This window comes from Citrifermentans bemidjiense Bem, from assembly GCF_000020725.1.
Taxonomy (GTDB): Bacteria; Desulfobacterota; Desulfuromonadia; order Geobacterales; family Geobacteraceae; genus Geomonas; species Geomonas bemidjiensis.
In genome coordinates this window covers 689,853-745,316 of record NC_011146.1, presented here as the reverse complement: position 1 = coordinate 745,316, position 55,464 = coordinate 689,853, and the positions used below count along the sequence as shown (strand labels likewise).

58 protein-coding genes (2 of these 58 running past the window's edge) are annotated in these 55,464 nt (G+C 61.8%); 40 read left to right on the top strand and 18 right to left on the bottom strand.

Going from position 1 to position 55,464, the window contains the following annotated elements; genetic code table 11:
- From GBEM_RS03100 to GBEM_RS03060, 9 genes are all read left to right on the top strand, one after another.
- Positions 1–325, top strand: the final stretch of a protein-coding gene (locus tag GBEM_RS03100; protein WP_012529060.1) for a methyl-accepting chemotaxis protein. The gene continues 950 nt to the left of window position 1, outside the view; the window shows 325 of its 1,275 coding nt (coding positions 951–1,275); the start codon falls outside the window, past its left edge; it ends in the stop codon at positions 323–325.
- On the top strand, positions 322–756 hold the full coding sequence (locus tag GBEM_RS03095; protein WP_012529059.1) for a chemotaxis protein CheW: 435 nt from the start codon (positions 322–324) through the stop codon (positions 754–756). Before GBEM_RS03100 ends, GBEM_RS03095 begins: the two co-directional genes overlap by 4 nt.
- Before the next feature lie 40 nt (positions 757–796).
- Entirely contained in the window at positions 797–1,162 is a 366-nt protein-coding gene (locus tag GBEM_RS03090) for a response regulator (RefSeq protein WP_012529058.1), read from the top strand.
- 9 nt (positions 1,163–1,171) lie between these two features.
- Positions 1,172–2,797, top strand: a complete 1,626-nt coding sequence (locus GBEM_RS03085) for a chemotaxis protein CheA (RefSeq protein ID WP_226373922.1) — start codon at positions 1,172–1,174, stop codon at positions 2,795–2,797.
- Between the two features lie 59 nt (positions 2,798–2,856).
- A complete protein-coding gene (locus tag GBEM_RS03080; protein WP_012529056.1) occupies positions 2,857–3,450 on the top strand; it encodes a chemotaxis protein CheC in 594 nt (197 codons plus the stop codon).
- A gap of 125 nt (positions 3,451–3,575) precedes the next feature.
- Positions 3,576–4,286 (top strand): LolA family protein, encoded by a 711-nt coding sequence (locus GBEM_RS03075; RefSeq protein ID WP_012529055.1) that lies wholly within the window; start codon positions 3,576–3,578, stop codon positions 4,284–4,286.
- 210 nt (positions 4,287–4,496) lie between these two features.
- Complete coding sequence (locus tag GBEM_RS03070) at positions 4,497–4,982, top strand: YajQ family cyclic di-GMP-binding protein (protein ID WP_012529054.1); 486 nt, start codon at positions 4,497–4,499, stop codon at positions 4,980–4,982.
- A gap of 20 nt (positions 4,983–5,002) precedes the next feature.
- Complete coding sequence (gene rimO / locus GBEM_RS03065; protein WP_012529053.1) at positions 5,003–6,349, top strand: 30S ribosomal protein S12 methylthiotransferase RimO; 1,347 nt, start codon at positions 5,003–5,005, stop codon at positions 6,347–6,349.
- A gap of 81 nt (positions 6,350–6,430) precedes the next feature.
- Positions 6,431–6,850, top strand: a complete 420-nt coding sequence (locus tag GBEM_RS03060) for a TraR/DksA family transcriptional regulator (RefSeq protein WP_012529052.1) — start codon at positions 6,431–6,433, stop codon at positions 6,848–6,850.
- 158 nt (positions 6,851–7,008) lie between these two features.
- Here the strand turns inward: GBEM_RS03060 and GBEM_RS03055 are convergent, their stop codons facing one another.
- The 5 genes from GBEM_RS03055 to GBEM_RS03035 all read right to left on the bottom strand — a co-directional run bounded on the left by GBEM_RS03055 (position 7,009) and on the right by GBEM_RS03035 (position 13,399).
- The gene (locus GBEM_RS03055; RefSeq protein ID WP_012529051.1) at positions 7,009–8,004 is read right to left on the bottom strand and encodes a 4Fe-4S binding protein; all 996 of its coding nucleotides are present in this window, start codon (positions 8,002–8,004) and stop codon (positions 7,009–7,011) included.
- Between the two features lie 239 nt (positions 8,005–8,243).
- The gene (gene ttcA / locus GBEM_RS03050) at positions 8,244–9,011 is read right to left on the bottom strand and encodes a tRNA 2-thiocytidine(32) synthetase TtcA (RefSeq protein ID WP_012529050.1); all 768 of its coding nucleotides are present in this window, start codon (positions 9,009–9,011) and stop codon (positions 8,244–8,246) included.
- 47 nt (positions 9,012–9,058) lie between these two features.
- A complete protein-coding gene (locus GBEM_RS03045; protein ID WP_012529049.1) occupies positions 9,059–9,763 on the bottom strand; it encodes a nitrite/sulfite reductase domain-containing protein in 705 nt (234 codons plus the stop codon).
- A 155-nt stretch (positions 9,764–9,918) separates the two neighbouring features.
- A complete protein-coding gene (locus tag GBEM_RS03040) occupies positions 9,919–11,751 on the bottom strand; it encodes a bifunctional homocysteine S-methyltransferase/methylenetetrahydrofolate reductase (protein WP_012529048.1) in 1,833 nt (610 codons plus the stop codon).
- A 1-nt stretch (position 11,752) separates the two neighbouring features.
- The gene (locus GBEM_RS03035) at positions 11,753–13,399 is read right to left on the bottom strand and encodes a putative manganese-dependent inorganic diphosphatase (RefSeq protein ID WP_012529047.1); all 1,647 of its coding nucleotides are present in this window, start codon (positions 13,397–13,399) and stop codon (positions 11,753–11,755) included.
- Positions 13,400–13,517: 118 nt separating this feature from the next.
- On the opposite strand from GBEM_RS03035, the gene GBEM_RS03030 reads away from it, so the two are divergent.
- Complete coding sequence (locus GBEM_RS03030) at positions 13,518–14,144, top strand: DedA family protein (protein ID WP_012529046.1); 627 nt, start codon at positions 13,518–13,520, stop codon at positions 14,142–14,144.
- Between the two features lie 115 nt (positions 14,145–14,259).
- Here GBEM_RS03030 and fsa read toward each other — a convergent pair whose 3' ends face one another.
- Genes fsa through folK form a run of 3 tightly spaced genes read right to left on the bottom strand, consistent with a single transcriptional unit; the run spans position 14,260 to position 15,661 of the window.
- On the bottom strand, positions 14,260–14,904 hold the full coding sequence (gene fsa / locus GBEM_RS03025; RefSeq protein ID WP_012529045.1) for a fructose-6-phosphate aldolase: 645 nt from the start codon (positions 14,902–14,904) through the stop codon (positions 14,260–14,262).
- 22 nt (positions 14,905–14,926) lie between these two features.
- Complete coding sequence (locus tag GBEM_RS03020; RefSeq protein WP_012529044.1) at positions 14,927–15,163, bottom strand: YHS domain-containing protein; 237 nt, start codon at positions 15,161–15,163, stop codon at positions 14,927–14,929.
- A gap of 9 nt (positions 15,164–15,172) precedes the next feature.
- Positions 15,173–15,661: a 2-amino-4-hydroxy-6-hydroxymethyldihydropteridine diphosphokinase gene (gene folK, locus GBEM_RS03015; protein ID WP_012529043.1), complete on the bottom strand. Its 489-nt coding sequence runs from the start codon at positions 15,659–15,661 to the stop codon at positions 15,173–15,175.
- 192 nt (positions 15,662–15,853) lie between these two features.
- Between folK and GBEM_RS03010 the strand changes: the two genes are divergently transcribed.
- Positions 15,854–16,348: a tetratricopeptide repeat protein gene (locus GBEM_RS03010; RefSeq protein ID WP_012529042.1), complete on the top strand. Its 495-nt coding sequence runs from the start codon at positions 15,854–15,856 to the stop codon at positions 16,346–16,348.
- A gap of 67 nt (positions 16,349–16,415) precedes the next feature.
- Positions 16,416–16,814 carry a secondary thiamine-phosphate synthase enzyme YjbQ gene (locus GBEM_RS03005; protein WP_012529041.1) on the top strand — a complete coding sequence of 133 codons (399 nt, stop codon included), beginning with the start codon at positions 16,416–16,418 and terminating at the stop codon, positions 16,812–16,814.
- A 12-nt stretch (positions 16,815–16,826) separates the two neighbouring features.
- Here the strand turns inward: GBEM_RS03005 and thiL are convergent, their stop codons facing one another.
- From thiL to GBEM_RS02990, 3 genes are read right to left on the bottom strand one after another with little or no spacing between them, the layout of a single operon-like run.
- A complete protein-coding gene (gene thiL, locus GBEM_RS03000; RefSeq protein ID WP_012529040.1) occupies positions 16,827–17,801 on the bottom strand; it encodes a thiamine-phosphate kinase in 975 nt (324 codons plus the stop codon).
- Positions 17,798–20,248, bottom strand: coding sequence for an endopeptidase La (lon, locus tag GBEM_RS02995; RefSeq protein WP_012529039.1), 2,451 nt, complete (start codon positions 20,246–20,248; stop codon positions 17,798–17,800). Before lon ends, thiL begins: the two co-directional genes overlap by 4 nt.
- A gap of 10 nt (positions 20,249–20,258) precedes the next feature.
- A complete protein-coding gene (locus GBEM_RS02990) occupies positions 20,259–20,702 on the bottom strand; it encodes an Hsp20/alpha crystallin family protein (RefSeq protein ID WP_012529038.1) in 444 nt (147 codons plus the stop codon).
- A 373-nt stretch (positions 20,703–21,075) separates the two neighbouring features.
- Here GBEM_RS02990 and GBEM_RS02985 point away from each other — a divergent pair, with 373 nt between their 5' ends.
- Positions 21,076–23,013 carry a tetratricopeptide repeat protein gene (locus GBEM_RS02985; protein WP_012529037.1) on the top strand — a complete coding sequence of 646 codons (1,938 nt, stop codon included), beginning with the start codon at positions 21,076–21,078 and terminating at the stop codon, positions 23,011–23,013.
- 114 nt (positions 23,014–23,127) lie between these two features.
- Here GBEM_RS02985 and GBEM_RS02980 read toward each other — a convergent pair whose 3' ends face one another.
- The 4 genes from GBEM_RS02980 to mqnB all read right to left on the bottom strand — a co-directional run bounded on the left by GBEM_RS02980 (position 23,128) and on the right by mqnB (position 27,756).
- The gene (locus GBEM_RS02980; RefSeq protein ID WP_012529036.1) at positions 23,128–23,592 is read right to left on the bottom strand and encodes a septal ring lytic transglycosylase RlpA family protein; all 465 of its coding nucleotides are present in this window, start codon (positions 23,590–23,592) and stop codon (positions 23,128–23,130) included.
- 105 nt (positions 23,593–23,697) lie between these two features.
- The gene (locus tag GBEM_RS02975) at positions 23,698–25,881 is read right to left on the bottom strand and encodes a PAS domain S-box protein (protein WP_012529035.1); all 2,184 of its coding nucleotides are present in this window, start codon (positions 25,879–25,881) and stop codon (positions 23,698–23,700) included.
- 87 nt (positions 25,882–25,968) lie between these two features.
- Positions 25,969–26,835, bottom strand: a complete 867-nt coding sequence (locus GBEM_RS02970) for a 1,4-dihydroxy-6-naphthoate synthase (protein WP_012529034.1) — start codon at positions 26,833–26,835, stop codon at positions 25,969–25,971.
- 189 nt (positions 26,836–27,024) lie between these two features.
- A complete protein-coding gene (gene mqnB / locus GBEM_RS02965; protein WP_012529033.1) occupies positions 27,025–27,756 on the bottom strand; it encodes a futalosine hydrolase in 732 nt (243 codons plus the stop codon).
- 434 nt (positions 27,757–28,190) lie between these two features.
- Here mqnB and gspC point away from each other — a divergent pair, with 434 nt between their 5' ends.
- The 19 genes from gspC (at position 28,191) to GBEM_RS02870 (ending at position 45,084) form a co-directional block, all read left to right on the top strand.
- Positions 28,191–29,081: a type II secretion system protein GspC gene (gene gspC, locus GBEM_RS02960; protein ID WP_012529032.1), complete on the top strand. Its 891-nt coding sequence runs from the start codon at positions 28,191–28,193 to the stop codon at positions 29,079–29,081.
- A gap of 100 nt (positions 29,082–29,181) precedes the next feature.
- Entirely contained in the window at positions 29,182–29,550 is a 369-nt protein-coding gene (locus GBEM_RS02955) for a four helix bundle protein (RefSeq protein WP_012529031.1), read from the top strand.
- A gap of 51 nt (positions 29,551–29,601) precedes the next feature.
- On the top strand, positions 29,602–31,524 hold the full coding sequence (gene gspD / locus GBEM_RS02950) for a type II secretion system secretin GspD (RefSeq protein ID WP_012529030.1): 1,923 nt from the start codon (positions 29,602–29,604) through the stop codon (positions 31,522–31,524).
- A 66-nt stretch (positions 31,525–31,590) separates the two neighbouring features.
- Positions 31,591–33,153 carry a type II secretion system ATPase GspE gene (gene gspE, locus GBEM_RS02945; RefSeq protein ID WP_012529029.1) on the top strand — a complete coding sequence of 521 codons (1,563 nt, stop codon included), beginning with the start codon at positions 31,591–31,593 and terminating at the stop codon, positions 33,151–33,153.
- Complete coding sequence (gene gspF, locus GBEM_RS02940) at positions 33,134–34,336, top strand: type II secretion system inner membrane protein GspF (protein WP_012529028.1); 1,203 nt, start codon at positions 33,134–33,136, stop codon at positions 34,334–34,336. The genes gspE and gspF overlap by 20 nt, the downstream gene beginning before the upstream one ends.
- A gap of 57 nt (positions 34,337–34,393) precedes the next feature.
- Positions 34,394–34,837: a type II secretion system major pseudopilin GspG gene (gspG, locus tag GBEM_RS02935; RefSeq protein ID WP_012529027.1), complete on the top strand. Its 444-nt coding sequence runs from the start codon at positions 34,394–34,396 to the stop codon at positions 34,835–34,837.
- A gap of 82 nt (positions 34,838–34,919) precedes the next feature.
- Positions 34,920–35,450, top strand: a complete 531-nt coding sequence (locus GBEM_RS02930) for a prepilin-type N-terminal cleavage/methylation domain-containing protein (protein WP_012529026.1) — start codon at positions 34,920–34,922, stop codon at positions 35,448–35,450.
- Positions 35,447–35,791, top strand: coding sequence for a prepilin-type N-terminal cleavage/methylation domain-containing protein (locus GBEM_RS02925; RefSeq protein WP_012529025.1), 345 nt, complete (start codon positions 35,447–35,449; stop codon positions 35,789–35,791). The genes GBEM_RS02930 and GBEM_RS02925 overlap by 4 nt, the downstream gene beginning before the upstream one ends.
- Positions 35,781–36,386, top strand: a complete 606-nt coding sequence (locus GBEM_RS02920; RefSeq protein ID WP_041262573.1) for a type II secretion system protein GspJ — start codon at positions 35,781–35,783, stop codon at positions 36,384–36,386. Before GBEM_RS02925 ends, GBEM_RS02920 begins: the two co-directional genes overlap by 11 nt.
- Entirely contained in the window at positions 36,383–37,324 is a 942-nt protein-coding gene (gene gspK, locus GBEM_RS02915; protein WP_012529023.1) for a type II secretion system minor pseudopilin GspK, read from the top strand. Before GBEM_RS02920 ends, gspK begins: the two co-directional genes overlap by 4 nt.
- Positions 37,324–38,610 carry a type II secretion system protein GspL gene (gspL, locus tag GBEM_RS02910; protein ID WP_012529022.1) on the top strand — a complete coding sequence of 429 codons (1,287 nt, stop codon included), beginning with the start codon at positions 37,324–37,326 and terminating at the stop codon, positions 38,608–38,610. The genes gspK and gspL overlap by 1 nt, the downstream gene beginning before the upstream one ends.
- Positions 38,607–39,152 carry a hypothetical protein gene (locus GBEM_RS02905; RefSeq protein WP_012529021.1) on the top strand — a complete coding sequence of 182 codons (546 nt, stop codon included), beginning with the start codon at positions 38,607–38,609 and terminating at the stop codon, positions 39,150–39,152. The genes gspL and GBEM_RS02905 overlap by 4 nt, the downstream gene beginning before the upstream one ends.
- Positions 39,149–39,985 carry a type II secretion system protein GspN gene (gene gspN / locus GBEM_RS02900; RefSeq protein ID WP_012529020.1) on the top strand — a complete coding sequence of 279 codons (837 nt, stop codon included), beginning with the start codon at positions 39,149–39,151 and terminating at the stop codon, positions 39,983–39,985. The genes GBEM_RS02905 and gspN overlap by 4 nt, the downstream gene beginning before the upstream one ends.
- A 354-nt stretch (positions 39,986–40,339) precedes the next feature.
- Positions 40,340–41,197 (top strand): cytochrome c3 family protein, encoded by an 858-nt coding sequence (locus GBEM_RS02895; RefSeq protein WP_012529019.1) that lies wholly within the window; start codon positions 40,340–40,342, stop codon positions 41,195–41,197.
- A 115-nt stretch (positions 41,198–41,312) separates the two neighbouring features.
- On the top strand, positions 41,313–41,708 hold the full coding sequence (locus GBEM_RS02890) for a DUF948 domain-containing protein (protein WP_012529018.1): 396 nt from the start codon (positions 41,313–41,315) through the stop codon (positions 41,706–41,708).
- Positions 41,709–41,712: 4 nt separating this feature from the next.
- Positions 41,713–42,027 carry a YtxH domain-containing protein gene (locus tag GBEM_RS02885; RefSeq protein WP_012529017.1) on the top strand — a complete coding sequence of 105 codons (315 nt, stop codon included), beginning with the start codon at positions 41,713–41,715 and terminating at the stop codon, positions 42,025–42,027.
- 105 nt (positions 42,028–42,132) lie between these two features.
- On the top strand, positions 42,133–43,473 hold the full coding sequence (locus GBEM_RS02880; protein WP_012529016.1) for a YihY/virulence factor BrkB family protein: 1,341 nt from the start codon (positions 42,133–42,135) through the stop codon (positions 43,471–43,473).
- A gap of 33 nt (positions 43,474–43,506) precedes the next feature.
- Positions 43,507–44,844, top strand: a complete 1,338-nt coding sequence (locus tag GBEM_RS02875) for a penicillin-binding transpeptidase domain-containing protein (RefSeq protein WP_012529015.1) — start codon at positions 43,507–43,509, stop codon at positions 44,842–44,844.
- A 9-nt stretch (positions 44,845–44,853) separates the two neighbouring features.
- Positions 44,854–45,084 carry a CxxCxxCC domain-containing protein gene (locus GBEM_RS02870; protein WP_012529014.1) on the top strand — a complete coding sequence of 77 codons (231 nt, stop codon included), beginning with the start codon at positions 44,854–44,856 and terminating at the stop codon, positions 45,082–45,084.
- Here the strand turns inward: GBEM_RS02870 and GBEM_RS02865 are convergent.
- Entirely contained in the window at positions 45,081–45,800 is a 720-nt protein-coding gene (locus tag GBEM_RS02865; protein WP_012529013.1) for a UDP-2,3-diacylglucosamine diphosphatase, read from the bottom strand. The genes GBEM_RS02870 and GBEM_RS02865 overlap by 4 nt on opposite strands.
- Positions 45,801–45,923: 123 nt before the next feature.
- On the opposite strand from GBEM_RS02865, the gene GBEM_RS02860 reads away from it, so the two are divergent.
- The 4 genes from GBEM_RS02860 (at position 45,924) to plsY (ending at position 48,167) form a co-directional block, all read left to right on the top strand.
- Entirely contained in the window at positions 45,924–46,364 is a 441-nt protein-coding gene (locus tag GBEM_RS02860; protein ID WP_012529012.1) for a UPF0158 family protein, read from the top strand.
- Between the two features lie 131 nt (positions 46,365–46,495).
- On the top strand, positions 46,496–46,990 hold the full coding sequence (locus GBEM_RS02855; protein WP_012529011.1) for a rhodanese-like domain-containing protein: 495 nt from the start codon (positions 46,496–46,498) through the stop codon (positions 46,988–46,990).
- Positions 46,987–47,424, top strand: a complete 438-nt coding sequence (locus GBEM_RS02850) for a MauE/DoxX family redox-associated membrane protein (RefSeq protein ID WP_012529010.1) — start codon at positions 46,987–46,989, stop codon at positions 47,422–47,424. Before GBEM_RS02855 ends, GBEM_RS02850 begins: the two co-directional genes overlap by 4 nt.
- Positions 47,425–47,585: 161 nt before the next feature.
- Positions 47,586–48,167 carry a glycerol-3-phosphate 1-O-acyltransferase PlsY gene (gene plsY, locus GBEM_RS02845; protein ID WP_012529009.1) on the top strand — a complete coding sequence of 194 codons (582 nt, stop codon included), beginning with the start codon at positions 47,586–47,588 and terminating at the stop codon, positions 48,165–48,167.
- A gap of 199 nt (positions 48,168–48,366) precedes the next feature.
- On the opposite strand, the gene rpoH is transcribed toward plsY, so the two are convergent.
- Positions 48,367–49,224 (bottom strand): RNA polymerase sigma factor RpoH, encoded by an 858-nt coding sequence (rpoH, locus tag GBEM_RS02840; protein WP_012529008.1) that lies wholly within the window; start codon positions 49,222–49,224, stop codon positions 48,367–48,369.
- A gap of 236 nt (positions 49,225–49,460) precedes the next feature.
- Here rpoH and GBEM_RS02835 point away from each other — a divergent pair, with 236 nt between their 5' ends.
- A complete protein-coding gene (locus GBEM_RS02835) occupies positions 49,461–50,531 on the top strand; it encodes a branched-chain amino acid aminotransferase (protein WP_012529007.1) in 1,071 nt (356 codons plus the stop codon).
- Between the two features lie 120 nt (positions 50,532–50,651).
- Here the strand turns inward: GBEM_RS02835 and GBEM_RS02830 are convergent, their stop codons facing one another.
- Positions 50,652–51,215 carry a hypothetical protein gene (locus tag GBEM_RS02830; RefSeq protein WP_012529006.1) on the bottom strand — a complete coding sequence of 188 codons (564 nt, stop codon included), beginning with the start codon at positions 51,213–51,215 and terminating at the stop codon, positions 50,652–50,654.
- Positions 51,216–51,466: 251 nt separating this feature from the next.
- Here GBEM_RS02830 and clpB point away from each other — a divergent pair, with 251 nt between their 5' ends.
- The 3 genes from clpB to GBEM_RS02815 all read left to right on the top strand — a co-directional run.
- Positions 51,467–54,061 (top strand): ATP-dependent chaperone ClpB, encoded by a 2,595-nt coding sequence (gene clpB, locus GBEM_RS02825; protein ID WP_012529005.1) that lies wholly within the window; start codon positions 51,467–51,469, stop codon positions 54,059–54,061.
- A 115-nt stretch (positions 54,062–54,176) separates the two neighbouring features.
- On the top strand, positions 54,177–55,010 hold the full coding sequence (locus tag GBEM_RS02820) for a hypothetical protein (protein WP_012529004.1): 834 nt from the start codon (positions 54,177–54,179) through the stop codon (positions 55,008–55,010).
- A 146-nt stretch (positions 55,011–55,156) separates the two neighbouring features.
- A protein-coding gene (locus tag GBEM_RS02815; protein WP_012529003.1) for a M48 family metallopeptidase crosses the window boundary here: on the top strand, positions 55,157–55,464 show its start. The gene runs 952 nt beyond the window's last position; the window shows 308 of its 1,260 coding nt (coding positions 1–308); the start codon lies at positions 55,157–55,159; its stop codon lies off the right edge, out of view.

The following is a 55,464-nucleotide window of genomic DNA, read 5'->3' as shown; positions in this document are numbered from 1 at the left end:
CGGAAAGAAGAACGTGGACACCACCGCGGAGTCGTTCAAGGAGATCCTGGCCACCGTCATCGATACCGAGCGCAAGGCCAACTCCATCGCGGACCTGTCGCAGATGCAGAACACCGGCGCGGAGAAGATGGTGAGCATGGTGGACGAGATAGCCAAAGTGGCCGAGGACAACGCCGCCTCCACCGAGGAGGTCTCCGCCGCGACCGAGCAGCAGCATTCCGCCATGCAGGAGATGGTGTTCCAGACCGTGGAGCTCTCCAAGCTCGCCGAGGAATTGCTCCGCTCCGTCGAGAAGTTCCAGGTGCAAGGGGAGCCGGGTCAGTGATCCCGGAACGGCTGATCCTTTTCACGCTGGGGGGGGAGGAATTCGCCTGCAGCCTGCAGCAGATCGGCGAGGTGATGGAGCCTCTGCAAAGCTACCCCTTCGCCGGCGCCCCCGCGCATTACCTGGGGCTGATCAACTTCCACGGCAACCTCACCGCGCTCGTGGACCTGGCTCTTTATCTCGGGCTCAAAAGCCGCCCCATCCCCGGCAAGCTCCTGGTGCTCGACCCGAGGCTCGCCCATTTGGCGCTCAAGGTGGACGGGGTGAGCGCCATCATCGCCTCCGACCTCGTAACCGGCGAAGAGCCGGGGGAAGACCCGCTTACCGAGGCGTACCTGGAGACCCCAAGTGGGCGCGTGCGGCTTTTGCAGCTGGAGGCCCTGATCGACGAGCTGGAGAACGGGCTCAAGCAGGCCCCCGCCCGCATCTAGTCGCAGTGGCTTAAGATTTGTAGCAGATCAGGAGGTAGCAATGGCCACTACGGTCATGATAGTCGACGACTCGCTGTTCATGAGAAAGATGCTCCGTGACATCCTAACCGAAGAGGGTTACGAGATCACCGCCGAGGCGTCCGACGGCAATGAGGCAATTGAGAAGTACCAGGAGTGCCGCCCCGATCTCGTCACGCTGGACATCGTGATGCCCAACAAGACCGGCATCGAGGCGCTGCAGATAATCATGGTGCTCGACCCGCAGGCGCGCGTGGTGATGTGCTCGGCCATCGGGCAGGAATCGATGACCGAGGCGGCCGCGAAGGCGGGGGCCAAGGCTTTCATCCTGAAGCCGTTCAATCCGGAGCTTGTGGCGCGCACCCTTAGGGAAGTGGCCGAGGGATAGCGGATGGACATGTCGCAGTACAAAAGCCTCTTCCTCTCCGAGAGCAGGGAGTACCTGAAGACCATCTCCGACCAGGTGGTCGCCTTGGAGCAGGCTCCTGCCGAGAGAAGCGCCGTCGACGCCCTCTTCAGGGGAGCCCATTCGCTCAAGGGGATGGCCGCCTCTATGGAGTACGGCGACGTCGTGGTGGTGGCGCACAGCATGGAAGACCTGATGGCGCGGGTCCGGGACGGTGCCCTTTGCTTCGAGGCCGGGGTGGCCGATCTGCTCCTGGAGGGTGTGGACCTGATCGACGTCATGCTGGCCGACGTGGAGGCGGACCGGGAATGCACCCGCCCTCCCGACGACTTCGCGGAGAGGCTCCGGGGTTACACGCCGGCTCTCCCGAAAAAGCAAGCGCCCGCGGGGGAGCCCCCGGCGGAGCACCCAGCGCCCCAGGCGGCGCAGCCGGGAGGCGAACCCGAGAAGGCCAAGGAGCCGGCCGGCGAGGCGAGCGGCACGGTGCGGGTGAAGACGGAGCTTCTGGATCACCTGATCAACCTGACCGGCGAGCTGGTCACCAACAAGCACCGGCTGTTGAACGTGGCGCAGGAGGTGGCAAGCCCCGCCTTGAACGACGCGGTCTCCGAGACCGGGAAGCTTCTGCGCGCCCTGCACGACGAGGTCATGAAGGTGCGCCTGATGCCCTTCGAGGCGATCTGCGACCGCTTCCAGCGCTCGGTCCGAAGCCTCGCCAAGAAAAGCGGCAAGGAAATCAACTTCGAGCTGTCCGGCCGCGAGATCGGCATGGACCGCGGCATGCTGGAGCAGTTGGTCGATCCGCTGAACCACATCCTGAGAAACGCCGTGGACCACGGCATGGAGGAAAGCGCAGAGCGGGCGGCGCAGGGCAAGCCCCCCCGCGGGACGGTGAAGCTCTCCGTTTCCCGCGACCGTGACCGCATATCGATCCAGGTAAGCGACGACGGCCGGGGGATGGAACCGCAGAAGATGATTGAAGCGGCCGTCGCCAAGGGGGTGATCACCCCGGAAGAAGGGGCGCTCCTGTCGCCGCGCCAGGCGCTGATGCTCTCCTGCATCCCGGGCTTCTCGACCGCCAAGGTCGTCACCGACATCTCGGGGCGCGGCGTCGGCATGGACGCGGTGAACGCGGCCATCCAGAAGCTTGGGGGAACCCTGGTGATAGAGAGCGAGCCCGGACAGGGAAGCACCTTCACGCTCAGGCTCCCCATGACCATCGCCATCATCCACGCGCTGGTGGTGCAGTGCGGCAACGTGAAAGGGGCGGTCCCGGTGACGGGGGTGCTGCGCACCGTCGAGCTGGCGCGCCACCAGATCGAAACCATGGGAAAGCGGCAGATGTTCCAGCTGGACGGCGAGGCCATCCCGCTTTTGAGCCTGAACCGGATACTGGGCCTGCCGCTGGGGCGTTTCCCCAACGGGATCCTGCCGCTCTTCGTCACCGAGGCGAAGGGGAGGCGGGTCGGCATCGTGGTGGACCGCTTTCTAGGGCAGCACGAACTCTTCGTAAAACCTTTCGGCAGGCCTTTATGCAAGATGGCCGGACTCGCCGGCGGGGCGACGCTCGGGGACGGAGAAATCGTCACCATCCTCGACCTGGCCGGCCTGTTGTGAGTTAAGCGGCAAAACAGTTTCCCGGGCTTTTACCGGGGCAACGTCTAACGGAGGCTTACATGCCCAATCCCGTCCTGCAACAGGCCGACCTGGCCGCACTGACCGAGGTGTGCAAACTCGGGATGGAACATGCCGCGACCGCCCTGTCTCAGTTGATGGGGAAAGGGGTGTCCATCGAGGTCCCCCGCCTGAAGTTCGTCGACAGCGAGAAGCTGGCCGAACTGATCGAGCAGGAGCAGGAGGCGACGACGCTGCAGCTGCAGATCCTCGGCAACGTCCGGGGGAGCATCGTGATCCTCCTCCCCCAGCAGAACGCGCTGCGCGTCGTGGAACTTTTACTGGGGAAGGCGCCAAATCCCGAAGCACCGCTCTCGGAGCTGGAGCGTGCGACCCTGATGGAGGTCGGCAACATCCTCGCATCGGCCTGCCTGAACGCCCTGGGAAACACGCTCAAGATGACGCTGCTCCCCTCGGTCCCGACCCTGGTGAGCGGAAGCGACGAATTCTTCGCGCGGATCCAGGAGCAGGGAGGCGAAAGCGAGAGCATCGTCATGATCGACGCCATGTTCTCCGTCGACGACGCCTGCTGCGGCGGGAGCATCTTCCTGGTACCGGCCGCCTCCTCGCTGGAGGCGATGCTGGCGGCGCTGTAAACATAATGAAATGGTTGCGCGCCATCGGGTTGTGTGTCAGAATGCCCGGTCAAATCGCTGCCACAGCAACACACAGAAAGGTCCCGAGCCCTTGCCCGAGACCTTCACTACTTTCAGAGGTCGACATGAAATTGATCAGAGTTTCGATGCTAGTCATGGCGCTGGTTGCGCTTTCCGCAACGATGTCGTTTGCAGCCGAACTTTCGCAGGTGGTCCGGACCCTGGAGCAGGGTTACGCTGGCCTCAACGACCTGCAGGCCGATTTCAGCCAGCGCAGCCTCATCAGGGCGATGCGTCGCGAGGAGAAGGGTGGGGGCGAGCTTCTGATCAAGAAGGGGGGCGGAAAAGACTCCATGTTCCGCTTCAACTACACCAAGCCCAAGCAGCAGATCGTCTCCAACGGCAAGACCGTCTGGTATTACATCCCGGACCAGAAACAGGTGATGATCATGGACCTGGCCCATCTTTTCGAGGCGGGGAACGGCATCGCCATGAACTACCTGGCAGGACTGGGGCAGGTGTCGAGGGACTTCAAGATCAGCTTTGCCGACCAGCAGCGCGACAAAAACGGGAACTACCAACTGGAGCTGATCCCCAACAGGAAAAGCCCGGCCATGGCGAAGCTCATCCTGGTTATCGACGGCAAGGCGGTGGAAACCTTCATCTCCAAGGGGCGCCCCGGGACTCCGTTCCCCGTCGTCTCCTCCACCGTAGTCGACCAAGCGGGAAACAGCACCAGAATGGATTTCAGCGGCATCAAGACCAACCGCGGGATCTCCGACAGCAAGTTCAGCTTCAAGGTCCCCGCGGGGGTTGAAATCGTAAAAAACAGATAAAGATTGAAAAAACAGATAGAGATAGAGATAAAGATTGAGGAAAGGCTAAAAAACTCAGATAGAGATAGAGATAAAGATAGAGGAAAGGCCTAAAAAGCAGATACTCACCAGATTGGTTCACCTTTATCTTTACCTTTATCTCTATCTGATTCTAGGGGGTTGGTTCACCTTTATCTTTATCTTTATCTCTATCTGATTCTAGGGGGTTCTATGCCATCGTTCGACATCGTATCCAAGGTCGACATGCAGGAGGTCGACAACGCCATCAACCAGACTGTGAAGGAGATCGCACAGCGCTATGACTTCAAGGGGTCGAAGTGCGAAGTGACCCTGGAGAAGGAAAACATCAAGGTGCTGGCCGACGACGACTTCAAACTGAAGGCGGTCATCGACATACTGCAGTCCAAGTTCATCAAACGCAACATCTCCCCCAAGTCGCTGCAGTACGGCAAGGCGGAGCAGGCCTCCGGCAGCATGGTGCGCCAGATCATCACCCTGCAGGTGGGGATCTCCAAGGAGAAGGCGAAGGAGATCGGTCAGGTCATCAAGGAGACCAAGCTCAAGGTGCAAAGCCAGATCCAGGACGACCAGCTCCGTGTCACCGGAAAGAACATAGACGACCTGCAGGAGGTGATCCGGGTGCTTAAAGGGAAGGACCTCGACATCGATATGCAGTTCGTGAACTTCAGAAGCTAGAAAAGCAAGAGAGGTTTTTTTTGAGCGAGAAGACTAAGGAAAAAGTGAGCCTGGTGAGCCTGGGCTGCCCGAAGAACCTGGTGGATGCCGAGGTGATGCTCGGCTACCTGTCGCAGGACGAGTACGAGGTTACCACCGACGAGACCCAGGCGGATATCATCGTGGTCAACACCTGCTCCTTCATAAAAGAGGCGAAACAGGAGAGCATCGACACCATCCTGGACCTGGCCGACAGGAAGCATGACGCACGCTGCAAGCTGCTCATCGTCACCGGCTGCCTCCCCCAGCGCTACCAGCAGGAACTCGCCAAGGAGCTCCCCGAGGTCGACATCTTCATCGGTACCGGCGACTACCCGCGCATCGCGGAGATCATCGCCGAGAAGAAGCAGACCGAGGAGCAGCTCTGCTACACCGGGGATCCCAACTTCGTCTACAACGACGAGGTCCCGCGGCTTCAGTCGTCGCCGCACTACACGGCCTATCTGAAGATAGCCGAGGGATGCTCCAACAACTGCTCTTACTGCGTCATCCCGTCTCTGCGCGGCGGCCACCGCTCGCGCCCGCTGGCGACGCTTCTGGCCGAGGCGAAGGCGCTGGTCGAGGGAGGGGTCAAGGAGCTGAACCTGATCGCCCAGGACATCACCGCCTACGGCCGCGACCTGGAGGGAAAACCGAGCCTGGAGCTTCTGATCAAGGAACTGGTCAAGATGGAGAAGCTCAAGTGGATCAGGCTTTTGTACGCCTATCCCGACGGGGTGACCGACTCGCTGATCCAGCTCATCAAGGAGGAGCCCAAGGTCTGCAAGTACCTCGACCTCCCCATCCAGCACATCAGCGACCCGGTGCTCTCCAACATGAAACGCAGAAGCGGCGAGGCCGAGATCAGGACCCTGATCTCCAAGCTGCGCCGCGAGATACCGGACATCGCCATCAGGACCTCGCTCATCGTCGGCTTCCCGGGCGAGACCACCGACGACTTCAAGAAGCTCTTGCAGTTCGTCGAGCAGACCCGCTTCGATCGCCTCGGGGTCTTCTGCTACTCCAGGGAGGATGGGACCCCTGCGGCGGAGATGCCGGACCAGGTGTCCGAGCGGATCAAGAGGGAGCGCCACAAGAAGCTGATGCGGACCCAGGCACGCGTTTCCTTCAAGCACAATAGGACCTTGGTTGACAGTGAAGAGGACGTATTAGTTGAAGGTTACAGCGAAGAAACTGAGCTCTTGCTCAAAGGTCGTTCCTCACGGCAAGCACCTGATGTCGATGGTCTGGTGTATATCACTGCAGGTAATGCCAACGTCGGTGACATAGTGAGATTGAAGATTACTGATTCCTCTGATTACGACTTGATAGGTGAAATCGTAGACTAGGCTTTCTACTTGACATGAACCCCTATTGCTGTATTATTGCGTCGCTTTGAGGGACACCAACAGTACGGAGTGTATTTTTACATGACAGAAAAACCGGAAGAAATGAAAGCGATGCTCCTCAAAATGAAAGAGGAGACGCTTAAAGAGATCAACAAGACTGTGAAGTCTGGTTCAGACGTTCCCGTTAACGAACCGAGCGGGGATATCTACGATCAGGCTTCCAGCGAGCGCGACCGTGAACTCGGCCTTTTGCTGGGGGACAGGGAGCGTGAAAAGCTGCGCCATATCGACGAAGCGCTGCTGCGGCTCGAAGAAGGAGAGTACGGCATCTGCGAAGAGTGCGAGGAGGAAATTCCCATCGGGCGGCTGAAGATCGTTCCCTTTGCACGGCACTGCGTCAAGTGCAAGGCAGACCTCGAGAAGCAGCAGGCACAGACCAAACGCTTCGAAGAGGACCGCGCCTACCGCGAGATCGCGCTGGGCGAGGAAGAGGAAGGGTAATAAGGACTAAAGGCTTTCACCACAGAGGACACAGAGGTTCACAGAGGAGAATCTGAGGAAAGGCTTTAAAGATTGAATAAAGAAGAGGGGACGGTAGCGATACCGTCCCCTCTTTTGTTTTATGCAGTGTAATCCCCCCTCCCGTCAAGGGGGGGGACTCACGGATGCTCTATCGGCGGGCCGTTGTTGATCAGTCTCTGGTAGTCGGACTTGGGTATCTCGCTGTGCCAGTGCCCGGCCACCCTCCCTACCAGGGTCCCCCCCACGAAGATCACTACCACGAGGGCCGCGAACACCATGCCGGGAACCACCTTCCCTCCCTTGAGACGCACCTGCAGCGCCTCGGGTTTCGGGCAGGAACTCACGCAACGCAGGCAGCCGATGCACTCCTCGGAGCAGACCCGCTTAGCGTTCATCACGTCGAGATGGGACGGGCAGGCCTTGTTGCAGTTGCCGCACGAGATGCAGGCGCTCTGCATCCTTTCCACCTTGGCCGGGGCGAGGCGGGAGAGCACCGCCAAGAGCGCGCCGTACGGGCAGAAAAAGCGGCAGAACGGGTTGCGGAAAAAGAAGGACAAAAGCAGGAACCCGGAGATGAAAGCCAGCGGCAGCCCCGACAGGTTCAGGAAGAAGTCGAGCATCTTCACGTCGGCCGTCTTGTTGTAGTCGGAAAGGATGAAGGAGGCGACGCTGTCCGGCGCCATCAACACCAGGATCGAGAAGAGGAAGAAGAGGACCAGCAGGTACTTGATGGGGCGCAGGAGCCAGTCCAGCCAGAGCCAGACGCGGTAGTTGCGCCCGAAGATCTTGTGCCCAACCTTCCAGCAGAGCTCGGTGATAGTAGAAACCGGGCAGATCCAGGAACAGAAGGAGCGCTTCAGAAGGACGGACACCGCGATGACGGCTAAAAGGACCACCAGCGCCGCGGGATGGACCGGGTTGATGGAACCCGAGGTGAGCCACCCCTTGAGGCTGACCAGGCCGGAGATGGGGAGGAAGGCCTCGACCCCGTCCGGGCGCTCCACGAAGGGGGTCGCGCCGCCGGAGCGGAAGTGCTGCACGAAGCGGTAGAAGGTCACCCCAAGGTAGAGGGAAAAAAGAAGAAAGCCCCACTGAACCGCGATTCTTACCTGTTGTACTTTTTTTTCAGCCATTTCCTCACCTTCACTACCGATATAGAGCCAGCTGCCTGGCATTAACTAACATGGCGCCGCCCTCACCCGACTCTCTTGGGGAGGGAAAACATTTGCGACTTATTTTGTCACTACCACCTGATATGGTTGCATCATCAAAGGATGGAGGTGGCAAACATGGAACCGATGGTCATAGGAGCAGTTCCCATAGTTATCTACTGCGGCTACCTGACGGTGAAGGACATCGTCGCCGATCTGCGTCAGGAAGGCTTCCTAGTCAACCCCTTGTCCAGCAAATGGCGCGGATGCACGTTGGAGAGCGCGGTCAAAAGGCTCTTCTTCACCAGGGGGTTGTCCCGCTCCAAGGTCTCCAGCAACTCTTTCATCTTCTTTCGCTGCAGGTCGGCGGTGCCGCAGACCGGGCAACAGCAGCAGACCACGGGGAAGCGGTTGTTGCGCGAGAACGGGATTATCTCCTTCTCCGGCACGTAAACCAAAGGCCTGATCACGGTGGTGACGCCGTTGTCGGCCAGCATGCTCGGGGCCATCGCCTTCAGGGAGCCTACGAAGAACTGGTTCAGGAGCAGGGTCTCGATGAAGTCATCCATGTGGTGCCCGAGCGCGAGCTTGTTGCAGCCGTACTGCTGGGCCAGGGTGTAGAGCGTCCCCCGCTTCAGCCTGGCGCAGATGGAGCAGTACGAGGAATTGGGGCGCCGCTTCTCGGAGATGATGTCGTAGTGGTCGGTCTTCTCCATGTGATAGGTGAAGCCGTGCTCGCGCAGGTGCTCCTCGATGATGTCGGCGCGGTAGCCGCGGTAGCCGGAGTCGATGTTGATCGCCACCAGCTCGTAGCGTACCGGCGCGCGCCTTCTCAGGGTCTCCAGCATGTGCAGCATGGTGTAGGAATCCTTCCCCCCCGATACCGCCACCGCGACCCGGTCCCCCTCGGAGATCAGGTCGAACTCCGCTATGGCCTTCCCCACCCGGTTCTTGATCCGGGTGAAGGCGGCGTCCTCAATAAGCGCCACGGCAACCTCCCGCGGAGAGCGCCTGATCCTGCGTACTTGCGTCCATATTACTTGGCGCTCCCTGCCGCTGCGGCAGCGGTTCCCAGGACCTTGGCACGGAAAGCCTCTATCCCCATCTCCTCTACCAGCTTGCCGATGCGCCCCTGCTGCGGATCGTTCTTGTAAAAATCGACCACCTTGGCGACGATCTCCAGCACCTCTTCCTCGCTCTGCACGTTGTCCACCAGCATTTCGCCCAGGCGCGGCCTGGGGCCGGCGTTGCCGCCTACGAAGATGCGCCAGCCCTTGTTGTGCCCGACGATGCCGATGTCCTTCACGCCCGACTCCGAGCAGGAAAGGAGGCAGCCGGAGACCCCCATCTTCATCTTGTTGGGAAGTTCCATGGCGTGGTAGATCCGGTCCAGCTTGAGGCCGAGCGACGCGGAATCGAGTACCGCCCTCTTGCAGTGCTGGGTGCCCGGGCAGACCTTGACGCTCCTGACGCAAAGACCGATGGCCGCGCCGGGGTTCTGCGCCAAGTCGCTCCAGATGGCGTCCAGCTCTTCTTCCTTGGCGCCGATCATGGCGATACGCTGCGCCGAGGTGATTTTGAGAGCCAGGTTGTACTTGTCCGCCACGTCGCAGATCTTCCTGAGCGTCGCCGTGTCGGTGAAGCCGCCCGGAATGTGCGGCGCGATGGCGTAGGTTTCGCGGTCGCGCTGGAGGATCGCGCCTTTAGTGGGGATATCTTTCTTGGTCATAGCTTCAGTCATCATCTGCTCCTTTGTCCGGTAATAAATTGATGCATGTCAAATACGGCTAACTTTAAAGGCACTCACCACAGAGGACACAGAGGTACACAGAGGAAAATCCAAAAGCAAAGGCGTTTTTGGGTTAAACCAAAAGTTTTTCGCCTTCCTCTGTGACCTCAGTGACCTCTGTGTTCCGCCCTTGATTTTATGAACTTCACCAACTCTACGGCGATCTCGTACTTCCCGAAGGGGGGTATCAGGTAGAATCCACCCACCCTCCCCATAGTCGCCTCGATGAATTCGCGGGCGATGGCCAGCCCCTCGCGTACCCCTTCCTCCCCCGTCTTACCCGCCATCCGAGCCCTTATGCCGTCAGGAATGGTGATGCCGGGGACTTCGTTGTGCAGGAATTCGGCGTTGCGGCCGCTCACCAAGGGGAGCACGCCGGGTAGGATAGGTATCCCCAGGTGCGCGGTCTGCTCCATCATCTGCTCGAACCGCTCCAGGTCGTAGATGGGCTGGGTCTGGGCGAAGCAGGCGCCGTTGGCCACCTTCTTCGCGAGCCGCGCCACCTGCACCTCCATCTTCTGGGTGTTGGGATTGAAGGCGGCGCCGATGGTGAATCCGGTGCCGGCGCCGATGGGGTTTCCCAGCGCGTTGACGCCGCGGTTCAGGTCGCTCAAGAGCTTGATCAGCGTGAAGGAGTTGAGGTCGAAGACGGAGGAGGCGCCGGCCTCCTCGCCGAGGCTCGCCGGGTCACCGGTTACGGCGAGGATGGAGCTCACTCCCAGAAGGCTCGCCCCCATCAGGTCGGATTGAAGCCCGATCAAGTTGCGGTCGCGGCAGGTGATATGGGCGATGACCTCGATCCCGACATCGCGCCGGATCAGGGAGGCGAGCGCCAGGTTCCCCATGCGCACGCGCGCCAGCGGGTTTTCGGCGAGGTTGATGGCGTCGGCACCGGCCTCTTTGAGTGCGCGGCTCCCGGCCAGTATCCTGCTGCAGTCGAGCCCCTTCGGTGGGTCAAGCTCGACGGTGACCACCATCTCCTTCCCCCAGAGGTCGAGAAAACCGGAGGCTGCAGTCTTGGCCTTTTCCGAGGCGGGGGTGCGGCTCACGGCGCCGACGGCTACGCGCGCTGCGGGACGGGCTCCCTTAAGGCGCTGTGCCATGACCCGGATATGCTCAGGGGTGGTGCCGCAGCACCCTCCCACCAAGACGGCGCCTGCCGCGACCATTTCCTCGGCCCGGGCGGCGAAGTAGTCGGGGGTGGTCCGGTAGATGTAACGCCCGTCGACGTATTCGGGGAAGCCGGAGTTGGGGTAGGCGGCCAGGGGAAGGTCCGTGACCGCAGCGATCCGCTTCAGGGTGGCGAGGAGCTCCAGGGGGCCGGCGCCGCAGTTGGCGCCCACGAGGCTCGCGCCGGCCGCGGCGAGTCTCAGAGCCGCGTCCTCGGCCTCGATGCCGCCGGCAAGCCTCGAACCTTCCCCGAAGGCAAGGTTCGCCACCACGGGGAGCCCGGTCTCGCGGGCAGCAGAGAGCGCCGTTTCCAGCTCGTCCAGTTCGGAGAAGGTTTCCAGGATGAGGAGATCCACGCCGCCCTCGGCGAGGGCCGCTGCCTGGAGGCGGAAGGAGTCGCGCACCTGGTCGGCGCTCATCTCCTGCTTGCCGCGACCCATGGGTCCCATGGAACCGGCGACGAAGACGTCGCGCACCTTAGCGGCGCGGCGGGCGAGGATCGCCCCCTGGCGGTTGATGTCGGCCACCTTGCCGCCGATGCCGATGGCGGAGAGCTTGGCGTAGTTGGCGCCGAAGGTGTTGGTCTCGATCACCTGCGCTCCCGCCGCCAGGTACTCGGCGTGCAGGTCGAGCACCAGTTGCGGCCGCACCAGGTTCAGGTGCTCGAAGTTGGCGTCTAGCGCCACGCCCTTCGCATAAAGCATGGTCCCTATGGCGCCGTCGCCGATCAGCACCTCATGCGCCACCCGCTCCAGAAAAGATCCGCCCATGTTAGCGTCCCCCCAGCACCTTGATCAGGTGCGGCACCAGCTGTTTCTTGCGCGACATGACCCCTTTCATCTCGAATACCTGCGGCTCGGGCTGGGGGTACCCCATGAAGCGGCTGTACCCCTGCCCCCCCTCCATGAGGAACATGGTGCTCTCGCTGGAGATGTCGGTGACCATGAGCCCCGCGACTTCCAGCCCCTCCTTCTCGCGCAGGGAGGCGAGCGCTCCCCTGAGATCCGCCTTCATCTCCTCGAACTCGGCAAAGCCGAACACCTCGACCTGACCCACGCCGAAGCGGATCTCCCCCTGGTTGAAGAGCTTGAAGTCGGAGACGACCACGCGGTCGGGGCTCCCGTAGCCGGAGAGCGCCCCCGAGGCGGCGAAGATCTCGGCGCCGAACGCCTGCCAGTCGAGCCCCGCCAGCGCGGCTAACCTCGAAACTGCGTCGCGGTCCCTGCCGGTGGTGGTCGGGGACTTGAGGATGACGGTGTCGGATAGTATCCCCGCCAAAAGAAGCGCCGCGATGTCGGAGGGGGGCGTCACCCGGTGCTCCTCGTAAAGAGAGGCGACGATGGTGCAGGTGCTCCCCACCGGGGCCGTGATGAAGGGGATGGGGTTGCTGGTAGGGGGGTTCCCCAGCTTGTGGTGGTCGACGACCTCCAGGATCTCCAGATCCTCCGCCCCCGGCACCGACTGCGAGAGCTCGTTGTGGTCCACCAGTATCAGCGCGTAAGGGAGCGGCGCGAAGAGCGACGACTTGGTGGCGACGCCGGCAAGGGTTCCGTCCTCCTCGAGGACCAGCACGGCGGTCTCCCCCGAGTGCAGGAGCTTCTCCCTGAGGCGCCCGAGCGGCGCCCCCACGGTGACGCTCTCGAAACCGGGCTCGGCGAGGTGTCCGGCCGGGGTCGCGAGCCTGGCCCGCGACACGGTCGCCGCGGTGTCGAGCGGCGTGGACAAAAGCGCCACCCCGTTTTCCGCGGCCAGGCGCACCACCTCCTCGTCCACGGCGAGCCCGCCGGTTACGACCAGAAGGCGCACTCCCCGCTCGATCGCCGAGAGCTGGATCGAGCGCCTGTCGCCGGTAACCACCACGAGGTTCACCGGGTCGAACCCTGCTATCTTGGCGTTGAAGGACTCCTCCGCCATGGCCCCGACGAAAAGGTGTAGCGTCTCCACCGCGGCTTCACCGGAGCCGGCGAGAAAGCTCGCTTCGAGGCAGGCGGCGAGCGAATCGAGCGACGCGGTGACGAGCCGTAGCGACGCCGGTCCGGTCGCAAGCGAGCGCTCCGCGATCTTCAAAAGCGGTATCACCCCGGTCGGCGCCCCCCGCTGGTCCAGGACCGGCAGAATCCTGATGCCGTGGTGGTGGAAGAGCTCCAGGGCGGTCAGAAGCGGCGCCGCCTCCTGCACCGTGACCGGGGTCCGCTGGATCACGTCGCGCACCTTGGGATGCACGTCGGCCAGATAAAGCGGCGCCTTGATCCCAAGCCGGGAAAGAAGCCAGGTGGTCTGCGGGTTAAGACCGCCGGCCATGGCTGCGGTTACCCTCTCCTCGCCCAGCTCACGTTTCAAGCGGGCATAGGCTATGGCCGAGGCGACCGAGTCGGTGTCGGGATTCTTGTGGCCGATTACGTAGATTTCTTTTTCCATGGTCCCCTTGGGTGATAAAAAGTCCGGCGGCTTCGGAAGAACAGATTAATTTAGTCGTCTTTTTGCCGCGATCTGTAATAGAATGACGCCGCGCAGAAAGCGAAAAGGAGAGCGAGAAATGCATGCAGTAGTGGATTGGCTGTTACAGACCATCGGGGCGCTGGGGTATCCCGGCATATTCCTCCTGATGGCGATGGAAAGTTCCATCATCCCCATCCCCAGCGAGCTGGTGATGCCCCCGGCAGGGTACCTGGCCCAGCAGGGACAGATGAACATGGCCTTGGCGATACTCTGCGGCACCGCGGGGAGCCTGATCGGCGCCTACGCGAACTATTACGCCGCGCATTACCTGGGGCGCCCCCTGGTGCTCAAGTACGGAAAGTACGTCTTCATCACCGAGGAGAAGTTCGCCAAGGTGGAGAAATTCTTCCTGAAGCACGGCGAGATCTCGACCTTCATAGGTAGGCTCCTGCCGGTGGTCAGGCACCTCATCTCGCTCCCGGCGGGGCTTTCGGGCATGAACCACCTGAGGTTCTCCCTCTACACCCTGCTCGGCGCCGGCATCTGGTGCACCGTTCTCACCGTCATCGGCTACGTCATCGGCAGCAATCAGGAGCTGATCATGAAGTACTCGCACCAGGCCGTTCTCGGCGTGGTGGTTGTGAGCGCCCTTCTGATCGCCGTCTACGTCTGGTGGCAGCGCAGAAACGGCAACTGCGGCGCCGGCGAAGCCCAGCCCAAGTAACCCGGGTAAAACAAGGGCGGGTCCAGGACCCGCCCCCATTGGCACATTTTCTGTAAAAGGGGGACAGGCTACTTTTTGTTTTCAAAAAGTAGCCTGTCCCCTTTTTCGGTTGCGGCTACTTGGGAACCTTCTCCCAGTCTTCGAGGAACTTCTTGATCCCGGCGTCGGTCAGCGGGTGCTTGGCGAGCTGCAGCATCACGGAGTACGGGATGGTGCAGACGTCGGCGCCGATCAGCGCGGAGTCGAGCACGTGGATCGGGTTCCTGATGCTGGCCACGATGATCTCGGCGTCCATGCCGTAGTTGTCGAAAATGGTCCTGATTTCCTGGATGATCCCCATGCCGTTCTGGGAGATGTCGTCCAGCCTCCCCACGAACGGGGAGACGTAGGTGGCGCCGGCTTTGGCGGCCAGAAGTGCCTGCATCGGGGTGAAGATCAGCGTCACGTTGGTCTTGATCCCGCGCTTGTAGAGGGTCTTCGTGGCTTTGAGACCTTCCGGGGTCATCGGCAGCTTGATGACGATGTTCGGGTGGATCTTCGCCAGCTCGGTCGCCTCGGCGATCATGCCGTCGTGCTCGAGGGAGATCACTTCCGCCGAGATGGGGCCGTCCACGATCCCGGTGATTTCCTTGATGACTTCTTCGAAGCGCCGGCCGCTTTTGGCGATCAGGGACGGATTGGTGGTCACACCGTCCACCAGCCCGAGCTCGTTTGCCTCCCGAATTTCCTTAACGTCCGCTGTGTCGATAAAAAACTTCATCTTTCCTCCGCTTGGTTTGTTGTTACCTCTGCTGCTGAATCTGCTCGAACCGCCTGAGGCAGTCCATGGAGCAGAAGTGATAGCGTCTTCCTGCCAGATTGCCGACCACCGCGTCGGCCTCCGATATATACACGCCGCAAACCGGATCCTGGAAGGTCTCCGCCGCGGCCGGTTCCTTTTTGGCGATCTTCGCCTCGGACTTCCCCTTGAGCATCCGGTAGGCGAGGTAGCCAAGGAGCACCCAGATCAGTATCTTCACACCTTCCCCCTAAAGCTTGACCACCTTCTCGGTGGCGGTAAGTGCAGCCAAAAGCTGCGAGACGGTTTTGCCTGTGACGGGATACACTAGGTCGGGGGCGAGGTCGGCCAGCGGCTGCAGCGCGAAACGCCGCTCCGCCAGGCGCGGGTGCGGAATGGTGAGCCGGTCCGAGTCGAGCACCAGCTCCCCGTAGAGGAGGATGTCCAGGTCCATGCTGCGGGCGCCCCAGCGCTCTGAAGGCTTGCGCTGGAAGACTTCGGTCTCCACCCGCTTCAACTCGTCCAGGAGCAGGAAAGGAGAGAGTGTCGTTTCAATGCGCGCCACGGCGTTGTAGAAGTTGTCCTGGGGAACGCCCCCCACGGGCTCGGTCTCGTAGAACTGGGACACGCCGGTGACCCGCGTTCCGGGGAGCTTCCCCAGTTCGGCGACGGCCATCAGTAGCTTCAGCTCGCGGTCGCCGAGGTTGCTCCCCAACCCTATGTAGGCGCGCTCTTCCACAGCGTGGGATTAGAGCACAATTCCTTATTTTTTTCAACCCCGGCCGCTCATGAGCTAAAAGCGCGCCGGGCCCGGCGCGACCCCGCGCCAGTGCTGTTTTTACCAAGATTAAATGCTATAGTTTACAATCCTAACGCAGCGGGGCGTGTTGCCTTGCCGGCTGCGGGGCCATCGGAAACCGGGGGCGGGGACATGAGCAGATCCGAAAATTACCTACAGGCGGGTACCGGCGGGAAGGTCGGCGAAACCGATGCCGAAGAGTTGTACCGGCAGGGATCCGAGGCGCTACAGACAAGGAACTTCGCCGTGGCGTTCAGGCTCCTGCGGGCAGCACTGGACCAAAAGCGCTCGCCCGAGCACCTTTCGCAGTTCGCACTGGCGCTCACACACTACACCGGCAACGACAAGGCGGGGGTGGCCCTGTGCCAGGAGGCGATCAGGAGCGAGCCAAGGAACCCGAACCACTTCCTGCGGCTGGGAACCATCTACCTGATCTCCGGGCGCAAAAAGGAGGCGGTGCGCATCTTCAACCTCGGGCTCAGGGTCGGGCGCCACGCCGGCATCACCAGGATCCTGCAGGCCCTGGGGCAGCGCGACAAGCCGGTGCTACCCTTCCTGGCCCGCACCAACCCGCTCAACAAGTATCTCGGCAAGATGAGGAACAACTTTTTCAAGAAGGACCGTTAGGCAGGGGCTAGGGACTGGGGACTAGGGGCTGGCAAAGGCCGCTAAGCAGGGGCTAGGGAGGGTGAGGATGATACATTACCTGACGCTGAAGAGCAGGGAGAGGACCGAGCTGATCGACATCACGGCGCGGGTGGAGGATCTCATCGCCGCTTCCAGTATCGGCAGCGGATGCTGCGAGATCTTTGTCCTCCACACGACGGCGGCCGTCACGGTCAACGAAGGGGCCGACCCGGCGGTCAAGCGCGACATCAGCAACTGCCTGGACCGGCTGGTGCCGGACGCGCACTACTTCACCCACGCCGAAGGGAACTCCGCGGCGCACGTGAAAGCGAGCATGATCGGGAGCTCGGAGCGGCTCCTGGTGGACCGGGGGAAGCTTCTTTTGGGAACCTGGCAGGTGCTTTACTTCTGCGAGTTCGACGGCCCCAGGGAGCGCCGCGTCGCGGTGAAAATCTGCGGCGAATAGAAAAAACTGCCTTTACCCGAAATGGTCGAAGCCGCCGTGGCCCGGGGCGTAGACGCCCCCACCGGGGGTGACGAGCTTTACTTCCGGGGTGGCGGTAATCTCGCCGATCACCGAAAGCCTAAGCGCCAGCTTAGCGAAAAGCGCCTCCACCTCCCCCCTCTTTCCCGGGGCGATACAGAACAAAAGCTCGTAGTCCTCCCCTCCCGAAAGCGCCAGCGCATACGGGTCGTCGCCGCAGGCGGCCCGGTACTCGTCCGAAAGCGGCAGCTTGGCGAGTTCAAGCCTGGCGCCCACCCCGGACATCTCGCGGATGTGCCCCAAATCCCCCAAAACACCGTCACTTACGTCGATCATCGCAGTGGCGAGCCCGCCTTCGGCGAGCGCCACCCCGGCGGCAACCCTGGGGGTCGGGTCGAGCTGGCGCGACACCAGAAAACCTTCCCGCACCCCTTGTCGAAGCGCCACAAGCCCCGCCGCTGCGTCGCCCACCGTACCGGATAGGCAGATGAGGTCCCCCGGACGCGCGCCGCTTCGCTTCAGCACCAGCTCCGGGCGCTGCTCGCCCAAGGCCGTGATGGAGATGGCTATCCCCCCCTTGGAGGCGCAGGTGTCGCCCCCTACCAGGGTGGCGCCGAAGCGCTCGGCCTGCTCCAGCACCCCCGCCATGAAGCGGTCCATGAACTCGATCGGGACTTCCTTCCCGAGGGCGATGCCGAGCAGGAACTGGCGTGGGTGGGCACCCATCGCCGCCAGGTCCGAGAGATTCACCGAAAGGGATTTTCTGCCGAGGCTTTCCGGGTCGCAAAAGGAGAGGTCGAAGTGGACAGACTCGAGAAGCATGTCGCAGGTGATCAGGGTGACACATTCCGGAGCAGGAACGAGAGCCGCCGCGTCATCCCCGATGCCTAGAAGCACCGAGGGGGACGCGGCGACATTTTTCTTGATGCGGTCGATCAGGCCGAATTCGCCCAGTTCCGCCAGTCTCAAGCCTTGCCCCTCACCCCGGTGGGGGGAACGGTGACCCGTCGGGCAACCTTGCTCTTCGGGGGCTCGGTCTTGGAGGGCTTGGGCTTCGAGGCCGCCCGAGGGGGATAGATCTCCAGCGCCACGGCGAGGACTTCGTCGATGTTGGACGCGGGGACGATCTTCAGCTTCTTGAGGATGGTCTTCGGCACGTCTTCCAGGTCCTTCTGGTTCTGCACCGGGATCACCACGGTGGTGACGCCAAGCCGCGCAGCGGCGAGGATCTTCTCCTTGAGCCCTCCGATGGGGAGCACCTTGCCGCGCAGCGTGATTTCGCCGGTCATGGCGACTTCTTTTCTCACCGGAATCTTCGTCAGCGCCGAAACCAGGGCGGTCGCCATGGTTACCCCGGCCGAGGGGCCGTCCTTGGGGATGGCTCCCGCCGGAACGTGGACGTGGATGTCTGTGGTGGAGTTGAAGTCTTCCGGGATGTCGAAGTCGGCGGTCTTCGAGCGGATGTAGGAGAGTGCGGCCTGCACCGATTCCTTCATCACGTCCCCCAACTGCCCGGTCAAGGTCAGCGCCCCTTTCCCTTTCATCACGGTCGCCTCGACGAAGAGCACCTCGCCTCCGACCGGGGTCCAGGCAAGCCCCGTGACCACCCCTACCTCGTTCTTCTCCATCTCCTCTTCGCGCAGGAACTTCGGCGGCCCCAGGTACTTGGCCACGGTCCCGGCACTGATGGCGAAGTGCTCGCCCTTTCCTTCCGCGACCTTCCTGGCCACCTTGCGGCAGATGCTGCCGACCTCGCGCTCCAGGTTCCTGAGCCCCGCCTCGCGGGTGTACTTGGAGATCACGGTCCTAAGCGCCTCGTCGGAGAAGGCGACGATATCATCGGTGATGCCGTTTTCCTTCACTTGCCGCGGCACCAGATAGCGTTTGGCGATGCCGAGCTTCTCCTCCTCGGTGTATCCGGAGAGGTTGATCACCTCCATCCTGTCCCGCAAAGGCCCCGGGATGGTGTCCATCTGGTTCGCCGTGGCGATGAACATCACGTTGGAGAGGTTGAAGGGAAGGTTTATGTAGTGGTCCGAGAAGCTGTTGTTCTGCTCCGGGTCGAGCACCTCCAGAAGCGCCGAGGAGGGGTCGCCGCGGAAATCGGAGCCTAGCTTGTCCAGCTCGTCCAGCATGAAGACCGGGTTGTTGGAGCCGGCCTGCTTGAGCCCCTGGATGATCCGGCCCGGAAGGGCGCCCACGTAGGTGCGGCGGTGGCCGCGGATCTCGGCCTCGTCGCGCACGCCGCCCAGGGAGATGCGCACGAACTTCCTCCCCATGGCGCGGGCGATGGACTTCCCTAACGAGGTCTTCCCCACACCCGGAGGTCCGACGAAGCAGAGGATGGGTCCTTTCATCTTCTTCTTGAGCTTTCTCACCGCCAGGAACTCGAGGATGCGCTCCTTCACCTTTTCCAGGAAGTAGTGGTCCTCGTTGAGGATCTCGGAGGCGCGGTTGATCTCCAGGGAGTCCTTGGTCGATTTGCCCCAGGGGATGTCCACCATCCAGTCGAGAAAGGTGCGCAGCATCCCGGCCTCGGCGGCGTCGGGGTGCATCTGCTCCAGGCGCCCCAGCTGCTTCAGGGCCTCCTTCTCCACCGGCTGCGGCATCTTGGCGCTCTCGATCGACTTCCTGAGCTCGGCGATCTCCTCGCTCCTCGCGTCGGTCTCCCCAAGCTCCTGCTGGATGGCGCGCAGCTGCTCGCGCAGGTAGTACTCGCGCTGGCTTTTCCCCATCTCCTCCTTGGCGGCAGACTGGATGCGGGCCTGCATGTTCAAGAGCTCGCTCTCCTTGTTCAGGAGGTCGTTGACCCGCTTCAGGCGCTCCAGGGGATCGATCACCTCGAGAAGACCCTGCGCCTCCTCGACCTTGAGCCCGATGTTGCTGGCGACGAGGTCGGCGAGGGAGCCGGGCTCCTGCATGTTCTCGACGATGACCATCACCTCGGGGGAGACGGCCTTGCCGAGCGCCACGATCTTCCCGAGTTCTTCCTTCACGGTGCGGATCAGCGCCTCCGCCTCAAGGGTGTTCTCCTGCAGCGCCGGCTCCACGATCCTGTCGATGCGCACGGAATAGAAGGGCTTCTCGGCCAGGTACTCGGTGATCCGCGCCTTGGTGAGCCCCTGAACCAGGATCTTCACCCTCCCGTCCGGGAGCTTCAGCATGCGCATGATCATCGCCACGGTCCCTACTTCGTAGATCGCCTCCGGCGCCGGGTCCTCGTCGCCTACGTCCCTCTGGGTCGCCAGGAAGATCATGCGGTCCTTGGAAAGGGCGTAATCGACGGCGCTGATGGAGATCTCCCGACCGACGAAAAGCGGCAGAATCATGTAGGGATAGACAACCACGTCCCTCACCGGGAGCAGCGGCAGAACATCCGGTATATTAAGTTCTTCGGTCTCCTGCCTGTTTTCCATGTACCTCTCCTTACTCTTCTATCTGAATCTCCCGGATATGCGGCTTTTCCCCTTTGCACCACGGGATGACCACGGTGAGCAGCCCCCGCCGGTAGCGTGCCGAGACCCGCTCCAGATCGGCTCCCGGCGGGAGTTCGATGGCCCGGCAGAAGCGGCCGGCAGAGCGCTCAAGGCAGCTGTAGTTGACGCCGGAAAGCGCGCCCTCGCGGGTGGAGCCTTCCACGACCAAGGTGGAGCAGCAGATACTCAGGGAGATGTCCTGCACGTCGCAGCCGGGAAGTTCCGCCTCGACCACGAAGGAACTGTCCGTCTCATAGATATCCACCAGGGGGGAGTGCTCCTTCTCGCCGAACCCTTCCCGCCCTTCCAGCGTGGAGAGATAACGGAAGATCTCGTCCATCTGCTGGCGGAACAGCCCCAGCCACTCCAACGGTTCTTTGGGAATCACCGCCATTACGCCCCTCAAGGCGGCCGGACGCCCCTGGTGGCAGGACGTTCTCCGGGCCTTTAGTACATACAAAAAGGCCGGCCCCCGTGGTGGCCACGGCTGACCGGGTGCAGAAGATTTAACCATCTTTATCATGAAAGTCAAGGTAATCCGCCCTAACCTAACACCCCCCCACTGTTTGCAAGGGTTTCCAGACGCAAAGCTCCGTCATCGTTAATGATTGGCGATTTGCAATTGAATTTAATAGTGCTGATGTGTATAATCCGCCAACTTCACGGGACCCCCTCTGTCCCCGCAGCGCCCGGCACCGCTCGCCGGGAATACGTCGGCGCCAGCTTCCCGGTGCCTTCCCACAACATCGAAAACAAAAGGGCCATACATGAAAAGATATGCAGCGCTATCCTCGCTTCTTGCGGTGACCCTGTTCTCCACCGGGTTCAACTGGCCGTTTCCTTCGGGCAACGCCTGCCGCGACGCCAAGCGCATCATCATGGAGCTCTCCCCGCAAGCGGGCGAGCAGAAGAGGAAGGAAGCCGAGAAACGGGTGGCGGAACTCTGCCCGACCGGGCCTGCCGGACACTACCTGAAGGGGCTCACCTTCGAGAGAAGCGGCAATGTCGACGCCGCCATAAGCGAGTACCGCGAGACCCTCTCCCTCGACCCCGAATTCTATCCCGCCAGCGGGAACCTGGGCCTTTTGCACCTGCAGAAGGGAGCCGGCGAGGAAGCTGCCGTGGAGCTTGCCGCGGGGCTTAAGGCCGGCGACCCCCGCTACCACGCAGGGCTTGCCCGGGTCATGGCGGACAAGCAGATGCACCTGCTCGCCATCTTCCACTACAACGAGGCGATTGCCGCCTTCCCCGACGACGCGGCGCTTTACACGGGCATCGCTGCATCCTACAACGCTGCGGGGCAGAAGCAGAAGGCCGAGGACGCCTACCGCAGGGCCCTGGTCTTGCAGCCCGACAACGCGCAGGCCCGCTTTGGCCTTGGCGCCCTTCTCTTGGAGCGTGGCGAGGCCGACAAGGCGGTCAGCGAGTTGAAGCTCGCGGCGATCGCCCAGCCGGCCAACAAGGAGACACACCGGCTCTTAGCCGAGGCATACGCCCGCAAGGGTGACGCGAAGAGCGCCGACTACGAGCGGGGGCTCGCCGGCATCGGCTCGAAGCCGAAGGAACTTCCCAAGGTCGACCACATGGCGCTGGCTGAAAAGCACCGCCTGGCCAAAGAATACGAGATGGCCATCAGCGAGTACCGGCTGCGGCTGGCCGATGAGCCCGACGACGCGGTGGCCCAGCAGCGCCTGGGCGACACCCTGCTCGCGGTGGGACGCGAGGATGAAGCGATGTCGTACTACCGCGACGCGCTGAGAAACAAGGCGGAGAACCCCGAGCTCCATTTCAACCTGGCCGGGATCTATGAGCGCAAGGCGCTCTTGGACGAGGCGGTGGTCGAGTACCGCCAGGTACTGGCATCGAGCCCCGACAACCAGCAGGCGCGGCAGCGCCTGGCCGACATCTACACGCTGCGCGGCAGCTTCAACCAGGCCCTCGAACAGTACCAGGCGCTCATCAAGACAAACCCCGCCGACCCGGCGCTGCGGCTGAAGCTTGCGCGCGCCTACGTCAACAGCAAAGAGCTTGACGCCGCGGCCGAGGCCTACCATGCAGCCATCAAGCTGGACGGCGAGTCGGTGGACGCCCACCGCGAGCTCGCCAACCTGCAGAGAAAAAGAAACATGATCGACGAGGCGGCCGCCGAATACCAGGAAGTGCTCAGGCTGAAAAAGGACGACCAGGAAGTCCGCACCGCCCTCACCGCCATCTACGTCAAGAACAAGAACTACGATGCCCTGGCCAAGCTCCTGAAGGACGGAGTGGATCTCTCACCCAGCGACCCGAACGCGCACTACAAGCTAGGCCTGGTCTACGAATTCCAGAAGGATTACGACGCGGCCACCGCCCAATACAAGGAAGCGGTGACCCTGAAGCCCGACCACGCCAAGGCCCTGAACGCCATGGGACGGGTCCAGATGAAGGACGGCCACATCGCCGAGGCAAAGGAGTCGCTCGAAGCGGCGAGGAAGGCGGACCCCGAACTGGAAGAAGCCCAGGTCCTTTTGAGCAACATCAAGGACGAGTTCAACCCCGAGCCCAGGAGCTACCGCAAGCACAAGTCCTCCAACGGGAGCAAGGCCAAGAAAGGGAAGAAGGGTAAAAAAGGGAAGGAAGCGAAGAAATCCAAGAAGGACAGCGACGACAAGCCCGCCAAGAAATCCAAAAAGAAAAAGTCCAAGAAAAAGAGCAAGGAAGATTAAATAAAAGGGGGACAGGCTACTTTTCATTGGCGGAATCATACGCACGAACGAGAAAAGGCCGGGGAACTATGCCCCGGCCTTTTCCGTCTGTTCGCCCAGATGTATGAATTTTTACTAGGACTCTTCCGCGGGGAGCGGGATGATGGCCACCTTGGTCACCCCCGAACCGAGAAAACCCAGTTTCCTTGCCGCAGCGCGTGACAGATCGATGAACGGTACGCTTTTTTTGCGGCAGCGGTCGTTGATCACAACCGTGACTTCCTTATCGTTGGCGAGGTTCCTGACCCGAACCCTGGTCCCCAGCGGGAGGCTGTGATGGGCGGCGGTCATCTTTTCAGGATGATACCTTTCCCCGGACGTGGTCCGTCTCCCGTGGAACTTGCTGGCATAGTACGACGCTATGCCTACCAGTTTGTTCACCACCGATTTTTGTTGCGGTTCTACTTTTCCAACAGATGCCTCTACAGCGGTTTTTTCTACTTGTTCTGCAGCCAGCAGGGGAAGCGTGTGGATCGGGAAGAGCATCAAGACGAACGCGCAAATGCGTACCATCCTGCCGCTCTGCTCGGGTGATGCCATGCGCACCTCCTTTGTTGGGCGAGGCTCCCGTATAGCACGCTCTCGGCCTTAAGTCAAGCTTTCAGGAGCCCGCAGCGCCCTAACCTGCCGAGTTGCCGATGGTTTCTAATTAGCAGCGGAAACCTCTGTTGCCGCTTGTGGCGCCTCATGGCCCGTCCTGCGCCGTATGCTGGTGGTCTCGTTAATGATAACCACCTCCCGCGACGAGCCGTCGACTTCGGCGTTCGGGAAGGCATGGCGCTTCACCACGAACCATTTGCCCGTTTCCTTGTGCAGCAACTCCAGGTCCGGCGATGCAAGGTGCGCCCCCAGGCCGTGCTCTTTAAGGAACGCTTCGCAGTCCCTCCCCACGATGTCGCGGTGCGCCTTGCCGGTGAAGGTCTCCACGGCGCGATTGAACCTGCGGATCTTGCCGAACTGGTCGGCGAGGATGAACATGTCGCTGATGCAGTCCATGATCTCCTCCCACTCGCGGCGGATCACCTCCATCTGGTGAAAGACGTTCTTCAGCTCCTCGTGCTTCATGTAGAGGCGGGCGTCGCTCTCCAGAAGCTCCTTCTCCATCTGCCTCTGGTCCGTCACGTCGCGGGATATGGCGATCAGGCAGGCTTCCCCGTCGTACTCGATGACGTCCGCAGACCAGATCATCTCCCGGACTTCCCCCGATTTCACCCGGAAGCGGACATCCAGGTTGCGTACGTGCTCGTGCTGGTTCAAAAGCTTCAGCATCACCATGCGCGCATCGGGGTCTGCCCAAAGCCCGACCTCGGTGGAACTCTTGCCGATCACCTCGTCTCGCGAGTACCCGGTGATCACCTGGAACGCCTCGTTGACGTCGATGTAGGTTCCGTCCGCGGCGCGGGTGATGACGATGGAGTCGGGGCTTGCGTGGAAAGCCTTGGAGAACTTCTCCTCAGAGCTCCTGAGCGCCTCTTCCGCTTCGATGCGCCAAGTGATGTCCTGGTTGGTACCCACCATGTGCAGCGGGTTCCCCTGGGCGTCGTAGGTCACCTCGGCGCTGGCCGAGATGGTTCGCGCGGCGCCGCTTGGGAGCAAGATACGGTAGTCGATCTGGTAGGGCTTGCTGTTGTAGATCGCGTCGTTCGTCGAACGAACCACGCGCTCCAGGTCCTGCGGGTGCACCACCTGCAGGAACCAGTCATAGGTGGGGGTGAATCCTGCCGGGTCGAGCCCGAAAATGCGGTACATCTCCTCGGACCAGTTGAGCGAGTTGGTGCAGAGGTCCCAGTCCCAGTTACCGAGCCGGGCGATGCGCTGGGCGACGGCGAGGGTGGCCCGGCTCTTCCTGAGCTCCTCCTCCGCCTCCTTGTTCGCACTGATGTCGAGCAGCGACAGCACAGCCTGTTCGGTCCCGTCGACGGGCGCCCAGTTACCGGCCATGCTGCGCTGCGTGCCGGTTTTATCCTCCAGCAGCGCCTCGAAGGTGCGGCGTTGTGCGCCCGCTCCACGGTCGAGCACGCCTCCCTCCGGGCTTTTGACGAAATCGGTCCAGACCTTTTTCCCTTCGATCTCGCTGCGGCTGTACCCGCTGGCCGCCTCGAAGCCGCGGTTCACCGTCTGCAGCATCCCTCCCGGCTCTATGATGGCCATCGCGGTCCCGGTGTTCTCGAAGATGGCGCGGTACCTCGCCTCCGAGGCCACCAGCATCTCCTGCGAGCGCCTGCGCACCGTGATGTCCCTAGCCACGTAGAGCACCGTCTCCACATCCTGCTGCATTTCGCCCACCGGGTGAATGGAGACCTCCTCGTAACAGGTGCCGCCATCTGCCCCGCGGTAGTTGATCTCGAAGCTGACCGGGGCGGCGCCCCCGGCGCAGGCCGCGAGCTGCCCCAGCACCTGGTCCGTGAGACCGTTGCGGGCAAGGAGTTCGGGGAAGCTTCCGGCGGACTGCGCGTCCTTCAGCGCGTATTTCTGCACGAAAACGCTGTTGGCGTCGGAGACGGAGAGGGTGTCGGTCTTGATCACGCAGATGGCGTCGCGGGAGGAGCCGAAGAAGATCTTGGAGAGATCGTCGGAATGCCGCAGGGCCGTTTCCACCTTGCGCCCCTTTTCCCAGAGCTGGAAAAGTCCGGTGAAGAAGATACCGGCCAGGGTGGCGTAGAAAATGCGCATGGATATCTCGAACGGCTCGGGGGCCAGTAGCTGGTCGACGAACGACCTCCTCCCGAACACATAGGCGTCGACAAATGTGTCCCCGAGCCAGAACAGCAGGGAGAGACCGGCCGCCAACAGCGCATGCCCCTTCTTCAATTTCAACGTCTTTAACATCCGAACCGACCTCCAGGCAGCCAGCACTGCCGCTTCCACGTATCGACAGCGGGAAAGGATAACTTTAGCCATTCCCTCCCACAGGGATCAGATCAGCAGCGGCTCCCGCAAGGGGGGGATGATCCCCGCCGCCTCGGCGCGCCCTAGCAAAAGCCGTACGGCGGCCTCTCCCTCGCTCCCCAGCCCCCGGGAAAAATCGTTCACGTAGAGCCCGATATGGGCGTCGCAGACCTCGTCGCTCATCTCCTGCGAGTGGGCCCTGATATAGGGTCGCGCTTCCGCCGGGTACTTGAAGGCGCGCTCGACGCTCGCAGCGATCGCCTGCTCCAGCGCCAGGAGGGTCTCCCTCCCCAGGTCGCGCCGGGCCGCGATGCCTCCCAAAGGGATGGGGTGCCCGGTCTCCTCTTCCCACCACTGCCCCAGGTCCAGGATCTTCTGCAGACCATGCCCCTGGTAGGTGAAACGGGACTCGTGAATGATGACGCCGGCGGCCACCGAGCCGTCGGCTACCGCCGCCATGATCTTATCGAAGGGGAGGTAGACGAAGTCGGAGAGGGACGGGTTGAAGAGCCTCAAGAGCAGCGCCGCGGTGGTGTAGCGCCCGGGGAGGGCGATCCTCTTGCCGGCGAGGCTTGCCGCATCGAGCTTTTCGCGCGCCACCAGCAGGGGTCCGCAGCCGCGCCCCAGCGCCCCGCCGCTTCTCAGGAGCAGGTAGTCGCCCAGGATGTGGCCGAGCAGGTGGTAGGAAACCTTGGAGACGTCCAGGGTTGCCGAGAGCGCCATCCGGTTCAGTGTCTCCACGTCCTCCAGCCGCTCTTTAAAGGCGTAGCCGCATTCCACCCTCCCGTGAACCAGCGCGTCGAAGATGAAGGTATCGTTGGGACAGGGAGAGAATCCCAGCGACAGTATCGGAGACGATTTTTTCTCTATCTGCTTGGTATCAACAGTGTTCATTCTGGCATTGCTCCATCTATTCTCTGTCACAGGTCTGACTATGGGATGAATCTGAACTTTTTAATATACTGTTTCTATGGCGGGAGTGCAAGAGGAGGTTGCATTTTTTCTGCGGTGGTTTACATCAAGTCATACGGTGGCAACTGGGGTTTGACTATGCGGAGAGGCCAGAAGCCGTGCCGAATGTGGTCACACAGATAGCGGCAGGTGCTCCAGATAGTCCAGGAGGAATTTCTGCGCCTGGGAGACGGCGAGCTTCAGGTCCCAGCGCGCGAGGTCGCGGTCCTCGACCAAGTTGCTGATGCCGCGCACTTCGAGCAGCGGGACCGCGTAGGGAAGCGCCACCTGCGCCACGGCTCCTCCCTCCATGTTCTCGCAAACCCCCGGGAAGCGGCGCAAAAGTTCCTGTCCCTGGAGGGCGCTCCCGCTGCAGGTGGAGACGGTGAGGAAGGGACCGCCGGCAACGGCATAGCCGAGCTCCCGGGCGTGCGCCTCTGCCCCCCGGGCCAGGTCCAGGTCCAGCGGCACGGTGTTGAAGATCCGCTTCCCATCCCCCTGGAATACGGGGATGCCGATCAGCTCCAGGCCGCGCCACCCGTCAGGGGTCTGCACCCCCTCGTCTGCGAGGGTCTCGCTCTGAGCTATCGCCAGGTCCCCTACGCCGAGGCCGCAGCCGGGGAACGCGCCCCCGCACCCTGTGTTGATCAGCAGCTCTGCGCCGAAGCGCTCCAGCAACAGCGTGGTCGCGGCCGCCGCGTTCACCTTGCCGATGCCGGTTACGGCGATGACCAACTCCACTCCGCGATAGCTGGCGCGATAGACCCGCAGGTGGCCGACGCCGGTAACGGCGATGGCGGAGGTGCCGGCGATGAGCTCCGAGAGTTCCAACGTGGTCGATGCGGTTACGATGACAGGCTTCATACGTTTTCTCCGGAGACGGCTCGATGGGCTCGGGCAGTGTAGCACAGCAGGGAAGCGGACAGCAACCACCGGAGCCGGCGGCGTCAAAGATCTGTCTCGCGTCAAAAACGGAGGCGGCTTCATGGGCCAATTCCGACAGTTGACACCTGCTCATGGAAGCGCTTCTCGAAAAAAAGACGCAACAGGCAGAGGTTATGGAACCGGGAGCCGCTCCAGGCGCAGCGGCACAGCTCTTGCTGACACTGCAGACGCACCGATTAGAAAGGGCACTCCAGAAGATTAATTAACCTTTCTTCCGGTCCGGTGCCGAAGGGGCCGGCAAGGCGCACGCGACGCATCCTGAGGCGCCATTGCGCCCCCTTTTTTGTTGCATAACTCAAAGTCATCTAATATATTCGCACAGCTTCAACTACTCAGCAGACAAAGGGTCTTTCATGCCGCGCTGGATTCTCCCCCTCAACATATCGCTTGGCCTTGCGCTCATCGCGGTCTCGGCACTTATCGCCGCGGACCTGCTCAGCTTCAAGATCTCCGGGCTTTATCCCAGGACGGCCCAGAAACAGGCGCAAGCTGCGGCCCAGGCCCCCGGAGACGTCCAGGACCTGCTTGCTTTCGCGCCGATCCTGGAACGCGCGCTCTTCGGCAAGGCGACCCAAGGGAAGCTCAGCGCCATCCTGCAGCCGACGGCGGCTCCGGGGCAGGCGGCAGCACCCGTCGCCCCGTCGGTCGGGGACCTCACCCTGCTGGGAACGGCGGTCGGCTCCTTCCGGGAAAGCTTTGCCCTGGTGCAGAAGGGGTCCACCCACGAGGAGCGGGTGTTCAGGCTGGGAGAGACAGTGTTTTCCGCAGGCCCGCTCGTTTCGGTGAAAAAGGACGTGGCTGAGATCCTCATCGGCGGCAAGAGGGTGAAGATCCTGACGCCTACCGCGGCAGCCGCAGCGGCGGCGCAACCGGCACCCGCCCTCCCCTCCGCCGCATCTGGCGGACTGGCAGCGCCGACCGGATCCGGCAACTACGTCGTGGACCAGCGCGCCTTGAACGCCGCGCTGGACAACATAGGGCAGGCCATGACCGACGCGCGCCTTTTGCCCAGCATGAAGGACGGTAAGGTCGAGGGGTTCCGCGCCTCCGAGGTGAAGCCGCAGGGGATCTTCGGGACCATCGGCATCAGAAACGGCGACGTGCTTTTAAGGATGAACGACTTCCCGATCGATTCTCCTGAGAAGGCGATCCAGTCCTTCGCCTCGCTCAAGGGGCAGAGCAGGATCAAACTCGACCTGATCCGCGACGGGCAGCCGACTACTTTCAATTACGACATCAGGTGAGGCAGAGGTGAAACAGATAAAGATAAAGATAAAGATTGAGGAAAGGCAAGGCAAGACAGGGAGGAAGAGGTAAGCCAAGAATATCAGCGCCGAGGATGCCATGTACCGTAGCTTCAAGGATATGCCGGTTTGGCAACACGCGATGGCGGTGGCCGAGCAGGTTTACTCTGCCACGGAACACCTTCCTAAGAAAGAAGATTACGGACTGACTTCCCAGATTAGACGGTCGGCCTTGAGCATATCAGCCAACATAGCCGAAGCTTATGGTAGAAAGCATCTCCTTGACAAGGTCAACTTTTATTATCATGCACGTGGCTCTTTAACCGAAACACAAAGCCACCTCGAATATTCCAAAAGGGTCGGTTACCTTAAAAGCGAAGAAGCGGATTCACTCGATGACCGCCTTTCTCAGCTGTACCAGGAAATCAACAAGATTGTATTGGCACTGAAGGAAATGCATTCCGATTAGTCTTTATCTCTATCTTTATCTGCCTTTATCTGCCTTTGTGGGGGGTTTTTCTTGAAAAGAAGATGTGCGCGCATCATAGCCATGCTCATGTTCCTGCTCGCCGCACCGCCCCTGGTGTTCGCCAAGGGTGTAGTGCTGAACTTCACCGACGTGGATATCGCCACTATGGTGAAATTTGTCAGCGACCTGACCGGGAAGAACTTCATCATGGACGACAGGGTGAAGGGAAAGATCTCGGTGTTCTCCCCGGCGAAGCTCTCCAACGAGGAGGCGTACAACGTCTTCACCTCGGTCCTGGAACTCAAGGGGTTCACCGTGGTACCGGCGGGAAAGGTGCTGAAGATAGTCCCCACGTCCAGCGCCAGGCAGTCGGGGATGAGGATCCTCTCCGACGGTGAACGCTCCGTCGTGAACGACAGCTACCAAGCCAGGGTGATCCAGCTGGAGCACGTCGCCCCACAGGACGCGGTGACCTTCCTGCAGCCGCTGGTCTCCAAGGACGGCCAGATCTCCGCCTTCGGCGCGGCGAACATGATCCTCGTGGTCGACTCAGCATTCAACATCCAGAAGGTGCTGGGGATCCTCAAGCACATCGACACGGATCAGGTGCGCGAGGGTGCCGAACTCGTTTTCCTCAAAAACGCGGCCGCCGAGAGCGTGGCGACGCTGGTCAAGGACTGGATGAGCGGCAAGTCCTCCAAAGGGGGAGCCCCCGGCGCGGCTGCCACCAACACCGCATCCTCGACCGTAGTGCCCGACAACAGGCTGAACGCTCTGATCATCTTCGGCAGCGACAAGGACAAGACGGACGTGAAGAAGCTGATCGCGCTGGTCGACGTGGTCCCCCCCACCACCAGCAGCAAGGTCAACGTCTACTACCTGGAAAACGCCGAGGCCGCCGAGGTCGCCAAGGTGCTGGATGGCCTCCTCAAAGGTACGGCGGCCACGCCGGCGCCCGCTGCGGGCGCTGCCGCGACGGCGCCGCAACAGGCCATCTTCGAGGGTGGGAAGATCACCATCACCCCCGACAAGTCGACCAACTCGCTGGTCATCATGGCCTCCCCCACCGACTACCAGAACCTCTTGCAGGTGATCCAGAAGCTGGACCGCCGCAGCCGCCAGGTCTTCGTACAGGCGATGATCGCCGAGGTTTCCGCCAACAAGGCGAAGGAACTCGGCCTGCAATGGGGGGTGGTCACCGGAGCTTCCAACGGCACGCTCTCTACCGTCGGAACCTTCGATCCCTTCGGTGCCGTAGCCGGGTTGACCGGCACCCTGACCCTCGCCGGACAGCTGGGCATCACGCCACCGGACGCCGGCGTGGCCTTGTTCCCCGCAACGCTCAAGGCGCTGCAGAGTAACGGCGCGCTGAACGTCCTGTCCACGCCCAACATCATGACCAGCGACAATAAGGAAGCCGAGATCTTCGTGGGCGAGAACGTCCCCTTCCTCTCCGGCACCAACCTCACCTCCACCGGCCTCTCGCAGCAGTCGATCGAGAGGAAAGACACCGGTATCATCCTGAAGATCAAGCCCCAGATCAGCGAGGGCGAGTACATAAAGCTCGACATCTACCAGGAAATCTCCGCGGTGAAGGATTTCGGCACCGCCACCAACCCCAACCTCGGAAGCACCAAGCGCTCGGCCAAGACCTCCGTGGTGGTGAAGAACACCGACACGGTCATCATCGGCGGACTGATTCAGGACACGGACCAGGTTACGGAAAGCAAGATCCCGCTTCTGGGCGACATCCCGCTCCTGGGATGGCTTTTCAAGACCAAGAAGACCACCCGGGACAAGACCAACCTGCTGATCATGCTCACCCCGCGCATAATCAAGGACGCGCGCGACATGGCCGAGGTTTCCGTCAACCAGAGAAACGCCTTCAGCGACGCGGTGAAGACCAGCGAGCCGATCAACCTGGAGCAGGCCCTCAAGGAAAAGCCCAAGTCGGTGACCGAGGACAAGCCCTAAGACCGGTGCGGAGCTGACCCTCCCACCGCAACCGGCAGCATCCAACCAAAAGCGAACAGGCCCAACATGGCAGAAAGCTTAGACATAGAAGAAATAGCGACACGGCTCGGCCTTCCCTACCAGGCCGAGATCGACGACTCCAAGGTAGACGGGGCGCTGGTGAACCGGGTCCCGCTCAACTTCGCTCGCAACAACCTGCTGCTCCCGCTGCACGAGGAGGACGGCTCCATCGTCGCCGCCAGCGCCGATCCGGCGAACCTCCTGGCGCTGGACGAGATGGCCGGGCTTTTCTCGCAGCCGGTCTCCGTGGTCGCAGTCCCGCGCCCGGCTCTTCTGGATGCGGTGAACCGCCTCTACTCCCGCCTCTCCGGCTCCGCCCAGGAGGTGGTCGAGGAACTCGAAGGGGAAGAGCTCTCCACCCTCGCCACCACCTTCAACGAACCGCGCGACCTGATGGAGCTGACCGACGAGGCGCCGGTGATCCGGCTTCTGAACTCGATCCTGTTCCAGGCGGTTAAGGAGCGCGCGAGCGACATCCACATCGAGCCCTTCGAGCGCGAGCTCGAGGTCCGCTTCCGGATCGACGGCCTTTTGTACAAGATGCTCTCCCCCCCCAAGGTGATCCAGGAGGCGCTCACCTCCCGCGTCAAGATCATGTCCGGGCTCAACATCGCCGAGAAGAGGCTGCCGCAGGACGGGCGCATCAGGGTCAAGGTGGCCGGGCGCGACGTCGACATACGCGTCTCGCTCATCCCCACCTTCTTCGGGGAGCGCGTGGTATTGAGGCTTTTGGACAAGCAGCGCGGCGTCCTCTCACTCAAAGAGATCGGCCTCTCCGACGGCAACGACCGGCTGATGGACCGGCTCTTGTCGAGAACCAGCGGCATCATCCTGGTGACGGGACCTACCGGCAGCGGCAAGACCACAACGCTCTACGCGGCCCTCTCCCAGATCAACTCGCCGGAGAAGAACATCATCACCGTCGAGGACCCGATCGAGTACCAGTTGAAGGGTGTGGGGCAGATCCAAGTCAACCCGAAGATCGAACTCACCTTCGCCGCGGGGCTTCGCTCCATCCTCAGGCAGGACCCGGACATCGTCATGATCGGCGAGATCCGCGACGCCGAGACCGCCGAGATCGCCATGCAGGCCTCGCTCACCGGCCACCTGGTCCTCTCGACGCTGCACACAAACGACGCCGCCACCGCGGTGACCCGCCTGATCGACATGGGGATCGAGCCGTTCATGGTCGCCTCTTCGCTCTCCGCGGTACTCGCGCAGCGGCTGGTCCGCGTCATCTGCCCGCACTGCAAGGAATCCTATGTCCCGGACAGAAGCTACCCCGGCGTCGAACTCCCGCCGCTTCTGTACCGCGGCCGCGGCTGCGAGAAGTGCTTCAACCTTGGGACCATCGGGCGGGTCGGCATCTACGAACTTCTCCCCATCGACGCCGAACTCTGCTCCATGATCATCCGGCAGGCCTCCTCCGGCGCCATCAAGGAATACGCCGTCTCCAAGGGGATGCGCACCCTGCGCGAGGACGGCCTCGCCAAGGCAGCCCAGGGGATCACCACCATCGAGGAGGTCCTGAGGGTGACTCAGGACGACTATGCCGACCTTTCGCTATAGCGCCTTCAACCAGAAAGGGACCGAGGTCTCCGGGACCGTGGATGCGGCCGGCGAAACCGAGGCGCGGCTGCAACTGAAGCAGAAGGGGCTCTACGCCAAGGAGATCGCCCCCGCCGTCGAAGGTGGGAAGCGGAAGCTCTTCAGCTCCGGCGTCAGCGTTCCCGACCTCTCGCTCGCAACCCGAAGGCTGGCGACCCTACTTGGTAGCGCCGTCCCGGTTTACGAGGCGGTGGCGACGCTTTGGGAGCAGGAAGCGCCGGGCGAACTGAAAAAGGTATTAGGGCGAGTGCGGGACCGGCTTGCCGAGGGGCAGGGGCTGGCGCAATCGATGGCCGCCGAGCCAGCCGTTTTCTCCGAGAGCTACATCGGCATGGTCGCGGCCGGCGAGGCAAGCGGCGCGCTGGAAGTGGTGCTGGAGCGGCTGGCCGAGTTCCAGGAGGATCAGGCCGAAGTGAGGAGCCGGGTCATCACCGCGCTCATCTACCCCGCCATCATGGTGGTGGTGGGGACGGCGGTCATGCTGGTGCTCCTGGGGTTCGTTGTCCCCAAGATATCCGCCGTCTTCGAGACCAACAAGGCGACCCTTCCCATGGTGACCATCATCCTCATCAAGGCGAGCGCCCTGGTGAGGAAGGGGTGGTGGCTCCTTTTGGCCGCGGCGTTCGCACTCTGGACCGGGTACAAGCGGCTGATCAAGAGCGAGGAACTGGTGCGAAAGCGCGACCGCCTGATTTTGAAGCTCCCCGTGGCGGGGCAGCTCTGGCAGCGCCTGGTGCTGTCGCGTTTCGCCAAGGTGCTGGGGCTGTTGCTGCAAAGCGGGGTCCCCATCATCAAGGCGATGGACATAACCGGCGAGGCGGTGGTGAACCGGGAGTACAAGGCGTTTCTGGCCGAGGCCAGGGAGAGCCTGATGCAGGGGGGGAGCCTCTCGGCGTCGCTCAAGGCGAGTCCGCTCTTCCCGCCGCTTTTGACCCACATGACCGCGGTGGGAGAGAAGAGCGGCGAGCTGGACGGGATGCTGATTAAGGCCGGCGACGCCTTCCAGAAGGAATTCAACGCCACCGTGACCAGGTCCATGGCGATGCTGGAGCCGCTCCTCATATTGGGAATGGGGCTCACCATAGGCTTCATGGTCATAGCGGTGCTGCTCCCCATCATGCAGCTCAATCAGCTGGTCAAATGAGCAACGGGATACCATCGCTTAAATACAATCCGACTTTCTGATATTGGAGGTTTTGCAATGTTCAAGACACTGAAAGACAGCCGCGGCTTCACACTGATCGAACTGATGGTGGTCATCGTCATCCTGAGCATCCTGGCCGTCATGGTCGGGCCGAAGATCATCGGCCGCAGCGACGACGCAAAGATCGCCGACGCGAAGGTGCAGATCCGCAACATCGAGACGGCGCTCAAGCTATACAAGCTCGACAGCGGCAGCTACCCCACAACGGAGCAGGGGCTGCAGGCGCTGGTGACTAAGCCGACGACCGGGAAGATCCCCAACAACTACAAAGCGGAAGGGTACCTGGAGAACAAGAACGTTCCCAAGGATCCCTGGGGCGGCGACTACGTCTACCTCTCCCCCGGCGAGCACGGCGACTACGACCTCTCCTCCTTCGGCGCCGACGGCGCGCGCGGCGGCGAAGGGAACAACGCCGACATCCAGAGCTGGAATATGAAGTAGAGGCGGCGACAACGGTATGGCAACGCCCTCACCCCGACCCTCTCCCAAGGGGAGAGGGAGGATAGACGGGAGCATCGGGTCTTTGGCGGATAAGAGTACGGATAAAATTCCAAGCCGCTGTACTGCCGGCTTCACGCTTCTGGAACTCCTGGTGGTGATCTTCATCGTCACGCTCGCCGCGGGAATCGTTTTCCCGCGCCTGCCCGACACCGAGGCGACCAAGCTGAAAAACTCGGCGCGCAACCTGGGGAGCGGCATCAGGTTCCTGAACGACCAGGCCATCGTCACCAAGAAGGTCTACCGCCTGCACCTGAACCTCAACGACAACAGCACCCGCATCACCCAGCTCTCCCCCTCGGGGGAAGAGCTGCAGCCCGGGGACCAGTTCATGAACCGGCGGCTGATCGAAGAGGGGATCGACATCGAGGATGTGAACGTCCCGTCGCTGGGGCTCGTCACCGAGGGTGAAGTGACGGTCCCGTTCGGCCCCGGGGGAATCGGCGACGGCATGACCATCCACCTCAAAGGGGGGGAGAAGGAATTCACCGTCATCGCGTACCCTTCCGGCGGGAAGGTGAAGGTGCTCGAAGGGCGTCAGGAGGTTGATTCATGAAAGGGTTCACCCTTCTGGAGGTGATGATCGCGCTCGCCATCACGGCCGGGGTGCTCCTCACCGTGATCACCTCGCTCAACCACCACCTGTCCCTGGTAGGGAGCGACGCGGAGGAGACGACCGCCGTCCTTTTGGGGCGCGCGAAGCTCGAGGACCCCGAGTTCGGGAAGCTTGCCGACAACAAGGGTGACTTCGCACCGAACCATCCCGGGCACAAGTGGGTGCGCGAGATCACCAAGACCGAGATCCCGGGACTGAACCAGATCCGCCTCACCGTGACCTGGAACGACGACGCCAAGAGGCTCACGCTTGTGCAATACGCACCGCAAAATGCACAATAACAGGGGTTTCACCCTCATCGAGCTCCTGATCGCGCTGGCGCTTTTGGTGATCCTCGCCGGCGCCCTGTACGGCACCTATTTTTCGGTGGTGGCCGCGCGGGAGAAGGGGGGGAGGCGGATGGAGCAGCGCCGCGAGCTCTCGACGACGCTGGGCAAGCTGCACGACGAACTCTCTTCCTGCTTCTTCAACACCAAAAACGCGAGGCTGCACTTCGTGGTCGAGGACCGGGACAGCTTCGGCAAGCCCGCCTCGCTTTTGCAGTTCACCGCCATCGCCCCCCCCCGGATCGACCCGGCGCCCGCTTCCGACATCGTGGCGGTGCGCTACTCGGTGCAGGAAAAGAATGAACAGCAGACGCTTTCGCTGCAGCGCGAAGCGCGCGATCCCTACCTCGACGTGAAGGTGAAGTCCGTCCCCTACCCGGTGGTGGACGAGATCGAAGGCTTCCTGGTCGAGTGCTGGGACGGGAACAAATGGGTGAAGAGCTGGGATACCGCCCTGAACGGGGGACTCCCCAAACAGGTGAGAATCACCCTCACGCTAAAGGGAGGCGAGGAGTTCAGCACCATCGCCTCGCAGAGGCTCACGCGATGAGGGGGGAAAAGGGATTCGCCCTGGTGATAACCCTGATCGTCACGGCCCTGCTCGTGGCGCTCCTGGTGGAGTTCGTGAACGAGGTCTACGTCGACACCTCGCATAGCCACAACTTCGTCGCCTCGCAGCAGGCGGGGATACTGGCGGAGTCGGGGGTAGCCGGGGGGATCAAGCTGCTGCAGCTCTCCAGCGCGATGAGGCTGAACGAGCCGTACAGCTCCCTTCTGGAGCCGTGGGCGAAGCCGCAGTCTTTCCAGGCGGATGACGGCACGGTGACCATCACCATCGAAGAGGAGACCGGGAAGCTCAACATCAACACGGCGACCTCGGCCAACGGCACTGCGGCCCCCTATTACACTCCGATGCTGCTCCGCCTCCTCACCAGGCTGAAGCTCAGCACCGACCTCGCCGACTCGCTTATGGACTGGGTGGACGAAAACGATAATCCGCTCCCCGGAGGGGCCGAGAGCAACTACTACGGAACCCTGAAGCTCCCCTACGCAGCCAAGAACAAGAGACTGGAAACGGTGGACGAGCTCGCGCTGGTAAAGGGTTTCACCCCGGAGACGCTGACGACCCTTAAATCGCTGGTGACCGTGTACGGCAACAGCAACGAGTTGGAGCCGGCCACTCTGATAAACGTCAATACGGCGCCCAAAGAGGTGCTGGCGGCTCTGGACGAAAGGATGAGCGACGACCTGGTGCAAAGGATCCTCGACTTCCGCAAGACCAGGCCGATCAAGGGAATGGCGGATTTCAATTCGATACCCGGAATGGACTCGATGCTCCCCAAGTTCTCGGACAAAATCACCTTCGGCGGCAGCGTGTACCGGATCCGCTCCGAAGGAAAAGTGGGCGAAAGCGTGGCCGTGGCCGAGGCCGTGGTCCGCACCAGTGGTAGTGCGACACCAGCAGTTCTTTATTGGAGAGAGTATTGATGGATATGCTGATCGTGCAGCTTAAAAGGACCGAGCTGGTCCTGGCCTCCTTCAAGGCCCGCAAGGGGGGGGTGAACTTCCTCTCCGCCGAGCGCCATGCCCTGTCGGGGGAGGAAGGGGAGCTTTCCCGCATCCTGAAGACCAGCAACATGGCCGCGGGTGAGCACAGGGTGATCCTTGCCGTCCCCCCGTCCCAGCTGTTCATGCGGGAGCTCGAGCTCCCCATAACGGACCGCTCCAAGGTTCGGGACCTCCTCCCCCTGGAGTTGAAGGGGGAGACCGCCCTCGATACCGAAGACCTGGTCTTCGACGCGCTGCCGCTAGCCGAGGGTAAGGTGCTCGCCATCTGGGGGCACGCGGGCGAGCTTTCCGGGATGATCGAAACCCTGAAGGATGCCGGGCTGGAGCCGGAGATGGTGACGGCTTCGCTGTTCCACTGGAACCGGCTGGCGCCAGAGCATGGCACCGTAGCGGTAAGCGACGGCGACGCCTTCGCAGCTTATAAAGACGGCGCTGCCATCTTCTTCCGGGCGCTGCCGGCGAACTGCGGCGAGTCCGAAATCGCCAGGACCGTGGCTGCCGTGGAAATGGGCCGCAACGTCAAGGTGGACAAGGTCATCTCGCATGCGGCAGACACCCAGGGGGGTGGAGGGCTCTCCGCTGTCCCGGGGCTCTTCGAGGCTTTCGGTGACGACAACCATGCGGCGCACGACCTGGCCGGCGCCTATGCCGTCGCTGTCGCGGCGGCTGACGGTTCCGCTATCAACTTGCGCCGCGGGGCTCTCGCCTACACGGCGGGAAGCGAAAAACTGTACCAGCGCCTGCGGCTGACCATGATGCTCGCGGCGGCCCTGGTGCTCCTCATCATCGCCGAGAGCGGGGTGCGCTACTACCTGGTGAGAAAGGACCTCGCCTCGCTCGACCGCTCGATAACCGCGATCTACAAGGAGATCTTCCCGACCAGGAAGAAGGCGGTCGACGAGGTGTCCGAGATCCGGTCCGAGATCAAGCGGCTGGAAGGGGCCAAGACCTCCAGCAACGTGCTGCAGCTTTTGAAGGATGTGGCACTGGCCAAGGGCGACGACGTGGGGGGGATCTACGAGGCCGAGGTGACCGGAACCGAGGTGCGCCTCAAGGGGGACGCCAAGAGCTTCCAGGCCGCCAACGACTTCAAGACCCGCACCGCGCCCCTTTTGAACCAGGCCGAGGTGAGCGAAACCAAGTCGCGCCCCGACGGCAGCGTTACCTTCACGCTGAGCGGGACCATGAAGGGGGTGACCAGATGAGCAGGGAAGATATCGTAAGTGCCCTGCAGGGGCTGGACAGCCGCAGCAGGCAACGACTGGGCATAGCCGTCGCCGTGGTGCTGGCGGTCATCGTCGCCGTCACCGTCATCAACGGCAACATCTCGAAGCTTGCGCGAAAGCGCGCCGCGCGCGAGGCCGACATCGCCGAGATGATGCAGCTGAAGCTCCGCTACCAGAGCGCCAGCGCCGGCGCCCAGCGCCTCGCCAACCGCCTCATGGCCACCAGGGCCGACGACTCCCCGGCGAAGATCGTGGAAGAGATCGGCATCAAGGGACGCGCCAGCCAGATCAAACCGGTGAAGGGGGAGGAGATCCCCGGCTACGTCGAGGACGCCGCCGAACTGCGCATGGAGGGGCTCACGGCCAACGAGGCGGTGAACCTTATCTACCGCCTGGAGAAGGGGGCGCGCCCGGTGACGGTCAAGAAGGCCTCGATCAAGCAGCGCTTCGACGACCCCTCCAAGCTCGACCTGGCGCTCACCATCGCACTCATCAAGCCGGCACCTGCGGGAAGCAAATGAAAAGACGCACCCTTTACCTTGCCTGCGGCATCCCTGCAGCTGTCGCCTGTTTCCTATTCCTGACCATCCTCTTCGTCCCCAGCCGCTCGGTGGAGGGGCTCCTCATGCGGATCTGCGGCAACGCGGGGTACACCCTGCGCTGCACCGGCTTCGGCAAGATACTTCCCATCGGGTTCTCGGCCCGCACCCTGGAAATAGGCTCGGAGAAGGGGGCGCTTTTGCAGTTGCGCGACGCGAAGGTGCGTCTTGAGCTGCTCCCGCTTTTAGCCGGCAAGGCGGCCGTAGCCTGCAGCGGCGGCATCGGCGCGGGGGAAGTTAATGGGGAGATATTCCTCGGGAAAAACCCCGCCTGGGACCTTAAGTGCCGCGGCGTTCGCCTGGAGGAGATCCCCTTCTTCAAGAACGTGGCCGAGGCGAGCATCAAGGGAGAACTGCGTCTCACCGGGAAGCTCGCCCCCGGCAAAGACGGCGGGCAAGGCGATATGCAGCTGGAGGTGAAGGGCGCCGAGGTCGCCGGCCTCAAGGTGGGTTCCATGCCGCTTCCCGACGCGGCCTACCGCGAGGTGCGCGGCGCACTCAAGATCGACAAGGGGCGCGCGGCCGTGAAGAGCTTCACCCTGAACGGCGACGGCATCTACGTGCGGATCTCCGGCGACACGCAGCTAGCCAACCCTCTGGGAACGTCGCCGCTCAACCTCACCATGGAGATGATGCCCAAGCCCGCGTTCCTGGAGCGGCAGAAGTTCGTATTCCTGCTCCTCACCAAGTACCAAAGCTCCCCCGGTGCCTTCAGCATCCCGATCCGCGGCACGCTGGCGCACCCCTCCATCTGAACCGGGAGTGGAGATTATTCGTCGCGAATGCTAACAGCATACTGCGCGCATTCTACCTTGCGGGTCCGAATATACGGCGTGTCGTCACCCGTACTGGGCCTTGAACTAGCAGCCGAGGCAACGATCTCCTGTTATGTCATCCAGACTGTCAGAAGCTGAAGATCGTTCCGGGCAAGCGGCTATTCCTGTCAGGCCAGATTCTCGATCCGGCTATTCCTGTTCCTTACCTGAAATCGTGGCAAAGAAGCACGATATACGGCCTCTTTCACCGCCTAATATCTTGACAACTCCCCTTGAGACGTTATATAAACCCATGCTTATAATTAACTATGTTTTATACCTAAGGAGGGGGCAATGAGAGTAGCAAAAATTTTGAATCTAATATCGGCCTTAGCGCTGTTTGCGTTTGTGGGAACGGCAACTGCAGCCGATATCGCACCTGCTGCTGCAACACTCACCAACGGCGACTGTGTGAAGTGCCATGACGCGGCACCCAAGGCCATCGCCCAGGCAGGCGGCAAGCACAAGACCGAAGTGACCTGCCAGGACTGTCACGTAGGCCACCCGCCCAAGGTGAAGAAGCCGATCCCGCTGTGCAGCCAGTGCCACGAAGGCAAGCCGCACTACAAGCTCCAGGGCTGCCTCGGTTGCCACTCCAACCCCCATACTCCGAAGAACATAAAGTTCGGCAACAACATCACCGATCCGTGCCTCACCTGCCACACCACCCAGATCGAGTTGCTGCGCCAGTTCAAGAGCAAGCACACCGCTCTTAACTGCTCCTTCTGCCACAACGTTCACGGCAGGATCCCGGACTGCACCCAGTGCCACAAGTCCCACTCCGCCGACATCGTCCAGAAGGATTGCAAGGTCTGCCACCAGGCCCACAAGCCGACCGACGTGACCTACAAGTCCGACACCCCGTCGAAGATGTGCGCAGCCTGCCACAAGAAGGCGTACACCCTGCTGGTATCGAGCCCCGCCAAGCACAGCAAGCTCGCCTGCGTCTACTGCCACCAGAACAAGCACAAGACCGTGCCGCAGTGCACCCAGTGCCACGTGAAACCGCACCCGGCTGCCATCATGGCGAAGTTCCCGAAATGCGGCGAGTGCCACAACATCGCTCACGACCTGAACCGCTGGAGCGAGCCGGCAGCAGCACCGGCCGCAGGCAAGCCCGCAGCCAAACCGGCCAAGCCGGCTAAGAAGTAACGACTCCTGCAGCTAATCGGGGAGGCCGCACCGGCGGCCTCCCCGACCCTTTTGCCCCCTTCCATAGAATCGAAATACACCGAGAAAACAGGTCCAACAGTACCAGGAGGATTGCATGCTCTTACTACAGATAACCTCGACAGTGACAGCGGTGACACTCGTGGTATTGGCACTGTGTCTGATACCTGTCCTCGCGGAACTGAGGAAGGCTGCCGTCTTGATGCAGGAGGCCACGGACTCATTGCAGCAGGAACTGAAGCCGCTCATCAAGGATCTGCGCGACACGGTCGCAGACATCCAGGTCGTGACCAGCTCAGCAGCAGCCAACGCCGACGGCGTCAACATGCTTTTGAGCGAGCTAGGGCACGCCGGCCACAACATAAGGATGATCAACAAAGTATTAGGGATCGCCAGCAACGTAGCCAGTAACTATACGGTCTGGCTGACGGGCGCTAAGGTTGCGGGTCAATTTATTGCTGATAGACTAGTCAAAACAAAAACCAGGGGGTGACTTCATGTCCAAAGATAATGATATCGGTACCGGTACTATGCTCCTCTCCTTCCTTGCCGGCGCCGCCGTGGGGATCGGGGCGGCTTTGCTGCTTGCCCCCAAGACGGGCGAGGAAATGCGCGGCAAGATCAAGGATCTGGCCGACGACGCGGTAGACAAGATCAAGGAATACGCCAACGAGGCGCAGGACAAGATCAGGGCCAGCTACGAGGACGGCAAGGAACTGGTCCTCGAGAAGAAAGGCATCATCACCTCGGCCATAGAGGCCGGCAAAGAGGCGATGGAGCGGGAAAAGGAAAAACAGAAAGCGGAACTCTAACAGAGACCGCCCCCTTAAAAGCCCACCTAGGTGGGCTTTTTTCGTGGCAGGTAGCCCTTGGCCCGGCGCCTCGGGCGCACGGCAAGGTATCGGTACGGAAGGATTATGAAAAATTCCAGCGATAAAAGGCCCTTTTCCACCGGGCTCATCTGGGAGTACGACCCCTCAGCCGTCGGCGGCTTCAAGGGAAGGATGGTCCGGCTGCTACAGTTCTTGAGCTTCACCTTCTCCAACTTCATGGCCAACAACTCGCTGCTGCGCGCCACCGCCCTCTCCTTCACGACGGTCCTGTCGCTGGTGCCGCTTCTGGCCCTGGCCTTCTCGGTACTGAAGGGGCTGGGCGCCCAGAACCGGCTCGCTCCCCTGATCCTGAAAGAGGTGACCGCCGGCTCGGAGGAGGTGGTGAACCGGGTGGTTTCCTACATCGGCAACACCAACATGGGGTCGGTCGGAGCCATCGGCCTCGCGGCTCTCCTCTTCACCGCCATCAGCATGCTGGGAAGCATCGAGGAGGCTTTCAACGTCGTTTGGGGGGTCCAGGAGACCCGATCCCTGTACCGGAAATTCAGCGACTACCTGAGCGTTTTGATCAGCGCGCCGCTATTGCTGCTCGCCGCCACCAGCATCACCACCACGCTGCAGAGCAAATGGCTCATCGGGTGGCTGATGGAGCGGACCTACCTGGGTGATCTCTTTCTCTTCATGCTCGGCCTCACCCCGTACCTGAGCGTCTGGGTGGCTATCTTCCTCCTCTACACCTTCATTCCCAATACCCGGGTCCGCTATACCTCCGCCCTGATCGGGGCTGTCCTCGCGGGGACCCTCTGGCAGTTCGCCCAGTGGGCCTACATCCACTTCCAGGTGGGAGCCGGCAACTACAACGCCATCTACGGCACGCTCGCGGCGCTCCCCATACTGATGGTCTGGATCTACGTCAGCTGGATCATCGTCCTCTTCGGCATGGAGGTGGTGGCGGCGCACCAGAACCGGGCGTTCTTTCACCGGGACATCCGGGGGAGGAGCATCAGCCCCACCCTGCAGGAGCTGATAGCACTCGCGGCGCTGCGGCACATCGGGGAGGCTTTCTACGGGGGATCCCCCGGGTGGGGAGAGCAGCACCTGGCCGCAAAGCTGAACATCCCGCTGCGCATCGTGCGGGACACGCTGGAGCACCTGCGCGAGGAGGGTTTCCTCGTCTGCGCCGGCGAGGGAGAGTGCTACTACCCGGCGCGGGATCTGAACCGGGTAACCATCGCCGAAGTACTGCTGTCGCTGAGAAACCGCGGGGTCTATGCTTCCATCTCCGGAGAAGAGCAGGCCGAGCAGATCGTGGAAACGGTCGATGCTGCGCTCGCCAAGGCACTGGAGGGGCGTACGCTGATGGATCTGGCGGCTCCAGAAAAGAGTCCGGCCGGCGTTGACAAAGAGGGAGCAGTTGACATATAGTGGCCCGATTAAACTCCAGACGTGAAGCGGGTTATGCAAGATTTCAAAGACATAGACAAACAAAACCGAAGCAAGAGATCAATCAGGGCCAAGAGACTTGAAGGGCGCAACGCCTTCAAGACGATCCAGGAGGATGACGAGAAGCCGCGCAAGACGCGGTACGGCATCGTCTTGGGGGTCATCGCGGCACTGCTAGCCTCCTACCCGATCATCTCCGTGTTGAATTCCTCACCCGCAAAAACGGCCATGCCGACAGCTGCGGCGGAAACGGTCTCCTTGAAGAATCTGGACCAGGGGAGCGCCTTCCGCCTGGCGGCGGAGGCCTACCCGAAGGCGCAGCCGCAAGGGGGATCCCTCGTGGCCCCCCTGCCGCAGGGGGGGCAGGTGGTGTACGCCATCAACGAGGACGTGCAGAAGCGGGTCGAAAAGGTGCTGTCCGACTACAAGGTCCCTTATGGGCTGTTCGTCGCCATGGAACCGAGAACCGGGCGCATCCTCGCCATGGTCTCCCATTCCTCGGTCGAGCCTGCGTGGGAAAAGGACGGTAGCTACCACCTCTACCCGCTCGCCTCGCTCTTCAAGATCGTCACCGCGACCGCCGCGCTGGAAAGCAAGAAGGTGACCCCGGAAACCCCCTTTGCCTTCAACGGCCGCCTCACCTCGGAAAGCCCCAAGTACTGGCGGGTGCACCCCGGGCGCGGCAACCAGCAGATGCCGCTTGCGGTCGCCATGGGTAAATCGGTGAATCCCGTGTACGGCAGGCTGGCCGGAGAGGTGGTGGGACGAGACCCGCTCTTGTTGTACGCCGGACGCTACGGCTTCAACCAGGCGCTGCTCCCAGGCGCCCCGATAATGTCGAGCACCGCCCCCGCGCCTTCCACCGACAACGAGCTGATGCGGATGGGAGCGGGACTGAACCGCGAAGTGAAGGCGTCTCCCTTCCATGCAGCCGCCATGATGGCCGCGGTCGCCAACGGCGGCGTCATGATGGCCCCGGGCTTCGCCAAGGAGATACGCGACGCCAAGGGGAACCTGGTGTTTACGCACAAGCCGCAGGCGCTGAGGACCGTGATGACGCCGGAGACGGCTGCGTCGATGGCGCGCATGCTCTCCACCACGGTGCAAACCGGCACCTCGCGCCGGGCCTTCCACGACAGGAGGGGTAGGCGGATGCTCGCCTCGGTCAGCATCGCGGCCAAGACCGGATCCATCGACGGGACCGATCCCGCCGGCCATTACAGCTGGTTTGCAGCCTATGCGCCGATGGAGGACCCGCAGATAGCGCTCGCGGCGCTAGTGGTGAACGGGAACAAGTGGCGCATAAAGGCGACCTCGGTCGGCGAGCAAGCGCTGGAGGCGTTCTTCAGGTAGGGGACGGCAATGGAATGTTCAGGATGCGGCACCTGCTGCGTTGCGCCGGACATCAGCACGCTGGGGAAAAAGGCGGGGGAGAGATGCCCGCACCTCATGGAGAGTCTGGTCTGCGGCATCTACGAGGAGCGCCCTAAGGTCTGCCGCGGCTACCGCCCCGACGACATCTGCCGGGCCATCGCGGCCCCGACCCTGGAGAAGCGGGTGGCCAACTACCAGAGGCTCTTCGGGGTGGGCTAGTTCTCCCGGTAACTCTCCAGGGTGAACTCGCCGTCCAGCCACTGCGCGTAGGAATAGTGGGTGATCCAGTCGCCCAAAGAGATGAAAAGGCGCCCCGGCTCCCGCTTTATCATGGGAAGGTGGTAATGGCCGGTGATGACCGCGTCGCACCCCGAGGCGAAGCGGTTGCGGGCGAAGGAATCGAGGATGACCCGGTAGTCCCAGCGCTTTTCGCGTAAGGAGTGCTTGCTGCTGGAGCGGCGCGACAGCACCGCCGCCGCGTGGTCCGCGATCCTCCTGGAGAAGATGGGGACCAGCGCCTTTACCACGGGGTTATGCAGCAGCAGCCGGAAGGCGCGATAGCGGTAATCCTCGCGGTTGATCTCGTCGCCGTGGCACACATAGACCTTCTGCCCCCCGATTTCCAGCAACGCTCCGGCGCGATGAACCTCTGCCTGCAGTTTTTCCCCGAAGAAGCGGTCCAGATGGAAATCATGGTTCCCTTCGAAGTAGACGATGCGCACGCCGCGCCCCCTCACCTGCTTCAGGCAGTCGACGATCTCCCGGTAGTGGCCGTACACAGGCTCTGGGTTGCCGATCCAGAACTCGAAGATGTCCCCCAGGAGATAGAGCGTCTCCGTGTCGGCGGGGAGGTTCTCCAGGAACCGGACCAGGGTGCGGTAGTTGGCGTCTTCCGGTCTTTTCAGGTGGGCATCGGCGATGAAGATCTTGCGCATGCGCGCAATATATACAAAAATGCAACTTTGGTAAAGTGAACAGGCGCCGAGGGCTCATTTAGCCTGCGGCTCTCTTGTATTAATCTTGCCCCTGGCTACAAAGCTGATGTTGAAGAGGTATCGATGCACGCTATGCGCAATCTGGAGATCGTCTGGGAGGACCTGATGGAGGCCTTCGAAAACGGCGACACCGAGATGATCTATTTTCTCGACCGCGAGACCGGCGAGGTGTTCTCCGTCCCGGCCGAGTACGACGACGAGTCTTTCTGGGAAGAGGTGGGGGAGAACCAGGAGCGGTACCTCGAAATCCCTCCCTTCGACTACGGGCAGGAACGCCAGATGGTGCACGCCTTCATCCAGGGGATCGGCAACGACGGCTTGAAGGCGATGCTGGTGCGGGCCTTCACCGGGAGGCATTCGCACGGAAAGCTCAACGAGATCCTCTCCTTCTACCCTGAGGAGATGGAGCGCTTCCAGGCGCTGCGGGAGGAACTTCTCACCACACGCGCCGCGCATTGGCTGGAGGAACACGACATCTACCCCCCTGAGCACGAATCCGACTAGCCCCCGCCCTATTTCATCGCACCGTTGACCTCGGCATCTCTTTTGCGTAACATCTGTCAGGTAAATCGTCCCCTCCGCGGGGACCAGCCGCCCTCGGCGGGCGCAGATGTTCATAAAGGGTGCCAAAACCCATGGCTAAAACTACTGTTTCAATAATAGAAATTTCGCTGATCGTCCTGGTCGCCGCAGCGCTCGGCGTTTTCTGGAACCGGACGCTCCTGGCCGACGCCTGGCGCGGCGCCCCCACGCGGCAGGCAGCCCCCGCGCAGGCGGGCGAACAGCTTCCCATGCCGGTCGGGCTCGCCCAGGTCAAGGAGATGCTGGACGCGGGGCAGGCGGTGGTTGTGGATGCACGCAGTGCCGCAAGTTTCCGCGAGGAACACATCGCCGGCGCGCTGCCGCTGCCGCTCGAGGAGGCCAAAAAGCGCACGGGAAAGAGCCCGCTCCTGGAAAAAGTCGGCAAGGATTCGGTCGTTATCGCCTACTGCAACGGCTTTTCCTGCCACGACAGCATGGAGCTCGCTAAGCTCCTGATCGGTTCCGGATATGGCTCGGTCTACGTTTTCGAAGGGGGACTTCCTGAATGGCGGGACGCGGGCTACCCGTTAGCGAAGGGGGAACGATGAGCGCTGTGAAGCGATACCTTCCTGTCGCCGTCCGGATCGCTCTGGGCGGGATATTCATCTACGCTGCGCTCCCGAAGATCGCCGACCCGGTCACCTTCGCCGGGAGCGTGGCCAGCTACCAGATCCTCCCCTACTTCTGGAGCTACTTCACCGCGGCGGTGCTTCCCTTCCTGGAACTGATCTGCGGAGTGCTGCTGGTGTCGGGATACCGGGTCAGGGCTTGCGCTCTCATCGTTGCGGCGCTGAACGTGGTCTTCATGGCAGCTCTCGCTTCGCTGATCGTGCGCGGGCTCGACATCGACTGCGGTTGCTTCGGCGGGGGCAAGACCTCCCCCTGGCTCGCCCTGTCGCGGGATGCTGTGTTCCTGGCGATGGCGGGAGCCGTGCTCTGGTTCGAGGAAAAAAGAACCCCTCCCCCCGTGGTCCGCAGCTAGCAAACCCTCCAGAAATCCTCAAGCGTCTCTCTCTTTTCGCACCACGCCGGCGGTTGTCCCAGGCGCGCTTCCGATTTTGGCGCCGCCCCCGGCCTTGCGGTTTTAAGGAAAATACTGTAGGATGCCGCGGTATTTTCATTAAGTAACGGGGGGACCTTTCTTTGAACGAGACATTGCTCCTGGTAGGCGCCTACCTCCTTGGCTCGGTACCGACCGGCCTGCTCCTGGCGAAGAGCATGGGGGTGGACATCAGGGAGGCCGGCAGCGGCAACATCGGCGCCACCAACGTCTACCGGACCATCGGCCGCAAGCTCGGCATACTGACTCTACTTGGGGACTGCCTGAAAGGGCTCGTCCCTGTGCTCGTCGCCAGGTGGCTGGGGCTCCCAGATCTCTGGATCGCGGCCGCGGGCCTCTGCGCTTTCCTGGGGCACGTCTACACCATCTTCCTCGGGTTCAAGGGGGGTAAGGGGGTGGCCACAGCTCTGGGAGTATTCCTCGGCACCTCCCCCCTTTCGGTTCTCTTCGGCATCGTCATTTTCGGTTCGGTGCTCTACAAGTGGCGCTACGTCTCTCTAGCCTCCATCACGGCGGCGGCGCTGATTCCGGTACTGGTGTGGGCCACCGGCGGGAGCGTGAAGCTGGTGCTCATGGCCGTCGTCATCGCCTGCATCGTCATCTTCAAGCACCGCGAGAATATCGCGAGACTCACGGCCGGGACGGAGAACAAGTTCAAGGCTTAAGGTCAAGGCAAATCACTCCTGTCCCCAGCACTGTTCGGTTAGGATGTTGCACTATCAAAATCAAGCTATTCCCAGCTCACCCCCTCCCGCAAGGGGAGGGGGAACCAACCTTCGTAAGTAAAGAATGCAGCATAAAAAAAGGGCGCTTCCATTTCCGGAGGCGCCCTTTTAAATTTTGTTGTATCAGCGGCAGCTTCGGTTACGCCGCCTCGGCTTCCATCACCAGCGGGGCGAGGAAGCGCTTCATCTTCTTGAGCGCACCCTCTTCTATCTGGCGGACCCGCTCGCGCGAGATGGAGAAGTGATCGGCTATTTCCTGCAGGGTCATCGGGTCCTCCGCGGCTACGCGCTGCTCGATGACGAACTTCTCTTTCTCGTTCAGGTTTTCCAGCGCGCTGGCTACGTTTCGCTCTAGGATGGTGGTCTCCTGGCGCTCGGCCAGCATCTCCTCCTGGTTCTGCCGCAGGTCGGGAAGGCTCTCCAGGAAGGTCCCCCCTCCCTCGCCTTCGAACATCTCGACGTCGAGCGACAATTCGCCCCGGAGGCGCTGTTCCATCTCCCGGGCCTCGTTGTCCTTCACGTCCAGCGATATCGCCGCCGCGTGCAGGTCGCCCTCGCCGGTCATGTTGACGATCGCCTGCTTCGCCTGGTTCAGCTTAAAGAAGAGCTTTCTCTGCGCCTGCGTGGTCCCGATCTTTAACAGGCTCCAGGCGGAGATGATGTGGTTCTGGATGTAGGCCCTAATCCACCAGACCGCGTAGGAGATGAGCCGCACCCCCTTGTCAGGGTCGAACTTTCTCACCGCCATCATCAGCCCGATATTCCCTTCCTGGATCAGGTCGAGCATCTTCATCCCGTAGGAACGGTATTCGCCTGCTATTTTCACCACGAAACGAAGGTTCGCGGTGATCAGCCGGTGCGCCGCCTCAAGGTCTCCCTCGCGACGGAACCTGCCAGCCAAATCCATTTCCTCGTCCGCCGTAAGCAGCGGAAAACGGTTGATTTCCGCGAGGTAAAGGGTCAGGTTGTCGATAGGTACCGGCATGCTGTGTGTCATAGTACTGTTACCCCCTGTGAGTGCAGGTTTTGCCTCCTGCTGTTAGCACTCCGCTCTCGTGAGCGCTAACAATATATCAAGCAGCATGTAAAAAATCAAGGTCCTGCGTGAAATAACCGTGGCCGAAACAGGGGCTTGCGGCGGGTTAAATTGCTTGCGCCCCCTATCCTGAATATGGTAAACGAAAAGATCGAATAAAAGCGACGCCTGGCGCCGAAAACCGGAGGTTCTGCCACATGGAAATCAGGATAGTGCCCCTCAGCGAGGGGGAGAAAAAGGCGAAATTCAAAGACGAATCACAGCTTGGCTTTGGCAAGATTTTCACCGACCGCATGCTTTTGATCGAGTGGAAGGTCGGCCAGGGGTGGGTAGATGCCAGGATCAAGAAGTACGAGCCGTTCCAGCTCGACCCGGCGGCGCTCGTGTTGCATTATGCCCAGGAAATCTTCGAAGGGCTCAAGGCCTACAGGTGGAAGGACGGCACCATTGCTCTCTTCCGTCCCGAGATGAACGCCCGCCGCTTCAACCACTCAGCGGACCGGCTCTGCATGCCCGAGATCCCCGAGGAACTCTTTGTAAGCGGCATCGAGCAGTTGGTGGCCGCCGAGCGCGAATGGGTCCCCGGCGCCGAAGGGACCTCCCTCTACATCCGCCCCGCCATGATCGCCGTGGAGCCGCATGTCGGCATCAAGCCTTCGGACCACTACTACTTCTACGTGATTCTCTCCCCGGTCGGCGCCTACTACGCCAACGGCTTCAATCCCGTGAAGATCATGGTGGAGGACCATTACGTGAGGGCAACCCCGGGCGGCACCGGCGAGGCCAAGACCGGCGGCAACTACGCCAGCTCGCTCAAGGCGGGACTCGAGGCCAAGAAGAAAGGGTTCGACCAGGTGCTCTGGCTGGACGGCGTCCACAAGCGTTACATCGAGGAAGTCGGCTCGATGAACATGTTCTTTGCCTACGGCGACACCATCGTCACCGCGCCGCTTGAAGGAAGCATACTCAACGGCATCACCCGTGACTCGGTGCTGACCCTGGCCAAGTCGTTGAACCTGAAGGTCGAGGAGCGGCGCATAGACGTCAACGACCTGATGGCGGATCTGAAAAGCGGGAAGATCACCGAGGCATTCGGCAGCGGCACCGCCGCGGTGGTAACCCCGGTCGGTACCCTGAGCTACGCCGGCGATACGGTCCAGGTGGGCAACGGCGGCGTAGGGAAATACACCCAGGTGCTCTACGACACGCTGACCGGGATCCAGACCGGCAAGATCGAAGACCGATTCGGCTGGATCAGGAAGATCTAGCCTCAAAAACAGGATGGCCGCGCGGGTGATTCCCGCGCGGCCATCGTCATTTATAAGAAGAAGAGCTGCCCCCCTCCTGCTGCTGTGCCCAAACGCAACTCACTGCGTCTCTCCCAACTCTCAAAAAAGGTCCATCTGCCCCTTCAAAAGATCGCCCGGAGGGGGCGCCACTTTTCCTCCACCCTCCATCCCCTTCCAGCTCTGCCCCGTCCGGATCATCTCCTGGAGCCACTTCTTGGGAACCGAGTGGTAGCGGCATTTTTTCAGTGCTCCGACGGTTATGGTGGCAGAGACGACTCCGCGCCGGATGCGCGGCACGATCTCCGTCACCTTGCCGATGAAGAGGAAACAGCGGGTGGCGTCTTTATGCTCCAGGAGCACCTCGTCGCCGATGATGGCAAGACAGATGGCGTGATGACGCTTGTTGTCGGCAAAGAAACTGACGGCACATCCGGGCGTCGGAACCACCGGCCTCGCTAGGTCGTCGCCGTCCCACACCAGCTCCTCGGCGTCATCCTGTTCATCGTCGAGAAGCTCTTCCGGCTCATCCCCATAGTACAGATCGTCGTCGGGAATGGGATCGTCCCAATCTTCCTCGATAGCGGCAGCGACTTCGTCCCCGGCATCCAGTTCCAGATCTTCCGCGACGCCATGTTCCTTTTCGTTCAATGTCAGCTTTGCCACAATTCTTCCCCTACCAATCTCACAGCGTCGTTGCTTGTGCCTGAACCAGGTAACACCGCGCCTGCAAAGTTGCTTACGGATCGCTTTGTACCGTGCGGATAATGCCATATCTTGCCGCGCACCACAAGCATTGGCGAAGCGGCAAACTCTTCGGGCGCTCCCGCCCATACTCTCAAGCTAAAAACCTCGCCCAGCCTTGACACTACCCATCCCCCTACTTATCTTCTTCTAGGACTTTAGGAGGCACTGCCATGATACGACCGGAAAAAATGACCGTTAAGACACAGGAAGCACTGGTGACGGCGCAGGAGAAAGCGGCAGAGATGTCCGCCGGCAGCATCGAGGCCGAACACCTGCTGCTCGCCCTCATAGACCAGGAGGGAGGGTTCGTCCCCGACCTTTTGAAGAAAATAGGAGCGCCGCTGGCCAAGCTGCGCGAGAGCGTCGACGAGACGCTGAAGCGTCTGCCCAAGGTCACCGGAGCTGCCCAGGTCTCGCTCTCCGCCACGCTGAACCGGGTACTGGACCAGGCCCAGAAAGAGGCGGACTCCATGCACGACGCGTTCGTCTCCACGGAGCACCTGCTTTTGGCGCTGGTGGCAGCGAAGGACGCACCGAGTTCCCGGCTCTTGAGCCAGAACGGGGTTACCCGCGACGGGATCCTGTCGGCGCTCAAAGAACTGCGCGGCGGCGAGGCGGTGAACGAGCAGGACCCGGAGGGGAAATACCAGGCGCTTGCCAAGTACTGTCGCGACCTCACCGACCTGGCAAGGCAGGGGAAACTCGACCCGGTGATCGGGCGCGACGACGAAGTAAGAAGGGTGCTCCAGGTCCTGTCGCGCCGCACCAAGAACAACCCGGTGCTGATCGGGGAGCCTGGCGTCGGCAAGACCGCCATCGTCGAGGGACTCGCCCAGCGCATCGTTTCGGGCGACGTCCCCGAATCGCTCAAGGACAAGGTGATCATGGCGCTCGACATGGGGGCGCTGATCGCAGGGGCGAAGTACCGCGGCGAGTTCGAGGAGCGCCTGAAGGCGGTGATCAAGGAGGTGGCGCGCTCGGAAGGTAAGATCATCCTCTTCATCGACGAGATGCACACGCTGGTGGGAGCCGGTGCCGCCGAGGGGGCGATGGACGCCTCCAACATGCTGAAGCCGGCCCTGGCCCGCGGAGAGCTGCACTGCATCGGCGCCACGACCCTCAACGAATACCGCAAGCACATCGAGAAGGACGCCGCCCTGGAACGCCGCTTCCAGCAGGTATTCGCCGGCGAGCCGAGCGTGGAGGAGACCATCTCCATCCTCAGGGGGCTCAAGGAGAAGTACGAGAACTACCACAAGATACGGATCAAGGACGGCGCCATCATCGCCGCGGCCACCCTTTCGGACCGCTACATCACCGACCGCTTCCTCCCCGACAAAGCGATCGACCTGATCGACGAGGCCGCGTCCCGCCTACGGATCGAGATCGATTCGAAGCCGACCGAGATCGACGAAATCGACCGGCGCATCATCCAGCTCGAGATCGAGCGCCAGGCCATGCTGCGCGAGCAGGACACGAAGGTGCTGGACCGGCTCAAAAAGCTAGAGGAGGAACTGGACGGGTTGAAGGCGCAGTCGGCGAAGCTGAACGAACATTGGAAAAGGGAGACCAACCTCCTTAAGGATTTGGGGGAGCTGAAGCAGCGCAAGGAGGAGAAAGCCGAGGAAGCCAAGCGTGCGGAGCGCGACGGGCTCTTGGCCCGCACCGCCGAGATCCGCTACGGCGAGATACCCGCCATCGAGAAGGAGATGGAGGAGAAGCGGCTCACCCTGGAGTCGGTCCAGAAGGAAGAGAAGATGCTCCCGGAAGAAGTCGACGCCGAGATGGTGGCCGAGGTGGTGGCCAAGTGGACCGGCATACCGGTGAACCGGATGCTGGAGACCGAGTCCGACAAGCTGGTCAAGATGGAGGAGCGGCTCAAAAGCCGCGTGGTGGGGCAGGACGAGGCGCTCACCCTGGTGGCGAACGCGGTGCGGCGCGCCCGCAGCGGCCTATCCGACCCCAACCGCCCCATCGGCTCCTTCATCTTCCTGGGACCTACCGGCGTCGGCAAGACCGAGACGGCACGGGCCTTGGCCTCGTTTCTCTTCGACGACGATCAGGCCATCGTCCGCATCGACATGAGCGAATACCAGGAGAAGCACACGGTCGCCCGCCTGATCGGAGCCCCTCCCGGGTACGTCGGCTACGAGGAGGGAGGGCAACTCACCGAGGCGGTGCGCCGCCGCCCCTACTGCATCGTCCTATTCGACGAGATCGAGAAGGCGCACCCCGAGGTGTTCAACGTCTTCCTGCAAATATTGGACGACGGCCGGCTCACCGACGGCCAGGGGCGGACGGTCGATTTCAAGAACTCGGTCATCATCATGACCAGCAACCTGGGGTCGCAGTGGATCCAGCAGTACGGGGCCGCCGACTACGGAAAAATGCAAAGCGAGGTCATGGAGACCCTGCGGGAGGCATTCAAGCCCGAGTTCCTGAACCGGGTCGACGAGATCGTCATCTACCACTCGCTGCCGCTGGAAAGGATCAAGGAAATCGTCTCCATCCAATTGCAGTCGCTCACCAAAAGACTGGAGGAAAAGGGACTCGGCTTGGAGGTGACCGAGCAGGCTCGCGAATTCCTGGCCCGGGAGGGATACGACCCTGCCTACGGGGCAAGGCCGCTCAAGCGCGCGCTGCAAAGGAAGATCCAGGACCCGCTGGCGCTCATGCTGCTTGAGAACAAGTTCGCCCCGGGCGACATAGTGGTGGTCGACCTCCCGGCGCAGGGAGACTCCCTGACCATCGGGAAAAAGGCATGATGCTGTAAACGGTAATTAATAAATTGCCAACTTTCGGCAAAGCTGATAGTGTACGCGGCGCAAAGCTGCTGCTTTGCGCCGCGCTTGCGGCACCTACCCTGGGGGGAGTTCCTGAATGAAACGTTACTCAACAATCATGTCGGTATTACTCACACTCGCACTGCCGGTAGCCGGCACCTGCGCTGACGCACCGCAGGCCCCCGAAAAAGCCGAGGCGTCCAAAGTCGAGGCGTCCAAAGTCGAGGCGATAAAGGAATCGGTCTCCAAGAGCGGTCACATGATGATGGGCGGAGGGGCCGCCCCCGCTGCAGAAGGCGCAGCGCCAGCACCGCCTCCCAACCTGAACCCTGCGGGCAAGGTCGTGGAGACCATGGACGGCGGTGGATATACCTACGCCAACATCGACAGCGCCGGGACCAAGACCTGGGTCGCCTATCCCGTCCTTCCGACCAAGGTAGGGGACACCCTCTCCTTCAAGGGATGCATGTCCATGGGCGGCTTCCAGAGCAAGGCGCTCAACCGCAAGTTCGACGACATCCTGTTCTGCGGCTCTCCCGAGATCGCAGGCGCGAAGACAGCCTCGGCAAAACCCGCCGCCAGCGAGAAGAAAGCGCCTGCCGGCCCGGTCAAGGTGGCAAAGGCCACCGGCGCCAACGCCTACACCGTCGAGGAGATCTTCTCCAAGCGCGGCTCCCTGAACGGCAAGCAGGTCGTCGTCAAGGGCCAGGTAGTGAAGGTTGCCTCGGGAATCATGAGCAAAAACTGGATCCACCTGCAGGACGGCACCGGCAACGCGAAGAAGAAGACCAACGATCTGGTGATCACCACGACCGATCAGGCTGAAGAAGGGGACATCATCACGGTCTCCGGCACGCTCGCCAAAGACAAGGATTTCGGCGGCGGCTACAAGTACACCGCCATCATCGAAAAAGGGAGCGTCAAGAAGTAACGCCGCCCGAAGAGAGCAAACGAAGGCCCCCCGCCAATGACGGGGGGCCTTTTTTAGTCAGAAGCCCCGGAGCGGAAAACTTATCCCCGGCCGCTTGCAGAGCTGCCCGGACAGAAACGGACGAAAACCCAACTAAAGAGGCCGCCATGAAGACCCTCCTGATATCCCTGTTCCTGGTTCGCTTTGCCGTTGCCTACCTGTTGCGTTACCTGAACCTGCGCCACCTGAAGCGGTACGGCACCACTGTGCCCGAGGGGTTCGCCGGGGCCATAGACCAGGAGGCGCTGGCTAAATCGGCGCGCTACACTCTGGAGCAGCACAGGGTAGGTCTCGTTGAGTCAATCTACGACAGCGCGCTGCTTCTCGTTTTCCTGTTCACACCTTTGCTCCCCCTTTACGACCACTGGATCGCCTCCCTTTCCGGCTCTTACCTGGTCCGGGGGCTCACTTTCAT

Coding starts and splice junctions, on each gene's coding strand:
- GBEM_RS02970 (WP_012529034.1), bottom strand. CDS start 26,835: ATGAACACTGTTGATACCAAGCAGATAGAGAAAAAATCGTCTCCGATA.
- gspL (WP_012529022.1), top strand. CDS start 37,324: ATGGATATGCTGATCGTGCAGCTTAAAAGGACCGAGCTGGTCCTGGCC.
- GBEM_RS02925 (WP_012529025.1), top strand. CDS start 35,447: ATGAAAGGGTTCACCCTTCTGGAGGTGATGATCGCGCTCGCCATCACG.
- GBEM_RS02885 (WP_012529017.1), top strand. CDS start 41,713: ATGTCCAAAGATAATGATATCGGTACCGGTACTATGCTCCTCTCCTTC.
- GBEM_RS03010 (WP_012529042.1), top strand. CDS start 15,854: ATGAGCAGATCCGAAAATTACCTACAGGCGGGTACCGGCGGGAAGGTC.
- GBEM_RS03055 (WP_012529051.1), bottom strand. CDS start 8,004: ATGGCTGAAAAAAAAGTACAACAGGTAAGAATCGCGGTTCAGTGGGGC.
- GBEM_RS02985 (WP_012529037.1), top strand. CDS start 21,076: ATGAAAAGATATGCAGCGCTATCCTCGCTTCTTGCGGTGACCCTGTTC.
- GBEM_RS03070 (WP_012529054.1), top strand. CDS start 4,497: ATGCCATCGTTCGACATCGTATCCAAGGTCGACATGCAGGAGGTCGAC.
- GBEM_RS02855 (WP_012529011.1), top strand. CDS start 46,496: ATGGCTAAAACTACTGTTTCAATAATAGAAATTTCGCTGATCGTCCTG.
- mqnB (WP_012529033.1), bottom strand. CDS start 27,756: ATGAAGCCTGTCATCGTAACCGCATCGACCACGTTGGAACTCTCGGAG.
- GBEM_RS03005 (WP_012529041.1), top strand. CDS start 16,416: ATGATACATTACCTGACGCTGAAGAGCAGGGAGAGGACCGAGCTGATC.
- GBEM_RS03085 (WP_226373922.1), top strand. CDS start 1,172: ATGTCGCAGTACAAAAGCCTCTTCCTCTCCGAGAGCAGGGAGTACCTG.
- GBEM_RS02920 (WP_041262573.1), top strand. CDS start 35,781: ATGCACAATAACAGGGGTTTCACCCTCATCGAGCTCCTGATCGCGCTG.
- GBEM_RS02820 (WP_012529004.1), top strand. CDS start 54,177: ATGAAACGTTACTCAACAATCATGTCGGTATTACTCACACTCGCACTG.
- GBEM_RS02955 (WP_012529031.1), top strand. CDS start 29,182: ATGTACCGTAGCTTCAAGGATATGCCGGTTTGGCAACACGCGATGGCG.
- GBEM_RS02850 (WP_012529010.1), top strand. CDS start 46,987: ATGAGCGCTGTGAAGCGATACCTTCCTGTCGCCGTCCGGATCGCTCTG.
- gspK (WP_012529023.1), top strand. CDS start 36,383: ATGAGGGGGGAAAAGGGATTCGCCCTGGTGATAACCCTGATCGTCACG.
- gspG (WP_012529027.1), top strand. CDS start 34,394: ATGTTCAAGACACTGAAAGACAGCCGCGGCTTCACACTGATCGAACTG.
- GBEM_RS02870 (WP_012529014.1), top strand. CDS start 44,854: ATGGAATGTTCAGGATGCGGCACCTGCTGCGTTGCGCCGGACATCAGC.
- lon (WP_012529039.1), bottom strand. CDS start 20,248: ATGGAAAACAGGCAGGAGACCGAAGAACTTAATATACCGGATGTTCTG.
- GBEM_RS03040 (WP_012529048.1), bottom strand. CDS start 11,751: ATGGGCGGATCTTTTCTGGAGCGGGTGGCGCATGAGGTGCTGATCGGC.
- clpB (WP_012529005.1), top strand. CDS start 51,467: ATGATACGACCGGAAAAAATGACCGTTAAGACACAGGAAGCACTGGTG.
- GBEM_RS02880 (WP_012529016.1), top strand. CDS start 42,133: ATGAAAAATTCCAGCGATAAAAGGCCCTTTTCCACCGGGCTCATCTGG.
- GBEM_RS02905 (WP_012529021.1), top strand. CDS start 38,607: ATGAGCAGGGAAGATATCGTAAGTGCCCTGCAGGGGCTGGACAGCCGC.
- GBEM_RS02860 (WP_012529012.1), top strand. CDS start 45,924: ATGCACGCTATGCGCAATCTGGAGATCGTCTGGGAGGACCTGATGGAG.
- gspN (WP_012529020.1), top strand. CDS start 39,149: ATGAAAAGACGCACCCTTTACCTTGCCTGCGGCATCCCTGCAGCTGTC.
- GBEM_RS02975 (WP_012529035.1), bottom strand. CDS start 25,881: ATGTTAAAGACGTTGAAATTGAAGAAGGGGCATGCGCTGTTGGCGGCC.
- gspF (WP_012529028.1), top strand. CDS start 33,134: ATGCCGACCTTTCGCTATAGCGCCTTCAACCAGAAAGGGACCGAGGTC.
- GBEM_RS03080 (WP_012529056.1), top strand. CDS start 2,857: ATGCCCAATCCCGTCCTGCAACAGGCCGACCTGGCCGCACTGACCGAG.
- GBEM_RS02895 (WP_012529019.1), top strand. CDS start 40,340: ATGAGAGTAGCAAAAATTTTGAATCTAATATCGGCCTTAGCGCTGTTT.
- GBEM_RS03030 (WP_012529046.1), top strand. CDS start 13,518: ATGCATGCAGTAGTGGATTGGCTGTTACAGACCATCGGGGCGCTGGGG.
- GBEM_RS03060 (WP_012529052.1), top strand. CDS start 6,431: ATGACAGAAAAACCGGAAGAAATGAAAGCGATGCTCCTCAAAATGAAA.
- rpoH (WP_012529008.1), bottom strand. CDS start 49,224: ATGACACACAGCATGCCGGTACCTATCGACAACCTGACCCTTTACCTC.
- GBEM_RS02865 (WP_012529013.1), bottom strand. CDS start 45,800: ATGCGCAAGATCTTCATCGCCGATGCCCACCTGAAAAGACCGGAAGAC.
- GBEM_RS02835 (WP_012529007.1), top strand. CDS start 49,461: ATGGAAATCAGGATAGTGCCCCTCAGCGAGGGGGAGAAAAAGGCGAAA.
- GBEM_RS02875 (WP_012529015.1), top strand. CDS start 43,507: ATGCAAGATTTCAAAGACATAGACAAACAAAACCGAAGCAAGAGATCA.
- GBEM_RS03035 (WP_012529047.1), bottom strand. CDS start 13,399: ATGGAAAAAGAAATCTACGTAATCGGCCACAAGAATCCCGACACCGAC.
- GBEM_RS03075 (WP_012529055.1), top strand. CDS start 3,576: ATGAAATTGATCAGAGTTTCGATGCTAGTCATGGCGCTGGTTGCGCTT.
- fsa (WP_012529045.1), bottom strand. CDS start 14,904: ATGAAGTTTTTTATCGACACAGCGGACGTTAAGGAAATTCGGGAGGCA.
- GBEM_RS02990 (WP_012529038.1), bottom strand. CDS start 20,702: ATGGCGGTGATTCCCAAAGAACCGTTGGAGTGGCTGGGGCTGTTCCGC.
- GBEM_RS03090 (WP_012529058.1), top strand. CDS start 797: ATGGCCACTACGGTCATGATAGTCGACGACTCGCTGTTCATGAGAAAG.
- gspC (WP_012529032.1), top strand. CDS start 28,191: ATGCCGCGCTGGATTCTCCCCCTCAACATATCGCTTGGCCTTGCGCTC.
- GBEM_RS02980 (WP_012529036.1), bottom strand. CDS start 23,592: ATGGCATCACCCGAGCAGAGCGGCAGGATGGTACGCATTTGCGCGTTC.
- GBEM_RS02890 (WP_012529018.1), top strand. CDS start 41,313: ATGCTCTTACTACAGATAACCTCGACAGTGACAGCGGTGACACTCGTG.
- GBEM_RS03045 (WP_012529049.1), bottom strand. CDS start 9,763: ATGACTGAAGCTATGACCAAGAAAGATATCCCCACTAAAGGCGCGATC.
- gspE (WP_012529029.1), top strand. CDS start 31,591: ATGGCAGAAAGCTTAGACATAGAAGAAATAGCGACACGGCTCGGCCTT.